The organism is Pseudoduganella sp. GW821-FHT05F09, from assembly GCF_059419605.1.
Genome location: NZ_JBWKSD010000012.1, coordinates 57672 through 115342 on the forward strand (window position 1 = coordinate 57672; position 57671 = coordinate 115342).

Below are 57671 nucleotides of genomic sequence, written 5' to 3' on the forward strand. Positions count from 1 at the left end.
GGGTGCGGTCGTGCAGGCCGTACAGCTCGGCCGTCAGGATGGACACCGCGTGCGAGCAGAAGTCCGACGACAGGTAGCCGATGCGCAGGCGCTCGTGCACATAGCCGCCGGTGGCCAGCGGGTCCACGCCCTTGAGCACTTTTTCCTCGACATAGCGGCTCGAGGCGTGCAGCTGCATGGCCGGGTCGGGCGAGCCGCTCAGCATGGCCAGCGCCGAGGTGCCGTCCATCAGCACCTTCTTCTTGATGCCGATGGAGGTGTCGTACACCGGCCAGTTGCACTGCTTCTGGCGCAGGTGCACCCAGTGCGTGATGACGTTGCGCTGGTTGGGGTCCAGGCGCAGGCTTTCGGCCAGCGCCTTTTCCGCTTCCGGCAGGCGCTTGAGGATTTCCTGCAGGCGGCCGAGATTGTTCAGCGCCTGCACCCGCAGCGCGCGCGTGGGCGCGGTGTTGGCCGGCGACAGCTCCACCGCCTTGCGCCACAGCTCCAGCGACTCCTCGGGGCGCTTCATGCGCTCGAGCAGCGTGCCCAGGTTCAGGTAGCCCTCCACGAACTGCGGGTTCTGCGTGATCGACAGGCGGTAGGCCGCTTCGGCCGCCGCCTCGTCCACGTTCACCAGCAGCACCGCCAGGTTGAAATTGGCGGCGTAGGACAGCGGCGAGGGCGTGTTGTCCAGCCACAGGCGGTACAGCTGGATCGCCAGCGCGGGCTGGCCGGCTTCGGTGATGCGGCCCGCCATGTCGAACAGGCCGGTGATGGAAAGGCTGCCTTGTCCGGCCTCGGTGAACGCCTGCTGGGCGGCGTCGGCCAGGTTGGCGGGGGCGGCGGTGTGCGGTGTGCTGGCCATAAAGTCTCGTTGCTTAAGTAAGGTATCAGTCCAGGTAGCGCATGGTGGCGCGCTGCAGCGCGTCGTCCAGCGCCGGCGACATCTGGTGCAGCGGGTTCGATTCCATGGCGCCGCTCTCGGTGACCCGGCTCATGATTTTCGGGAAGTAGCTTTGCTCCGGGTCGATCGACACGATGAAGGCGGCCGGGCCGGGCGCGTCGAACAGCGCGGCGAAGTCGGCGCTGCCGTCGAAGTCCTTGCCGATGCGCAGGGCCGGCACGTTCCAGGCCTTGAACAGCTGTTCCCAGTCCGGCAGGCCGAGGCCGGAATTGATGTCGCAGCCGATGTAGCTGCCGCCGAAGTAGTTCTTCTGCGTCATGCGGATCGAGGCGTAGCCGTTGTCGTCGAAGATGAACATCTTCAGGTTCAGCTTGTTCACGGCGGCGGTGCCGATTTCCTGCAGGTTCTGCGCGAAGCCGCCGTCGCCTTCCACCAGCAGCGTGCGCCGCTCCGGATGCGCCAGCGCCGCGCCGATGGCGCCGGACAGGCCGTAGCCCATCGAGGCCAGGCCCTTGTTGGTGACGATGGTCTGGCCGCGCTGCTGGGCGAAGGTCTGCATCATGACGGTGAAGGCGCCGCCGCTGCTGCACGGGATCACCACGTCGTCCGCATGGCAGCGGCGCGACAGCTGCTCCACGAAGCGGTAGGGCGAGATATAGTCCGCGCCGGTGCTGTTCTGTTCAATCAGCGGCAGCGCCGCTTTCACCTCGGCGCAATAGGCCAGCCAGTCGCCGTGCTGGCCCAGGTCCTGCTGCGACAGCGCCAGCAGCAGGCTGTTGGCGTCCGCATGGATGGGGTGCTCGACGCGCGGATGGCCTTTTTCCAGCTCGGCCAGGTCGCAATCGACGTGCACCACTTCGCCCTTGGGCACGAACTGCTGCCAGTTGAAGCCGGTCTGCTGCATGCCCAGGCGGGTGCCCATGGCCAGCAGCAGGTCGCTTTGCTGCAGCAGCAGGTTGGCGTAGCGCTGGCCCCAGGTGTTGGGACGGCCGAAATAGTTCGGGTGGTCGGCGGCGATGCGGTCGGCCGCGTTCCAGGTGGTGGTCACCGGCAGGCCCATGGCGGCGAAGCGGTCCTGCAGCGCCTGCGCGGTGGCGCGCGACACGCCGCCGCCCAGCAGCAGCAGCGGGCGCTGCGCGGCGCGGATTTTCGCGGCCAGCTCGGCGATGGTGGCGTCGCTGGCCTGCGGCAGCGCCGGCGGCACGGGCGGGGCCAGCTGTTCGAGTTCGGCGCGGTCCACGCTGCGGCCCTGGATGTCGAGCGGCAGTTCCAGGAAGACCGGACCCTTGCGGCCGTGGTTGGCGTCCAGCACCAGCTGTTCCATGCGCGCGCGCGAGACCGGCTCGTCCAGCAGTTCTGCCACGCTGCACACCGGGCGGGCGATGGCCACGCCGTCGATTTCCTGGATGCCGCGCTGGCGCAGCGTGCCGCGCGACAGGTCGGCGGTCTTGACCTGGCCGCCGATCACCAGCAGCTCGCGGCTTTCCAGGTAGGCGCCGGCCAGCGCCGTCACCAGGTTGGTCATGCCGGGGCCGGCGGTCACCAGGGCGAAGGCTTTCGAGCCGTCCGTGCTGGCTTCGTTGAAGTACTCGGCGGCCACGCCGGCCGCCACTTCATGGATCACCGACACCATCTTGAAATGCTTGGCGCTGCTGGCCAGCAGGTGCATGATATTGCCGCCCGCCACGTAGAAGCAGTGCGTGTAGCCCATGCTCTTGAGCCATTCGGCCATTAAGTCGCTGTATTTCATGTCGGTCCTTGTTTATTTTGTGAGTACGCCGGCGATGTAGGCAGCCGTGCGGGAAATTTGTTCGTCCAGCGCCATCGGGCGCAGGCCCAGCATGGCTTCCAGCGCGGCGACGCCGGCGCGTTCGCCCACGTAGCGGTCGGCCGGCAGCGCCGGGTCCAGCGTGGCGCGCGTGGTCGCGGCCGCCTTGCCCAGCACGGCGGCCACGCGGCGCGCCAGCGGCTCCAGCTCCACCACCTCCTCGGCCGCCGTGTCGAAGCGCAGCACGGGGGCGGCGTCCGCACGCAGCAGCAGGCCGAAGCACAGCTCCAGCAGGTCGCCGATGTAGTAGTAGGAGCGCAGCACCGGGCGGCGCGCGTTGATGGCGATGGCGCCGCCCTGCAGCAGCTGGGCGATGAAGGAGGCCAGCGCGTAGGCGTCGAATTTGTTGATGCAGGGGCCGGCCAGGTTGAACACGCGCGGCAGCACCAGGCGCGCGCCGTGCTGCTTGCAGGCGGCCGCGAAGGCCAGTTCGTCCTCGTGCTTCAGGCGGCCGTACAGCACCGCGTTCGGATTGCGCGCCGCCGCCAGTTCCGGGTCTTCCAGGCCGCGCAGGTAGTCGTACACGGCGCCGGAGGAGGGCACCAGCGCGGCCTGCACCGCGCCTTGCGCGATCCAGCCCAGCACGGTGTTGCGGATGGCTTCGTTGCGCGCCACGTAGTCGTCCGCGCTCATGCCCTGCACCTTGTCCATGGTCAGGAAGGCGTAATGGCAGACCAGCAGCGGGGTGTGGGCGGGCGGCGTCCAGTCCAGCAGCGGCGCCACCGGCACGGCATGGCCGTCCAGCTCCAGGCTGGCGGCGCGCGAGCCGAGCGCGGTCACGCGGGTGGCGAAATCGCCGCCCAGGGCTTGGTGCAGCACGGCCAGCGTGGCGCGGCCCAGCCAGCCGTTGGCGCCGGTGACCACAAAGTGCCAGGGCGCGGCGCGCAGGGCGGCCGCCAGCGGCGCGCTGAGCGCCAGGGCGGCTGCCGGCGCGGCGGCAGGCGAAGTGGTGTTGCCGGCCATGGTCAGGCCGAGCCGGAAGCCTGCGCCAGCGCGGCGCGGAAGGCTTGCAGCAGCATGGCGCGGCTGGCGTCCGTCTTGGGCAGCTCCATGCGCACCAGGTAGCCCTGCGCGTCCGGCACGATGACGGCGTAATGGTTCTGGCCGTGCTTCTTGTCCGCTTCGAAGCGCTTGAGCAGGTCGTCCACGGCCACCTGGGCGATCTGGGCCGGCAGCTGCGGCAGCGCGCCCAGCAGGCCGGTCATATAGCGCTCCAGCTGCGCCACGCGTTCCGGCACGGCGGCGTAGTGATTGTTCAGGCGCGCGAAATGCAGCGAGGCCAGCACGCCTATGCCCACCGCGACGCCGTGCGGGATGGCGAAGTCGCAGGCGCTTTCGATGGCGTGGCCAAAGGTGTGGCCGTAGTTGAGCAGCAGGCGTTCCTTGTGGTCGTGCTCGTCGATCTCGATAAACCAGCGCTTGGTCTGCAGCGACAGGCGGATCACGTCCTGCAGCGTGTCCGCGCTGCTGGCGGCGCTGGCGTTCAGGGCCAGGTAGTCGCCGAAGGCGCTGCCGGTGTGGGCAAAGCAGATCTTCACCGCTTCGCACAGGCCGGCCACGCGCTGCTCGGTGTTGAGCGTGGCGGCGAAGGCCATGTCGATGACGACGTTCTGCGGCGGATAGAAATTGCCGATCAGGTTTTTATAGCTGCCCACATTGATGGAGGACTTGCCGCCTATGCAGGAGTCCACCATGCCCAGCAGGGTGGTGGGCAGGTAGTTCCACTGCAGGCCGCGCATATACACCGAGGCCACGAAGGTGGCGATGTCCTGGATCACGCCGCCGCCCACGGCCAGCAGCCGGGTCTTGCGGTTGGCGCCGAATTCGCGCATGGCGACGATGATGTCGCCCATGCGGTCCAGGCTTTTCGCCGTTTCGGTGGCCTCGATGGCGATCACCTTCAGGCCCTGGGCGCGGTAGGCGTCGGCGAAGAACTGGTCGCACAGCACGATCTGCTGGGACGGATCGCCCTGCTCGTCGGCGGACAGGCCGCCGCCGATGCGCACCGCGTAGTCGCCGGCGCTGGAAGCGATCTTAAAGTAGTCGGACATGGCTGAAACCTAGGTCGGCCGCAATGAACTGGCCGGTGATGCCGGTGTTTTGCGGCGAGCACAGGAAGAGGGCCAGCTGGCTCACGTCCTCCAGTGCCGGGAGTTGGTTGAAATACGTGGCGCCGCTGAGCTTTTCCAGCTGGGCCGGGGCCACGTTCTTGCGCGTCATGGGGGTGTCCAGTGCGCCGGGCAGGATGGCGTTGATCAGCATGCCTTCCTTGGCCAGGTCGGCGCTGGCCGACAGCACCAGGCCTTGCAGCGCGGCCTTGCTCATGCAGTAGGACAGCTTGTCCTGGCGCGCCAGGTTCTGCCAGATGGAGCTGATCACGCACAGGCGCGCGCGCGGCGCGAGCAGCTTGTGCGCCAGCAGCCATTTCATGGTGGCCAGGATGTACAGGCAGTTGGCCTGGTACAGCGCCAGGTGGGCGTCCAGGTCCACGTTGTAGACGTTGTCGGTGCTGTTGGCGCCCTGCGCCCACACCACGGCGGTGTAGGGGCCGCCTTCGCGCAGCGCGGCCTCGGCTTGCGCCGTGGCGGCGAAGGGATCGTAGGCCAGGGTGCGGATCGCATCCCAGGCCGGATCGAAATCGTCGCCGCCGCCGCTGCGCGACACTGCGGTGACCTGCCAGCCCGCGCCGGCGCAGCGCGCCGCGATGGCCGAGCCTATGGCGCCGGTGGCGCCGAAGACCAGCGCGCGCGGCGGCGCGCCCGTAGCGTGGGTGGCGGCCGTCATGCTCAGGTGTTCAGCACTTTCCAGCGCGCTTCCAGCATGTCGATGCGTTTCGCATCTTCGCGCTCGATGAAGCCGTAGTAGTCGCGCTTGTTCTGCAGCCACAGCAGTTCGAAATGCACCGCCTGCAGCAGGCCCTTGTCCATGTTCGGATTGTTGGCGGCCGCGCCCTCGAAGATCACCTTGCGGGTTTCGAAGCGGGTCAGGTGCACGGCGGCCATGCGGCGCAGCGCCGGCAGCGAGTCCATCGACACGCCGCCGCCCACCACCAGGTGCAGGTTCTTCTGCTTGCACACTTCGGCGGTTTTCAGGATGTAGTCGGTGATCTGGTCGTCGTTGATGTTGTCGCGCGACAGGCCGGCCGAACCGGAGAAGTCCACGCGGCCGAACACGATGCCTTCCACGCCGCCCGGTGCGGACGCCACGCGGGCGATCTCGTCGAGGTGGCCGAAGGTCGACAGGGTTTCCAGGTTGAACAGGAAATCGGTGTCTTCCTGCTCTTCTTCGGTGTAGACCTTGTTCTTCGCTTCAATGAACTTGGACAGCGCATAGGGAGTCTCAACCATTGGCGCGATGATGTAGTCCACGCCCAGCTGGCGGCTTTCCAGCAGATCGCGCACGGCTTCGCAGCCGCCGATCTTCAGGCCGATCTTCAGTTCGGCTTTGCGCGCGATGTCCATCAGGCGCAGCAGTTCGTCGATACGGGTGCCTTCGGCTTCAAACTCGGCCTTGACGGCCTTGTAACCGAATTCGTCACGGCCGCGTTTCAGGATGTCCAGCATCTGACGTTCGCGTTTATTCATTTGTTCACTCCTCCAGATTTAGGCAAGATTGCCGAGTATTTCGCTTGCAGTTTGACCGTGTGCTGCGGCTGCCGTCATTGACTGCAGTCATTAATTTGAAATCAATGCATCTCGAGTCTGACTGCTATTGTAGCTCGCAGGCAGCGGGCCGCATAAGGGAAGCTGCGCCCGCATGGCCCTTCATTTCAGGCTTTGGTCAGAAACCAACGCCGAAGAACTCTTCCAGCTTGGTGGCCGCGTATTCCAGCATCTCGCGCGACAGGCCGGGATAGACGCCGATCCAGAAGGTGTCGTTCATCACGCGGTCGGTGTTGACCAGTTCCCCCGAGACACGGTAGTTGCGTCCGGCCATGTAAGGCTGGCGCGTCAGGTTGCCGGCGAACAGCAAGCGGGTGCCGATCTTGTGCTGGTCCAGATAGGTCAGCAGGTCCACCCGCGCCACGTTCGCCTCCGGCTTGATGGTCATCGGGAAGCCGAACCAGGACGGGTCCGAATTCCCGGTCGCTTCCGGCAGGATCAGGAACTCGGTGCAGGTCTGCAGGCGCTGCTTCAGGAAGGCGAAGTTGTCCTTGCGGGCCTGGATGAAGCCGTGCGCGCGGTCGATCTGGGCCAGGCCGCAGGCCGCCTGCATGTCGGTGATCTTCAGGTTGTAGCCCAGGTGGCTGTAGGTGTACTTGTGGTCGTAGCCGGCCGGCAGCGTGCCCAGGCACTGGCAGAAGCGCTTGCCGCAGGTGTTGTCCTTGCCCGGCGCGCAGTAGCAGTCGCGGCCCCAGTCGCGGAAGGACTCGGCGATCATCTTCAGCTCGGCGTTGTTGGTGAACACCGCGCCGCCTTCGCCCATGGTGATGTGGTGGGCCGGGTAGAAGGACATGGTGCCGATGTCGCCGAAGGTGCCGACCATCTTGCCGTCATAGGTCGAACCGAGCGCGTCGCAGCAGTCCTCGATCAGCCACAGATTGTACTTTTTGCACAGCGCGACGATGACGTCCAGGTTGTACGGGTTGCCCAGCGTGTGGGCCAGCATGATGGCCTTGGTTTTCGGGCCGATGGCCGCTTCCAGCTGCGTCACGTCGATATTGTAGGTGCCCAGCTCCACGTCCACGAACACCGGCACCGCGCCGAACTGGATGATGGGGTTGACAGTGGTGGGGAAGCCCGCCGCCACGCCGATCACTTCGTCGCCCGGCTGGATGGCGCGCGCGCCGAGCTTGGGCGAGGTCAGCGTGTTGAACGCCACCAGGTTGGCCGAGGAGCCGGAGTTCACGGTGATCAGGTGCTGCACGCCGATCAGCTTGGCCAGCTTGGCCTCGAACTGATCGTTGAAGCGGCCCGTGGTCAGCCAGGCGTCCAGCGAGGCGTGCACCATCATTTCCATTTCCGGCGCGCCCACCACCTTGCCGGCCGGCGGGATCACGGTCACGCCCGGCTCGAAGGGCTTGGGTTCGCTGGCCAGGGCGCCGTACTGGGCCACCAGCTGGATGATCTGCTCGCGCAGCTGTTCTTTGTTTGGGGTGTCGCTCATGGTCTTGGTCTTTAAATGTCGGTGTTTTGGTAAGCGGCGATCTGCGCCAGCGTCAGCGCGCGCATGTCGCTGCCGGCCGGATTGGCGGCGTAAGCCTGGTGCCAGGCCACGATCTGGTCGATGGTGTGCGCCAGGTTCCAGCGCGGCTGCCAGTTCAGGCGGCTGCGCGCCTTGGAGCAGTCCAGCTTGAGGTAGGTGGCCTCGTGCGGCTGCGGCGCGCCGTCCAGCTGCCAGGAGGCGCCGTCGCCCCAGCTGGCGCACAGGCGGCTGATGATCCATTCCACCGGGCGCGCGTCGGTGTCGTGCGGGCCGAAATTGAAACCTTCGGCGTAGGCCGCGCCGTGTTGGTACAGGTGCTCGGCCAGGGTCAGATAGCCCGACAGCGGTTCCAGCACGTGCTGCCAGGGACGGATGGCGTGCGGGCTGCGGATCTGCACCGGGCGGCCGGCCGCGATGGCGCGCACCATGTCCGGGATCAGCCTGTCCTCGGCCCAGTCGCCGCCGCCGATCACATTGCCGGCGCGGCCCGAGCCCAGCGCCACGCCGTGCTCGGCATGTTTTTCAGGATTGAAATACGAGCTGCGGTAGGCGCTGGTGACCAGTTCCGCGCAGCCCTTGCTGTTGCTGTAGGGGTCGTAGCCGCCCATGGGCTCGTTCTCGCGGTAGCCCCACGGCCATTCCTGGTTCTCGTAGCACTTGTCGCTGGTGACGTTGACCACCGCCCGTATCGACGGCGTGGCGCGCACCGCTTCGTAGAAATGCACCAGGCCCATCACATTGGTGGAATAGGTTTCCACCGGATGGGCGTAGGAATAGCGCACCAGCGCCTGGGCCGCCATGTGGATGGCGATGTCCGGCTTGGCCGCCTGCATGGCGGTGCGCAGCGCGTCGGCGTCGCGGATGTCGCCGGTGAAGGAGCACATGCCTTGCTGCACGCAAGCCACGTTGAACAGGCTGGGCTCGCTTGGCGGGGGCAGGGCGAAACCGGTGACTTCGGCGCCCAGCTGCTGCAGCCACAGGCTGAGCCAGCTGCCCTTGAAGCCGGTGTGGCCGGTCAGGAAGACGCGCTTGCCTTGCCAGAACGCGGCATTCATGGCCAGCGTTTCCACGGCGCCTGGCCGCTTTGCCACAGTTCTTCCAGGTGCACCTTGTCGCGCAGCGTGTCCATGGGCTGCCAGAAGCCGTGGTGCAGATAGGCGTCGATCTGGCCGTCGCGGGCCAGGCCTTCCATCGGCTCGCGCTCCCAGTAGGTGCCGTCCTCGGCGATGCGGTCGATCACCTTGGGCGACAGCACGAAGTAGCCGCCGTTGATCCAGTTGCCGTCGCCCTGCGGTTTTTCCTTGAAGCGCTCGATGCGCTGGCCGTCGATGTCGATGGCGCCGAAGCGGCCCGGCGGCTGCACCGCCGTCATGGTGCCCAGCTTGCCGTGCGCCTGGTGGAAGCGGATGCTGGCGCCGATGTCCACGTCGGACACCCCGTCGCCGTAGGTGAAGCAGAACGCTTCCTCGTTTTCCACGTATTTCTTCACGCGGCGCAGGCGGCCGCCGGTCTGCGTGCTTTCGCCGGTGTCGACCAGGGTCACCTTCCACGGCTCGGCGTGGCGCTCGTGCACCTCCATCGAGTTCGCCTGCAGGTCGAAGGTGACGTCCGAGGTGTGCAGGAAGTAGTTGGCGAAGAATTCCTTGATGATGTAGCCCTTGTAGCCGCAGCAGATCACGAAGTCGTTGATGCCGTGCGCCGAGTAGCTTTTCAGGATGTGCCAGAGGATGGGCTTGCCACCGATCTCAACCATGGGCTTGGGTTTGACCGTGGTCTCTTCACTGAGCCGCGTACCCAGACCGCCGGCGAGAATGACAGCTTTCATGTTGCTCCCTCTTTATTTTGTGCAATATACAGGCGGCGTTCCACCGGAAGCCATAGTATGGGCCAGCCGCAGGGTATTCTAAACCAGAAGATGAGGGGTGGGGAGGGGCTAATTGCTTTAAAGGATGATAGTGTTGTCCGCACTAAAGGAGACCGTGCCGCGCGCGCGGGGCATGAAAAAAGGGCCGGTCCCTGGCGGGGCCGGCCCTGAGGCTGGGGGCTTGCGGGATCAGCTCTTGCCGCCCGGCGCGGCCAGCCAGCCGTGCTGCTGGGTTTCCTTCCAGCGCGCGTCCGGCGCGGACGGCGCCATCTGGCCGGCGGCGCCGTGGCCGGTGTACTGGCGCAGCGCGTCGGCCATGGCCTGGATGTTGTGCGGCAGGGCAGCCGCGCTGGCCGCAGCCGAGCCGGGCATGGCGGGCAGGGCCGGCTGGCCGGTGGCGGCGGCGCCGGCAGCGGCGGCGTTGTAGCTGGCCATGATCTGTGTCAGGCTGCTGACCTGGCCGGCCAGGCCGCCCTGGGCGCGGAACCACACGTCGGCGGTGGCGTGTTGGCTGCCGTCGCTGCTGGTGTAGCTCGACGCCATGCCGAGGATGTTGCCGTTCTGCGTGAGCGGGTCCGCCTTGCCGGTGGTGCTGATGCTGGCGATGTGCAGGCTGTCCAGCGTCTTCAGCTCGTCCTGCTGGCTGACGCCGTCCGCGTTGCCGTCCACCCACACGCGCAGCGCGCCGTAGGCCGCGTCGGCCGAGGTGATGGCGCCGTCGCCGTTGTCGTCCAGCCCGGCCAGCGCGGCGTAGCCGTCGCTGGCTTTGCCGCCGCCCGCCAGGCGGGTGGCTTCGCCGAACAGCTCGCCGCCGTCGTTGATCACGCCGTCGTGGTTGCGGTCCAGGGCCAGCAGGCCGTCCTGCGCATTGACCCAGCCGGTGGCCACGGCCGCGCCGGCGGCGCGGATGTCGAACTGCACGCCGGCCGTGATGGCCAGCGTCTGCACGCCGTCGCCGTTCAGGTCCAGCACCAGCGGCGAGGCGATGAAGCCGCCCGCCATCTGCTGGTCGGTGGACATGACGTTGATCTGCGCCACGCTGAACTGGTTCAGCTGGAAGGCGCTCATGGCGGCGATGTCGTTGGTTTCCAGCGCCATCACCTGGGTGGTGGTCAGCGTGGTCAGCGCCAGCGTGCTCAGCGCGGCGGCCTGGGTGGTGGTGATGCCGGCCACTTGCGCCGTGCTCAGCGCCAGCACCTGGCTGGCCTTGAGCGCCTGCAGCTGGGAAGCCGTCAGCGCGTCGAGCTGGGCCAGCGGCAGCGCCGCGATCTGGCTGGTGGTGAAGGCCGCCACCTGGGCGCCGGTGAAGGCGGCCATTTGCAGGTCGTCGAAGGCGGCCAGCTGCTCATTGCCCAGCGCGCTCACCTGGCTGATCTTGAGCGTGGACAGCTGGGCCGTGTTCAGGCCCGGCATCTGCGTATCGGCCAGGTAGCCCAGCTGGGCCACGCTCAGGTTGCTGATCTGCGACGTGCTCATGGCGGCCAGCTGCTCGGTGGTGAGCGCGCTGAGATGGTCGATGGTCCACACCGCCAGCTGCGCGTTCTTCAGGGCCAGCACCTGCTGGGTTTCCAGCGCCGCCACCTGGGCGCCGCTGAAGGCCACGATCTGGGTGTTGGTCAGCGCCTGCAGCTGGGCCGAATTCAGGCTCACCAGCTGGCTGTCCAGCAGCGCGCCTATCTGGTCCACGCTGAGCGAGGTGATCTGGCCCAGCTTGATGGCGGCGATCTGGGCCGGGCTCAGCGCCTGCAGCTGGCCGTTGGACAGCGCCGGCAGCTGGGCCGTGGTGAGGTAGCCGATCTGCAGCGTACCCAGCGCGCCGATCTGCACGGTGTTCAGCGCGAACATCTGGTCGGCGGTGAGGGCGGCCAGCTGCAGGCTGCCCAGCGCCGGGATCTGGGTGGTGCTCAGCGCCGGAATCTGGGTCAGCGCCAGACTGGCGATTTGCAGCGTGCTCAGCGCGGCGATCTGCGCCGTGCCCAGCTGCTGCAGCTGGTCGGTGGCCAGCGTGGACAGCGTGCCCAGGTCGATGGCGCGCACCTGCGCGCTGCTCAGCGCGTCGAGCTGGGTGGTGGTCAGCTCGGCCAGGTTGGCGGTGTCGAGCGAGGCGATTTGCAGCGTGCTCAGCGCGCGCACCTGCTGCGTGCCCAGGGCCGCCACTTGCACGCTGTTCAGCGCCAGGAACTGGTCGTTGTCGAGCTGCGCCACCTGGCGCGTGGTGAGCGCGGCCAGGTCGGACGTTTCCAGCGCCGCCAACTGGGCCAGCGTCAGGCTGTTGAGCTGGGCGCTGGTCAGTACGGCGGCCTGCGCGGTGGTCAGCGCGGCGATGTCGGCGGCGCTGAAGCCTTCGCTGAGCTGGATGGTGCTCAGCGAGGCCAGCGCCACGGTGTTCAGCGCGCTGACCTGGGTGGTGTCGAACAGGTCGATCTGCGCGGTGCTCAGGCCGCCCAGCTGGACACTGCCCAGCGTGGCCACCTGCAGGGTGTTGAGCGCGGCCAGCTGGCTGTCGAGCAGGCCGGCCACCTGGCTGCTGCGCAGCGCGGCGATGGCGCTGCTGCCCAGCGAGGCGAGCTGCGCCGCGTCCAGGCCTTCGGTCAGCTGCGCCAGCGTCAGCGCGGCGATGGCCTGGGTGGACAGCGCCTGCAGCTGTTCCGTGCTCAGCGCGGCGATCTGCGCCGTGGCCAGGCCGGCCACTTGCACCGTGGCCAGGCTGGCGATCTGGCTGCTGCCCAGCGCCGCCAGCTGCACGGCGTCCAGGTTCTGCAATTGCGTGCTGCTCAGCGCGGCCAGCACGGCGGTGGACAGCGCCGCCACTTGCGTGCTGGCCAGGGCTTGCAGGAAATCGCTGCCCAGCGCGCCCAGTTGCAGCGTGCTCAGCGCGTTCAGGTCGGAGGTTTCAATGGCGGCCACCTGGAGCGCGCTCAGCGCGGCCAGCTGGCTGTCGGCCAGCGCGCGCACCTGGGCGGTGCTCAGCGCGGCGACCTGGTCGGTGCCCAGGCCGTCGGCCAGCTGGCTGGTGGTGAGCTGGCTGATCAGCGCGGTGCTCAGCGCCGCCACCTGGCGCGTGGCCAGCGCCGCGATCTGGCTGCTGGACAGGGCGGTGAACTGGCTGCTGCGCAGCGCGTTCAGGTCCGAGGTTTCCAGCGCGGCCATCTGGCTGTCGTCGAGCAGCGCGAGCTGCTCCAGACTCAGGCCGGAGACCTGGGCCGTGCTCAGCGCGGCGATCTGGTCGCTGCCCAGCAGCATGAGCTGCTCGCTGGCCAGGGCGTTCAGCTGCAGCGTGGTCAGCTGCGCCACCTGGGCCGTGGCCAGGGCCAGGATGTTGTCGCTGGACAGGGCGGCGATCTGGTGCGTGCCCAGGGCGCGCAGGTCCGCGCTTTCCAGCGCGGCCACCTGCTCGCTCGACAGCGCGGCGATCTGGTCGGTGTCCAGCGCGGCCGCTTGCGCCGTGGTCAGCGCGGCGATCTGGCTGGTCAGCAGATAGGCCAGCTGGGCGCTGCCCAGGGCCTGCACCTGCGCCGTGCTCAGGCGTGCGAAGTCCGCGGTTTCCAGCGCGGCCACCTGGTCGCTGGTGAGCAGGGTCAGCTGCTCCAGGCCCAGGTTGGCCACTTGCAGCGTGCTCAGGCCGGCGATTTGCGCGGTGCCCAGTGCTTGCAGCTGCTCGCTGGTCAGCGTGGCGATCTGGGCCGTGCCCAGGCGCGCCAGCTGCCAGGTGGTCAGCGCGGCGATCTGTTCGGTCGTCAGGCTGCTGGTCTGGCTGGTTTGCAGCGCGGCCAGGTCGGCCGTTTCCAGCAGGCGGATCTGGCTGGTGCTCAGCAATTGCAGCTGGTCGGTGGCCAGCGCGGCCGCTTGCGCGGTGGTCAGCGCGGCCAGGTGGGCCGCGTCCAGCGCCAGGATCTGTTCGCTGGCCAGGCCGTTCAGCTGGCTGCTCGACAGGGCCGCGAAGTCGCGCGTTTCCAGCGCCAGCAGCTGGGTGGTGCTCAGCGACTGCAGCTGGTCGGTGCTGAAGGCGCCCACTTGCGCCGTGGTCAGCGCCACGATCTGGGCGGTGTTGAAGGCGCCCATCTGGTCGGCCGCCAGGCCGGACAGCTGCGCCGTGCTCAGGCTCTGGATCTGGTAGGTGGTCAGCACGCTGATCAGGTTGCTGGTCAGCGCCATATTGGGGCTGCTGCGCAGCGCCACCAGGTCGGCCGTCTCCATGGCGCTCAGCTGGTCGGTGCTGAGCGCCTGCAATTGCTCGGTGGTCAGCGCGGCGGCCTGCGCCGTGGTCAGCGCCACGATCTGGTCGGTGGTCAGGGCGGCGATCTGGTCGCTGGCCAGCGCCACGATCTGGCTGGTTTTCAGCGCGGCGAAGTCCGCCGTTTCTATCGCCTGCACCTGGTCGCTGGCCAGGGCCTGCAGCTGGGCCGAGTTCAGGCCGGTGATCTGCGCGGTGGTCAGCGCTTCGATGCGGCTGGTGCTCAGGGTGGACAGCTGGGCCGTGGTCAGCGCGGCCACTTGCGGCGCGGTCAGGCTTTGCAGCTGCTCGTCGCTCAGGGCGGCCAGCTGGTCGCTGCCCAGCACGGCGATCTGGCTGGTTTTCAGCGCGGCCAGGTCGGACGTTTCCAGCATGCGGATCTGGTCGCTGCTCAGCACCAGCAGCTGCGTGCTGCTCAGCGCACCGGCCTGGGCCTGGGTCAGCGCGGCCAGCTGCACGCTGTTTAGCGCGGCAACCTGGTCGGTCGTCAGGGCGGCGATCTGGCTGGTTTTCAGCACGGCCTGGTCCTGGGTTTCCATGGCGGCCAGCTGGTCGCTGCTGAGGGCGGCGATCTGCGCGGCGCTCAGCGACAGCGCCTGCAGCGTGGTCAGCGCGGCGATCTGGCTGGTCAGCAGGGACTGCACTTGCGTGGTGCTGAGCACCGCCAGTTGCAGCGAGGTCAGCGATTGCAGCTGGCTGTCCTGCAGCGCGTTCAGCTGGGTGCTGCTCAGGCTGGCGATCTGGTTGGCGCGCAGTTGCAGCATGTCCACCGTTTCCAGCGCGCGGATCTGGTCCGTGCTCAGCACGGCCAGCTGCGCCGTCGACAGGATGCCGATCTGCAAGCTGGTCAGCGCGGCCACCTGGGCCGTGCTCAGGGCGGCGATATGCTCGGTGGTCAGCGAGGCCATCGGCCCCACTTTGAGCGCCGCAAAGTCGGCCGTCTCCAGCGCGGCGATCTGGGCGGTCGACAGCACCGCCAGCTGGCTGCTGGTCAGCGAACCGGCCTGCAGCGAGGTCAGGGCCTGGATATGGGCCGTGTCGAGCTGGGCGATCTGGGTGCTGCTCAGCACCGCCACCTGGGTCGCTTTCAGGCTGGCGAAGTCGTCCAGTTCCATGGCCGCCAGCTGGTTGCTGCCCAGTGCCAGGATCTGGCGCGTGGTCAGGCTGCCGACCTGCAGGGTGGTCAGCGCCACGATTTGCGCGCTGTTCAGGCCGGCCAGCTGCTCGCTGCCCAGGGCCGCCACTTGCAGCGCTTTCAGGGCCTGCACCTGCACCGTGTCGAGCGCGCCGATCTGCAGGCTGGACAGGGCGGCGATCTGCACGGTTTTCAGCGCGCCCAGGTCTTCGCTTTCCAGTGCGGCGATCTGGCTGGTGAGCAGGGCGGCCAGCTGGCGCGTGGTCAGCGAGGACGCTTGCGCGGTGGTCAGCGCGGCCAGGTGGTCGCTGTCGAGGGCGGCCATTTGTTCGGTGGTCAGCGCGGCGATCTGCGTCGCTTTCAGGCGCGCGAAGTCGGCGGTCGCCAGCGCGGCGATCTGGGCCGTGGTCAGCGCCGCGATCTGGGCCGTGGTGAAGGCGCCCAGCTGCAGCGTGTTCAGGCCGGCCAGCTGGGACGAGCCGAGCGCGGCCAGCTGGGCGCCGCTCAGGCCGGCCAGTTGCAGCGAGGTCAGCGCGGCCAGCTGGGCGCTGCTCAGCGCCACCAGCTGCGTGGTCGACAGGCCGGCCAGCTGCACGGTGCGCAACGCGGCCAGGTCGCCGGTTTCCAGCGCCTGGATCTGGTCGGTGGACAGCGCCGCCAGTTGCGCGGTGCTCAGCGCGGCGGCCTGCACTGTGGTCAGCGCGGCGATCTGGGCCGTGCTCAGCAATGCGGCCTGGGCCGTGGTCAGGGCGACCAGCTGGGTGGTCTTCAGGCTGGCGAAGTCTTCGGTTTCGAGCGCGGCCAGCTGGTCGCTGCCCAGGGCGGCGATTTGCGCGCTGCGCAGGTTCGACGCCTGCAGCGTGCTCAGCGCGGCGATCTGCCTGCTGTCGAACGCGCCCAGCTGCGTCGTGCTCAGGGCGGCCAGCTGCTGGGTGCCCAGCGCGCGTACTTGCTGCGTGTTCAGCACGGCCAGGCTGTCGTTGCCCAGCGCGGCGATCTGCTGCGTCTTGAGCGCGGCCAGGTCATTGCTTTCCAGCGCGGCGGTCTGCGCCGTGGTCAGCGCGGCCACTTGCTGGGTGGTCAGCGCGCCGGCCTGCAGCGTGGTCAGCGCGGCGATCAGGCCGGTGTCCAGCGCGGCCAGCTGGGCGCTGCCGAGGGCGGCGATCTGCTGGGTTTTCAAGCTGGCCAGGTCCTGCGTTTCCAGCGCGTTCAGCTGGTCGCTGGCGAGCGCCGCCAGCTGGCGGGTGCCCAGCGTGGAGGCCTGCAAGGTGGTCAGCGCCACGATCTGGTCGCTGCCCAGCGCCTGCACCTGCTGCGAGCTCAGCGCGCCCAGCTGCAGCGAGCCCATGGCCTGAAGCTGCACACTGTTGAGCGCGGCCAGCGCGGCGGTGGACAGGCTGGCGATCTGCTGGGTTTTCAGCGCGGCCAGGTCGCTGCTTTCCAGCGCGGCGGCCTGGTCGGTCGACAAGGCGGCGATCTGCTGCGTGCCCAGTCCGGCGGCCTGGGCCGTGGTCAGTCCGGCGATCTGGTGGGTGCCCAGCGTGGCCACTTGCGTGCTGGTCAGCGCGGCCAGCTGGCTGGTCTTCATCAGCGCCAAGGTGGCGCTGGACAGCGCGGCCAGCTGCGTGCTCAGCAGGGCGGCGACTTGCTGCGTGGTCAGCGCGGCGGCCTGGTGGCTGCGCAGGCCGGCCACCTGGTCGGTGGTCAGCGCCTGCACTTGCGCCACGCTCAGCTGGACGATCTGGGTGGTGCTCATGGCGCCCAGCTGCGAGGTGTTCAGGTTGCCGATGGCGCCGGTGTTGAGCGCGGCCAGCTGGTGGGTTTTCAGGGCGGCGAAGTCGGCGCTTTCCATCGCGGCCAGCTGCGTGGTGCTGAGCGCGCGCAGCTGCGCCGTCGTCAGCGCGGCGGCCTGGGCGGTGGTCAGCGCGGCGATCAGTTCGGTCGACAGCGCGGCCATCTGGGCCGTGGTGAAGGCGGCGATCTGCGCGGTTTTCAGGGCGGCCCAGTCGCGCGTTTCCAGCGCGTTGACATGGTCGGTGTCGAGCGCGGCCAGCTGGCGCGTGCTCAGCGCGCCGGCCTGCGCGGTGGTCAGCGCGGCCACTTGCACGCTGTCGAGCGCGTTCAGCTGGGCGCTGGTCAGCGCCCCCACTTGCAGGGTGTTGATCAGCACCAGCTGGGACGTGCCCAGCGTGGCGATATTGTCGGTCGACAGGGCCGCGATCTGCTGGGTTTTCAGCGCGGCCAGCTCGGCGCTGTTGAAGGCGCCCAGCTGGGCGCTGTCGAGCGCGCCCAGTTGCAGCGAGGTCAGCGCGCCGACCTGCAGCGTGGTTAGCGTGGACAGCAGGGTGCTGCCCAGCGCGGCGATCTGGGCCGTGTTCAGGGCCGCGATCTGGCTGGTTTTCAGGCTGCGCCAGTCCGACGTTTCCAGCGCGTTCAGCTGGTCCGAGGACAGCGCCAGCAGTTGCTGGGTGGTGAGCGCGCCGGCCTGGGCGCTGTTGAGCGCAATGATCAGGTCGGTCGACAGGGCGGCGATCTGCGCAGAGTTGAGCGCGGCGATCTGCAGCGAGTGCATCTGGGTCCAGTCGCGCGTTTCGAGTGCGTTCAGCTGCACGGTGCTGAGCGCGCCGAGCTGGCGCGTGGTCAGGCCGCGTGCCTGCATGCTGCTCAGCGCGACGATCTGGTCGGTGCCCAGCGCCTGCACTTGCGTGCTGCTCAGCGCGGCAATTTGCACGCTGGCCAGTCCGGCCAGCTGGGTGTCGCTCAGCGCGGCGATGGCGGCGGTGTTGAACGCGGCCAGCTGCTGCGTCTTCAGCGCGGCCAGGGTGGCGGTCGACAGCGCGGCGGCCTGCCAGCTGTTCAGGGCCAGCAATTGGCGCGTTTCCAGGCCGCCCAGCTGCACGGTTTTCAGCGCGGCCAGCAGCTGGGTGCCCAGCGCGGCCACCTGGGCCGTGCTCAGGGCCGTCAGCTGGGTCGATTTCAGGGCGGCGAAGTCCACCGTCTCGAGCGCCGCCAATTGCGTGCTCAGCAGCGCGGCGATCTGGCGCGTGGCCAGCGACGACGCTTGCGCCGTGCTCAGCGCGGCCAGCTGCATGCTGTTCAGGGCGCGCACCTGGGTGGTGGTCAGCGCCGCCAGCTGCAGGCTGTTGAGCTGCGCCAGCTGGCGCGTGTCGAGCGCGTCGATGGCGGCCGTGTTCAGCACCGCCACCTGGGCGGTTTTCAGCGCGCCGAAACCGGCCGTGCTGAGCGCGGCCAGCTGGTCGGAATTGAGCACCGCCACCTGCTGGGTGGACAGGGAACCGGTCTGCAAGGTGGTCAGCGCGGCCAGCTGGGTGCTGCTGAAGGCGCCCAACTGGGCGCTGCTGAAGGCGTTCAGCTGCGCGCTGGTGAGGGCGGCCACGTCGGTGGTCTGCAGCGCGGCGATGCGGCTGGTCGACAGCGCGGACAGCAGCGCGGTCGACAGCGCGGCGGTCTGGGCGGTGGAGAGCGCGGCCAGGTGGGCGTCGTCCAGCGCATTGGCTTGCTGCGCGTTGAGCGCATTGAGCTGCTGCGAGGTCAGCGCCGCGAAGTCATTGGTTTCCAGCGCGTTGAGCTGGGTGCTGGTGAAGGCGTTCAGCTGGCGCGTGGTGAAGGCGGCGGCCTGGGCCGTGGTGAGCGCGGCGAACTGGCTGCTGTCGAGCGCGGCCAGCTGGGCCGTGTTCAGCACCGCGATCTGCAGGCCTTTGAGCGCGGCGATGTCGCCGGTTTCCAGGCTGGAGAACTGGGCTGCGCTGAGCGCGCCCACCTGCTGCGTGGTCAGCGCGGCCAGCTGCGCCGTGTTCAGGCCGTCCACCAGCTGCGTGGTGCTCAGGCCGGCCAGCTGGCTGCTGGAGAAGGCCTGGATCTGCAAGGTGGAAATGCCGCCCAGCTGCCCGGTGTTGATGGCGCCGATGGTGGCGTTGGGCAGGGCGCGCAGCTGGGTGGCGGTCAATGCCCTCAATTGCGTGGTGCTGAGCGCCTGCAGTTGCTCCGTGGTGAGGACGAGCATATCCGACGTCGCCAGCAAGGCGATCTGGGCCGTCGACAGCGAGGCAACTTGGGTGGTGCTTAAACCGAGTAATATTGAGGGCATTTTAAAATCTCTCCTGGCAGCAATATATCTTAACCGCAATTGCGCCGTTATTGAGAACTGGTAGGTAAAAGTAGTTTAAATCTTGGTCTGGAAACAATGACTTAGCGTGCATCTATTAACAAAATTCATAGACACCGGATTATGATTTTTTAATAAAGCCCAGGAACGTAGACATAATGATAAAAACGCCCGCCGCATTTTCCCCTGCGATTACTCCGCAAGCCCATCCCGATCCGCTCACCTTCGTGTTCCAGGGCGGCTCGCTCCTGCTGGCCGACGGCAGCCTGGCCCTGCCGGACGCGGCCGCCTTGGCGCAATCCGGCCTGCACCTGCCGCCCGAACGCATCCATCCGCTCGGCGTGTGGAATGAACGCTATTATCAGCTGGCCTGGGTTGAAAGTGATGCTGTAGCGCAACAAAATTATACCTGGCATAGCTTGCGCAGCCTGTTTGGCACGCTGGACGACGAATTCATGGGCCTGGCCGGGCGCGCCTGCCAGCTGGCCGAATGGGCGCGCACCCACCGCTACTGCGGCGCTTGCGCCACGCCGATGAAGCTGGCCGGCAACGACCGCAGCTTCCGCTGCCCGGCTTGCAATATGACAGCCTACCCCCGCATTTCCCCCGCCATGATGGTGCTGATACGCAAGGGCGACAGCGTCTTGCTGGCCATGCACGCACAGTCGCCGTACAAGCGCTACACGGCGCTGGCCGGCTTCCTGGAGGCCGGCGAATCGGTCGAGGACGCCATCCACCGCGAGGTGTACGAGGAGGTCGGCCTGCGGGTGCACAATCTGCGCTACTTCGGCAGCCAGTCCTGGCCCTTCCCGCACTCGCTGATGCTGGCCTACACGGCGGACTACCTGGACGGCGAGATCCGCGTGGACACGGAGGAAATCGCCGAGGCGCGCTGGTTCGGGCCGGACGACGACTGGCCGGAGCGGCCCATCACGGTGTCGATCGCGGCCGAGTTGCTGGCAGCCTACCGGCCGCCGGGAAAATAGCCGCCGCAGCGGGCAAAAGCCGGGCCGCGTCAGGTGGGCCGCCGGGGTTTTCTATATACTGACGCCAATCGCATTTTTTATGGCTACATCATGACCAAAGAAGCAGCATTCAACGAAAACGACTGGCGCCGCCTGCTGGAAAGCCTGGGCGAAGACCCCGACCGTCCCGGCCTGCACGAAACCCCGCACCGCGTCGCCAAGGCGTGGAAACACTGGACCTCCGGCTACGCCCAGGACCCGGTCGAGCTGCTCAAGGTGTTCGAGGACGGCGCCGAGCAGTACAACGAGCTGATCGTGGTGCGCGGCATTCCGGTCTACAGCCACTGCGAGCACCACCTGGCGCCGTTCTTCGGCAAGGCCACCATCGGTTACGTGCCTAACGGCAAGATCGTCGGCCTGTCCAAGCTGACCCGCCTGGTCGACTGCTTCGCCAAGCGCTTGCAGGTGCAGGAGCGCCTGACCCAGCAGATCGCCAATGCGCTGATGGACGCGCTCGAGCCCAAGGCCGTGGGCGTGGTGGTGCGTTGCCGCCACCTGTGCATGGAAAGCCGCGGCATCCGCACGCCGGGCGAGGAAACCATCACCTCGTCCATGCTGGGCGAGCTGCAGCCCAACCTGGCGCTGCGCACCGAATTCCTGGCCCTGGCCCGCGAGCCCTGAGCATCATGGCGACGGCGATCGAATGGCAAAGCGGTGATCTGGGCGCCGCGTTCGGGCTGGCGGCCTCGGTGGGCCGCCCCTTGTTCCTGTACTGGGGCGCCGGCTGGTGCCCGCCGTGCAACCGGGTCAAGGCTGACATGTTCAGCCTGCCCGAGTTCGCCCAGCGCATGCGCGGCCTGTTGCCGTTCTGGCTGGACGGCGACGCGCCCGGCGCGCAGGCGCTGGCCGCGCAATACAAGCTGCGCAGCTATCCCACGCTGGTGCTGTACGCCCCGGACGGGCGCGAGATCACCCGCCTGCCGTGCGAGCTGGACGGCGAAACCTTCATCTCCGCGCTGGACCTGGCGCTGAACGCCGGCCACACCGCCGCCGAATCGCTGCAGGCCGCCCTGGGCGGCACGCGGCCGCTGGCGGAGCAGGAGTGGGCGCTGCTCAGCCTGTATTCCTGGGACACCGACGAAGGCCAGCTGCTGCCCGCCGCCGAGCAGCCCGCCGCGCTGGCCCGCCTGGCCGAAGCCTGCCCGGCGGGCGACGCGGCCGCGCGCCTGCACCTGCACGCGCAAGTGGCCGCCGCCGGCCGCATTCCGGGCCAGACCCAGGCCGGCAATGCCGCCGCCAGCGCGGCGCAGGCCGCCGCGGTGATCGCCGCCGCCGCCGACCGCCTGCTGCGCGTGTTCGGCGACACGCGCCTGGCGCGCGCCAATATGGACCTGATCGTCAACCACGGCGTCAACCTGGTGAAATGGTCGGGCGCCCGGCAGGGCGAGCTGGTGCAGGCGCTGGACAAGGCCGCGCGCGAATTCGCCGCCGACGACTGGCTGCCGCTGGGCGACCGCCTGGTGGCCGTGCGCCTGCGCATGCGCCTGGTGCGCCTGGGCGGCCCGTCCGAGGGCGTGGCCGAGCTGGTGCGCAGCACGGTGGCCGCCGCGCTGGCCGAGGTGACGGAGCCCCATGCCCGCCACAGCCTGGTCAACACCGCCGTGAGCGCGCTGAACGACGCCGGCTTTGCCGCCGACGCCGAAGCGCTGCTGCAGGCCACGCTGGCCGGTTCGCATGCGCCCTGGTACTTCATGCTGAGTTTGGCTGCGGCCGCGCGCCGCCGCAACGACATCCCCGCCACGCTGGGCTGGTACGAGCAGGCGTGGAACGCCGCCGTGGGCAGCGCCACCCGGCTGCAATGGGGCGCCACCTATCTGGTGAGCGTGATCGACATGACGCCGGAAGACCAGCCGCGCATCGAAGCGGCCGCGCAAGGAATCGCGCGCGACATCTCGGCTGCCAGCGACGCCTACCAGCAGCGCAACCGCACCCAGCTGCAGCGCCTGGCCGGCAAGCTGGCCATGCTGACGGTGCCGGGTCCGCACGCCGGCGCCTTGCAGCGCCTGCTGACCGCCCAGCTGTAAGGCGTCCTACCTGGCCACGGCCTCGCGCGCGGACTTGAACTCCGCGCCGGGCTTCCACTGCGGCGTGGCCGGGTCCTGCGCGGCGCGCAGGCCGACCTCGAACAGCAGCTCGGCGTCCTGTACCGCGCCGCTCATGTCCCAGCCCGGCTGCACCACGTCCGTCACCTTGTGGTAGTCGTGCGCCGTGTAGGCGTCCAGCGTGGCGGCGGCGTAGCCGGGCGGCTTGCCGATGAAGTCGCGCCCGCCGTGCGTGTACACCACCGGCACCCCCAGCTTGGCGAACTCCAGCTGGTCGCTGCGGTAGAACGCCCCCATTTCCGGATTGCCCTCCGGCCGCACCACGCGTCCCTGCGACTTGGCCACGGCCGCCACCAGGTCGTCGGCGGTGGACTTGCCGTGCCCGGTCAGCTCGATGTCGCGCGTCTTGCCCCACAGGTTCAGGCCGTCCAGATTGATGTTCAGCACGGTCTTGGCGGCCGGATACAGCGGATGGCGCGCGTAGTACTGCGCGCCCAGCAGGCCGCGTTCCTCGCCCGTGGTCAGCAGGAACAGTATGCTGCGCCGGGGCGGCTGCGGCAGCGCCTTGAAGGCGCGCGCCAGTTCCAGCAGCGCCGCCACGCCGGACGCGTTGTCCTGCGCGCCGTGGAAGATCTGCTTGCTGCGCGGCCCGGGCAGCGACTCGTCCACGCCGAAATGGTCCCAGTGCGCGCTGTAGACCACCACTTCCTCCTTGAGCTTGGGGTCCGAGCCTTCGATCTTGGCCACCACGTTATGCGACGGCATCTCGTTCCACGCGTTGAGCACGGTGGCGCTGATGGTGGCGCCCAGCGGCACCGGCTTGAAGTCGCGCGACAGCGCCGCCTTCTTCAGCGCGTCGAAGTCCTGTCCGGCGGCCTGGAACAGCTCTTTGGCGCGGTCCAGGTGCAGCCAGCCGGCCACGCCGGGATAGCCGGCCGGGCCGCCCTTGGCCTGCTTGAGGCCGTAGCTCCCGCGGCCCCAGCTGTTGCGCACCACGTCGTAGGGATAGCCGGCCTGGCGCGTCTCGTGCACGATGAGCGCGCCGGCCGCGCCCAGGCGCTCGGCGGTTTCGAACTTGTAGCTCCAGCGGCCGTAGTAGCTGGTGACGGCGCCGCCGAACTGCGCCGGGTCCAGCCGCGACGGCCGCTTCGGGTCCGGCAGCGGCGGGTCGTTGATCAGCATGACCAGCGTTTTGCCGTGCAGGTCCATGCCCTTGTAGTCGTCCCATTTGTATTCCGGCGCCTGCACGCCGTAGCCGACGAACACCAGCTCGGAATTGGCCAGGCTGACCTTGCGCTCGGTGCGCGCGGTCCAGGCCACGTAGTCGCCCGGGAAATTCAGCGGCGCCGGCTTGCTGGCGGCGGTGTAGACCAGCGTGGGCGAGGGCTGCACATACACCAGCGGCACTTTCTGCAGATAGCTGCCGTCCGGGTTGCCCGCCGCCACGCCGAGCTTCTTGAATTCGTCCTGCAGGTAGGCCAGGGTGGCGGTTTCGCCCTTGCTGGCCGGCGCGCGGCCTTCGAACTCGTCCGACGCCAGCGCCTTGATGTGGCGCAGCATGCTGGCGCCGTCGATCTTGCGCTGTGGCTGTGCTTGCGGCGGCGCTGGCTGCGGGGCGGCGGCGGCCGTTCCGGAGAGCAGCGCGAACGCCAGGCTGGACATTTTTTTCATGAGGACAGTTGCGGAAAACTTAATCCCCGCATTGTGTCATAACAAGTCCGATTGCATCACTTCCCAGGGGCGTAGTCGGTATAAATCGGAAAAGCGGATAGGTTTAAACAGATAATTGCGCTTTTTTATCGTCAAATTAAATCATAAGATGACTCCATCGAAACGCAACTCTCTAGGAGAAACATCATGAACGCCAAACAAATCATCGCTTCCGTTTCCCTGCTGCTGGCCGCCGGCGCCGCCTTTGCCGAACCAGCCGAATTGAACTTCCCGAAACTGAACGCCGCCCAGAAAACCGAAGTCAGCCGCGAAGCGGTCAAGGCTGAAGTGATACGCGGCCGCAACGCCGGCGAACTGGAACTGAGCGAAGTGACCTACCCGCCGCTGGTCAACACCACCTCCACGCTGACCCGTGAACAAGTGAAGGCCGACGTGCTGGCCGCCCGCGCAAACGGCGAGCTGGACCTGAACGAAGTGAACTACCCATCGTTCTTCGACGGCCGCGTGCAGCGCCCCGCCCAGACCCTGACCGCCTCGGCAAAACGCGGCGCCGCCGCCCAGTAATAAGCACCCAGGTCAGATTTGCGCAACACCCCGGCCCGCGAGGCCGGGGCCGCGCTATCAATTAAGTAGTTTTCCTGCCGGCATTAGGAGTATTCTTGTTTTACAAGAACATTTCGTGGAGACGGCAGTGATGAATCTTTCTTTCCGCCAGAAGCTGTGGGTGCCCCTGATCTGCAGCCTGTTCTGCATTACCGCCATCTTCCTGCACGACGCCGTCCAGCTGCGCAACACCCGCATCGAGGAGCGCATGGCCGACCTGGCCAACCTGGACGACATGGGCATGAGCGTGCTCAAGCTCTACGGCGACAAAGCCCAGTCCGGCGCACTGAGCAAGGAAGACGCCCAGAAGCAGGCCATGGCCATCATCAAGACCCTGCGCTACGGCAAGGACGGCTATCTGTCCCTGACCAGCAATGCCGGCGTCACCATCATGCACCCCATCAAGCCTGAGAATGACGGCAAGAACATGATGGACTTCAAGGACCCCAAGGGCACCTATCTCTACCGCGACATCGTGGCCGTGGCCAACAGCCCGGCCGGCACCGGCTTCGTGAAATACTGGTGGCCGCGCCCCGGCGCCAAGGAAGCGGTGCCCAAGCTGAGCCACGTCATCAGCTACAAGCCGTGGGAGTGGAACCTCATCACCGGCGTCTACATGGACGACATCGACGACGCCTTCCAGGCCAACCTGTTGAAGTCCGGCGGCGTGCTGCTGGCGCTGTGCCTGGTACTGTCCGGCATTGTCAGCTATATCAACCGCAGCCTGCGCCACACCATAGGCGGCGAGCCCGAATACGCGGCCGAAGTGGCGGCGCGCATCGCCAAGGGCGACCTGAGCGCGTCCGTCAACACCAGCCCGAACGACAGCAGCAGCGTTTTATATGGCATGAAGGCGATGCAGGCCAGCCTGGCTTCCACCATCGGCGAGATCCGCCGCAGCGCGGACACCATCGCCACCGCCTCGTCGGAAATCGCGAGCGGCAATATGGATTTGTCGGCGCGCACCGAATCGCAGGCCAGTTCGCTGGAAGAAACCGCCGCCTCCATGGAGCAGCTCACCACCACCGTCAGCCACAACGCCGACAACGCGGCCGAAGCGAACAAGCTGGCCAAGGCCGCGTCGCAAGTGGCGCAGCAGGGCGGCGCCGTGGTGTCCCAGGTGGTGCAGACCATGGACACCATCAACAGCTCGGCCACGCGCATTGTGGACATCATCAGCGTGATCGACGGCATCGCCTTCCAGACCAATATCCTGGCGCTGAACGCGGCGGTGGAGGCGGCGCGCGCCGGCGAGCAGGGACGCGGCTTCGCGGTGGTGGCGAGCGAAGTGCGCAACCTGGCGCAGCGTTCCGCCTCGGCCGCCAAGGAGATCAAGGAACTGATCAACGACTCGGTGGGCAGCATCGAGGCCGGCAGCGCGCTGGTGGCCAAGGCCGGCGCCACCATGGACGACGTGGTGGGCAGCGTGGCCAAGGTGACCCATATCATGGGCGCCATCACGGCCGCCACGGGCGAGCAGAGCACCGGCATAGGCCATGTGAACCAGGCCATTACCGAGATGGATTCGGTAACCCAGCAGAACGCGGCGCTGGTGGAGCAGGCAGCGGCGGCGGCGGGCGCCATGCAGGAGCAGGCGGCCAACCTGGCTGCGCTGGTGTGCCGCTTCCGGCTGACGGCGCAGGAAACGGGTGTGCCGAAGGCGGCGGCGGGCTATGCGGCGCTCACGCGCTAATCCGCCCTACTTCGCAAACAGCTCCACCACGAAGTCCACGAACGCCTTCACCTTGGCGGCGCGCTGGTGCTTGTGCTGGTACAGCACCGACACATCCGGCCCCGCCGCCTGCCAGTCCTGCAGCAGCGGCACCAGCGCGCCGCTGCGCAGCGGCTCCCGCAGCGACACCGACATATGCTGGACGATGCCGGCGCCGGCTTCGGCCGCCGCGATCAGCGCCTCCACGTGGTCCATCGCCACCTTGCCTTGCGGCGTGAAGCTGTAGGCCTCGCCCTCGTGCTGGAAGCGCCAGGCGCGCACCTGGCGCGACTTCGGATACAGGAAATTCAGGCAGGCGAAATCCCCCAGCTGCTCCGGCGCCTGCGGCACGCCGTGCCGCTTGATAAACCCCGGCGAAGCGCAGGTGATGTACTGCGTGCCGCACAGCGTGCGCGCCACCAGCTGCGAGTCCGGCAGCTCGCCTATGCGCAGCAGCACGTCCACGCCTTCCTCCACCATGTCTATCATACGGTCGCCCGCAGTCATCTTCAGGGTGATGTCCGGGTAGCGCGCCATGAAAAGGGGCAGCGCGGGCGCCACGTAGAGCCGCGCCAGGATGCCCGGCATGTCCACCCGCAGCACGCCGCGCGGCTGCTGCGCGGACTCCTGCAGGCTGTCCTCCAGCTCGCCCATGTCGGTCAGCAGGCGCAGCGCATAGGCATGGCACTGCCGGCCCTCGCCGGTGAGCGACATGCTGCGCGTGGTGCGGTTCAGCAGCTTCACGCCGAAGTGCGCCTCCAGCGCCGCCACCTGGTTGGTGACGGAGGAGGTGGAGATGCCCAGCTTGTCCGCAGCCCGGCTGAAACCGCCGGTCTCCACCACGGTGCAAAACACCTTCATTGCATCCAGCCGGTCCATGGCCGCTCCAGTCGTGTGATTTTTCCGCCGCCGCGCGCCTTGGCGCCGGGGTGTACGCCGCCGGCCGGCGTGGTCTAGTTGGCCGGGGCCGGCGCCGGGGCGGGAGCCTGCGGTGCTGCGGGCGCTGCGGGGGCGGCCGGCGCCGGGGCCGGCGCGGCGGCGGCCGGCTCGAACACCAGTTTGTTGTCCACCACCTTGAATTCGCCCACCTTGGTGCCGGTGGCGGGGCCGTTCTCGCTCACCAGGGCGCAATTCTGCGTCTCCACCTGCCACACCTGGTCGCCCGAGCGCAGGCTCCAGAAGTTGTCGGGCGAGGAAAACACCTCCACGTCTACCTCGTCCAGCAGCATTTCGCCCATGGGAATCTGGCGCTGGCAATCCGGCATGCGCGTCGCAACCAGGGTCAGGCGCGCATTGTCGTTCCAGAAGTAGTCCTGCTCGCGCCGCAGCGACAGCGTGTGGCTGTTGTTGGCGCCTTCCACGTAATAGGTGGCGCTGTCCCTGGCGCAGCCGGTCAGCAGCAAGGGAAGCAGCAAGGGAGGCAGCACGGTCAGGATCTTACGCATGGCGTCACTTTCGAATGGGGTGAAACCATTATAGCGGCGCGCATGCATCCCCGCACTATTGGCAATTAACCAACGGACTTTCGTGGTGATGGGCTACACTCGTGTATTCCTATGCAACCGGGGCAGTGTAGTCATGATGGGAACTTCCGTGCACGACGATAACAGTTTTCGCCGCATCCTTGCGCGCAACATCACAATGCCGTTGGTGGCGGGCGTGGTCAACGTGGGTGTATTCATCGGCATCCTGGCCTATCTGCTGAATGTGCTGAACTGGGTGGAGCACACCGAGCGCGTCATCGGCAACGCCAACGAGATCGGCCGGTTGATGGTGGACCAGGAGTCCGGCATGCGCGGCTTTGCGCTCACCGGGGACGAAACCTTCCTCGCCTCCTACAAGCTGTCCAAGCCCAAGATGGCCACTGCGCTGACCACGCTGCGCGAACTGGTGTCCGACAACCCGGTGCAGGTGAGCCGCGTGAACAATATCGCCGCCCAGCAGCAGCAATGGGACACGTTCGCGCAGGAAGTCATCAACCTGCGGCGCAGCAAGGGGGACTACCTGGAACCCATCAAGGCCGGCCGCGGCAAGCTGGAATTCGACGAAGTGCGCAGCCTGTTCCAGGCCTTTGTCATCAGCGAGCAGCGCCTGCTGGCCGAGCGGCGCTCCGACGCCAAGGCCGTCACCGCTTTCGCGGTTACCGCGTTCCTGATGATCAGCCTGATCGTCAGCGGGCTGCTGGCGCTGTTCGGCCGGCGCGACATGCGCAAATTGTCGGACACCTATGGCAAGGCCCTGCAGGAACAGACCGAGCATGCCGAGCGCTTGCAGCAGCAGGCCTGGCTGCGCACCGGCCAGACCCAGCTCGCCCAGCAGGGCATAGGCCAGATGGCGCTGCCGCAGCTATCGGCGGCGCTGCTGCAATTCCTGTCGCGCTACATGGACGTGGCGGTGGGCGCCCTGTACGTGCGCGAGCAGGACGGCAGCCTGCGCCGCGTGGCCTGCTACGGCTACAGCCGCGAGGACGAGGAGTACGGCGTGGTGCTGGCGCCCGGCGACGGCCTGCCGTGGCAGGCTGTCCAGCAGCGCCGCCTGATCCAGCTGGGCGACGTGCCGGAAAACTATGTGAAGATCAGCAGCGGCATGGGCGCCGCCGCGCCGCGCCATCTGCTGCTGGCGCCGGTGGACAGCGACGGCGAAGTGAACGGCGTGCTGGAGCTGGGCTTCTTGCAGCCGGTGACGGAGCGCCAGACCGATTTCATCAAGCTGGTGAGCGGCAATGTGGGCACCGCCATCGAAGCCACGCTGGCGCGCCAGCGCATTGCGGAAGTGCTGGCCGAAACCCAGCAGCTGAACGAGGAGCTGCAGGTGCAGCAGGAGGAACTGCGCACCGCCAACGAGGAACTGGAAGAACAGTCGCGCGTGCTGGAGGAGTCGCAGGCCAGCCTGGAGAACCAGAAGGCGGAGCTGGAGCAGACCAACGAGCAGCTGGCCGAACAGGCCCTGGCGCTGGACCAGAAGAACGAGGCGCTGGGCGAGGCCGGCCGGCAGCTGGAGGAGCGCGCGCTGGACCTGGAGCGCGCCAGCCAGTACAAGTCGCAGTTCCTGGCCAATATGTCGCACGAGCTGCGCACGCCGCTCAATAGTTCGCTGATCCTGGCCAAGCTGCTGTCCGAAAACGCGCAGGGCAACCTGAACGAGGAGCAGGTGCGTTTCGCGCAAACCATTTACGGCGCCGGCAACGACCTGCTCAACCTGATCAACGACATACTCGACATCGCCAAGGTGGAGGCGGGCAAGCTGGAACTGGCGCCGGAAGAGCTGAATCTGCGGCAGGTCATGCGTGGACTTGAGCAAGTGTTCCAGCCGCTGGCGCAGCAGAAGCGCCTGGAGTTCGTGGTGGAGCTGGCGCCGGGCGTGCCGGAGTCGGTCTACACCGACCGCCAGCGCCTGGAGCAGATTCTGAAAAACCTGCTGTCGAACGCCATCAAGTTTACTGAAACGGGCCGCATAGCGCTGCGCGTGTCGGCCGACGCGGCGGGGCAGCTCGGCTTTGCCGTCAGCGACTCCGGCATCGGCATCCGCCCCGAGCAGCACGAAGCCATTTTCGCCGCCTTTCAGCAGGCCGACGGCACCACCAGCCGCCGCTACGGCGGCACCGGCCTGGGGCTGTCGATTTCGCGCGACCTGGCGCGGTTGCTGGGCGGCGCCATCGCGCTGAGCAGCCAGCTGGGCAAGGGCAGCACTTTCACGCTCACGCTGCCGGCGCAATGGGCCGCCCCTGCCCCCGCGCCTGCGGCCGCCGCGCCGGCCACGCAAGCGCCGGCCGCCTTTGTGCCCGCCGCGCCCACCGCCGCCGCCACGCCGGCGCCGTCCGCTTCGCCGCGCGCCTTCGACGACGACCGCAACCTGCCGCCACCGCCCGACCGCCTGGTGCTGGTGGTGGAGGACGAACCGGCTTTTGCCCGCATCCTGTACGACCTGGCGCGCGAGATGGGCTACCGCTGCCTGGTGGCCTTCGCCGCCGACGAAGGCCTGCAGCTGGCCGAACAATACCGTCCCGACGCCATCCTGCTCGACATCCGCCTGCCGGACCGTTCCGGCCTGTCCGTGCTGCAGCTACTCAAGGACAATCCGGCCACCCGCCACATTCCCGTGCACGTGGTGTCCGCATCCGAAAACGGCGAAGCGGCGCTGCACATGGGCGCCATCGGCTTTGCGCTCAAACCGGCCACGCGCCAGCAGCTGGTGGACGTGTTCCACAAGCTGGAAAACAAATTCACACAGAAGATCAAGCGCCTGCTGCTGGTGGAGGACGACGCCCGCCAGCGCGACAGCGTGGTGGCGCTGATTTCGGATGACGACATCGACATCACCGCCGTCGAATCCGGCGAGGAGGCGATGGCGCTGCTGCGCACCACCGTTTTCGACTGCATGATCATCGACCTGAAGCTGCCCGACATGCAGGGCAACGAACTGCTGCAGCGCATGTCGCAGGAAGAGATCGCGTCCTTCCCGCCGGTGATCGTGTACACCGGCCGCAACCTCACGCGCGCCGAGGAAGCGGACCTGCACAAGTATTCGCGCTCCATCATCATCAAGGGTGCGCGTTCGCCCGAGCGCCTGCTCGATGAGGTGACGCTGTTCCTGCACAAGGTGGAATCACAGCTCTCCAGCGAACGCCAGACCATGCTCAAGACGGTGCGCAGCCGCGACCGCGTGTTCGAGGGCCGCCGCATCCTGCTGGTGGACGACGACGTGCGCAACATCTTCGCCCTCACCAGCGCGCTGGAACAGAAGGGCGCCACGGTGGAAATCGCCCGCAACGGCGTGGAGGCCATCGACAAGCTGGACGCCCTGCCGGAGATCGACCTGGTGCTGATGGATGTGATGATGCCGGTGATGGACGGCCTGGAAGCCACGCGCCGCATCCGCGCCGACGCCCAGGGCCGCTTCGCGCGCCTGCCCATCATCGCCATCACCGCCAAGGCCATGAAGGACGACCAGGAACAATGCCTGGCCGCCGGCGCCAACGACTACCTGGCCAAGCCCATCGACCTGTCTCGCCTGTACTCGCTGCTGCGCGTGTGGATGCAGCCATGAGGAGGCAGCCATGACCCAGGCACCGCAGCGCAGCAGCGCGGATATCGAGCTGGCCATGCTGATGGAGGCCATCTACCTCAAGTACAGCTACGATTTCCGCGACTACACCGGCGCCTCGCAAAAGCGCCGCGTGCTGCACGCCATGGGCGAGATGAAGTGCGCCACCATCTCCGAACTGCAGTCGCGCGTGCTGCACGATCCGTCCGCCTTCACGCAGCTGCTGCAATACCTCACCATCCCCGTGACGGAGATGTTCCGCGACCCGGCCTATTACGCCGCGCTGCGCGAGCACGTGGTGCCGGTGCTGTCCACCTATCCGTCGCTGAAGATCTGGGTGGCCGGCTGCAGCACCGGCGAGGAAGTCTATTCGCTGGCCATCCTGCTCAAGGAGGAAGGCCTGCTCGAACGCAGCATCATCTACGCCACCGACATCAACCCGCAGTCGCTGGAAAAGGCCAAGAAGGGCGTGTTCCCGCTGGAGAGCATGCGCGACTACACCGCCAGCTACCAGGCCGCCGGCGGCAAGCGCGCCTTCTCGGACTACTACACGGCGGCCTACAACGCGGCCCTGTTCGACCGCTCGCTGATGGAGAACGTGACCTTCGCGGACCACAGCCTGGCCACCGACAGCGTGTTCGCCGAGACGCATCTGATCAGCTGCCGCAACGTGATGATCTACTTCAAGAAGAAGCTGCAGGAGCGCGCGTTCGGGCTGTTCCACGAGTCGCTGTGCCATCGCGGCTTTCTTGGCCTGGGCAGCAAGGAGAGCATAGACTTCTCCGCCTACGGCCCGCGCTTCGAGCCGGTGGTCAAGCGCGAGCGCCTGTTCAGGAAGCTGTCGTGAACGCGCCGGCCCACAGCCACGTGCAGGCCGCGCTGGAAGGCCGCGCCTTCGAGGCGGTGGTGATAGGCGCCTCGGCAGGCGGCGTGGCGGCGCTGCTGGACATCCTGCCCGGCCTGCCGGCGGAGGCGCCGCTGCCCATCGTGGTGGTGGTGCACATGATGCCGAACCGGCACAGCCAGCTGGCCGAGGTTTTCGCCCAGCGCATGGCGATGGCGGTGGTGGAAGCGGAGGACAAGCAGCCGCTGGAGGCAGGCACGGTATACTTTGCGCCGTCCGGCTACCACTTGTCGGTAGAATCGGAACGCTGCTTATCGCTGAGCTGCGAGCCGCCGCACCAGTTTTCGCGCCCGGCCATCGACTTCGTCATGGCCTCGGCGGCGGACGTGTACGGCCCCGCGCTGGTTGGCGTGCTGCTCACCGGCGCCAACCACGACGGCGCGGCGGGACTGGCCGCGATAGGCGAGGCGGGCGGCCTGACGGTGGTGCAGGACCCCGCCGAGGCGCAGGTGGGAGTGATGCCGCGCGAAGCCATCCGGCTGCGCGCGCCGGATTTGATATTGCCGTTGCGGGACATCCGCCACCTGCTGGTGGCACTGGAGACGACGTTGGAGAAACGCTGATGCTGGAACGGACCAAGCTGCTGATCGTGGATGACCTGCCGGAGAACCTGCGCGCGCTGCAGGCGCTGCTGCGCGACGAGGAGCGCACCGTGTACCAGGCCACGTCCGGCGACGAGGCGCTGGCGCTGCTGCTCGAGCACGACTTCGCGCTGGCCATCCTGGACGTGCAGATGCCCGGCATGGACGGCTTCGAGCTGGCGGAGCTGATGCGCGGCACGGAGAAAACGCGCCACATCCCTATCGTGTTCGTCAGCGCGGCCGGCAAGGAGCTGAATTACGCCTTCAAGGGCTACGAGGCGGGCGCGGTCGATTTCCTGTACAAGCCGCTGGACGGCGACATGGTCAAGAGCAAGGTGAACGTGTTCGTGGCGCTGCACCGGCAGCGGCAGGAAACGCAGCGCCAGGTGGTGGCGCTGGAGAAGGCGCGCGCCGAGCAGGAGGCCACGCTGCAAGCGCTGCACCTGGCGCAGGAAGACCTGCAGCGCGCCCTGCGCACGCGCGACGAATTCATGTCGCTGGTGGCGCACGAGCTGCGCACGCCGCTCAACACGCTGTCGCTGGAAACGCAGCTGCGCAAGCTGCAGATCGAGCGCGGCCTGCAGGAGGGCTTCAATCCCGAGGTGTGGAAAAAAATGGTGGCGCGCGATGACCGCCAGATCCAGAGCATGATACGGCTGATCGACGACATGCTGGACGTGTCGCGCATCCGCAGCGGCAAGCTGTCGATACGGCCGGCCGAGACGGAACTGGCCGGGCTGTTGCAAAGGGTGGTGGCCGACCTGTCGCGGCAGGCCCGCGAAACCGGCTGCGAAATCACGCTGAAAGCGGAGCACGAAGTGCGCGGCCACTGGGACGAGTTCCGTATCGAGCAGGTGATCGTCAACCTGCTGACGAACGCGCTGCGCTACGGCTGCGGCACGCCGGTGGAAGTGAAGCTGGAGGCTGACTGGCGCGCCGCGCGCATCACGGTGAGGGACGGCGGCAAAGGCATGACCGACGAAACCCAGGCCCGCATATTCGAGCCCTTCGAGCGCGGCATGGACACGGGCGTGAGCGCCGGCCTGGGGCTGGGCCTCTACATCTCGCGCCAGCTTGCGGAAGCCCACCAGGGCACGCTGAGCGTCAGCAGCGCCCCCGGCGACGGCTCAACGTTCACGCTGACCTTGCCGCGCGCGGCGGCTTAAAACTCCTCCCAATCGCTTTCGGCAGGCTTGCCCGGCGCCAGCCGCTGCGCAGGCTTGGCCGGCGCGCGCACGGCAACGGAACGCGCCGGAGCCGCAGCAGCAGCCTTGGCCGGCACTGGCGCGCTGCGCCGTGGCGCCGGCGCCGCCGCGGCATGTGTCCCGGTCTTGAAGAAGCCCACTACGGTGGCCAGATTGCCCGCCTGCTCCTGCATGCTCTGCGATGCGGCCGCAGCCTGCTCCACCAGCGCCGCGTTCTGCTGCGTCACTTCGTCCATCTGCGAAATCGCCGCGTTGATCTGTTCGATGCCCAGCGTCTGCTCCTGGCTGGCGGACGTGATCTCGCCCATGATGTCCGTCACGCGCTGGATGCTGTTGACGATGTCGCCCATGGTGCTGCCCGCGTCGTTCACCAGGCGCGAGCCGGTGTCCACATTGGCCACCGACGCGTTGATCAGCTCCTTGATCTCCTTGGCCGCCGCCGCCGAGCGCTGCGCCAGGTTGCGCACTTCGGACGCCACCACCGCAAAGCCGCGTCCCTGCTCGCCCGCGCGCGCCGCTTCCACCGCCGCGTTCAGCGCCAGGATATTGGTCTGGAAAGCGATGCCGTCGATGACGCCGATAATGTCCACGATCTTGCGCGAGGAATCATTGATGGTACCCATGGTGTCCACCACCTGCGCCACAATGTCGCCGCCCTTGACCGCCACCTCCGACGCGGACTTGGCCAGCGTATTGGCCTGGCGCGCATTGTCCGCGTTCTGCTTCACTGTGGAAGTGAGCTCCTCCATCGACGACGCGGTTTCCTCCAGCGAGCTGGCCTGCTCCTCGGTGCGCGAGGACAGGTCCAGGTTGCCCGCTGCGATTTCGCTCGACGCGGTGCTGATCGCGTCGGTGCCGGTACGCACCTGGCTCACCACGTTGAGCAGGCTGTCGTTCATGGCCTTGAGCGCGTTCAGCAGGCGCCCGGTCTCGTCGCCGCCGCCGCTTTCGATATGCGAGGACAGGTCGCCCGAGGCCACCGTCTCCGCCACGTCCACCGCCTTGTTCAGCGGGCCGGTGATGGAGCCGGTGATGAACCACGCCACGCCGGCGCCGATGACGATGGCGGCGGTACCCAGCACCAGCATCAGCATTTTCGAGCTGGAGTAGACCTGTTCCACGTCGGTGCCGGCGTCGGCGGCCAGCTTGGCCTCGTAGCTGACGAAAGCGTCCAGCGCCTTCAGCACCGCGTTCAGCGACGGGCCGGTTTCCTTGATCAGGAAGGCGGTCGCGTCCTGGATCTCGCCTTCCTTGCGCAGCTTCACCAGCTCGTTGTTCTTGGCGGCGCCGGCCTTCAGCGCGTCGTCCACCGCCGCCATCAGCTGCTTCTCCTTGTCGTCGGACAGCAGCTTGAGCATGGTCTCCTTGGCGGCGCCGTACTTCTTGCGCGCGTCGGCGATTTTTTCCAGCTCGGCGTTCATTTCCGGCGTGCCCGGCACCACGATCATGGTGGTCAGCGCCAGGGAGATGTTGCGCACATTGTCCACCATGGTGTTGGCGGCGGCCATCTTCACATTCTTGTCGTGCACGATGTCGTTGGTGCGGCTGCCGATGCGCGACAACGAGCTCAGGCCCAGCACCAGCATCGCCGTCAGCAGCGCCAGCACAACCGCGAATCCCACGCCCAAGCGGGCTCCTATCTTCATGTTTGAAAGTAGCATGTCATCCCCAGTGAGCTGATTGTTATAGCCTGCTATTGTTCCTCAAAAAAAGCGGAGGGCGGAGCATTATTATGCGCGGACCGGCGCTTATGTAATTTGTTGTCGTTCGGAAACAACGACAAGCGGGTTTTGCGCCGGCCGCAGCAGTCGTAGAATAGATGAAAAGCGCAGCAAAAAAAGGAGGCGGCGTCGTGCGGCGTGACCTTGATAGACGCGAGTGGCTATGGCGGCGTAACTGTTCGCTGACGCCGCGCCAGACGGTGGCGGCATGGGCCATGCTGTGCGTGCTGTCCCTGGCCGTGGCTGCGGTGTTCCTGCTGCACGGCATATGGCAGGTGCTGTGCTTCACCGGCGTGGAACTGGCGGCGGTGACGGCCGCCTTCCTTTGCTATGCGCGCCATGCCTCCGACTACGAACAAGTGGTGCTAACCAGCGGCTGCCTGGTGGTGGAGCGGGCCAGCGCGGGGAAAATAGCGCAGACCCGTTTCGTGCCCGGCCGCACCCGCATCGGCATGCCGGAGCACGCCGGGGAACTCATCACGCTGGAATCGGGCGGCGTAACGCTGGAGGTGGGGCGCTACGCGCTGGCCCCGCAGCGCGCGGCCTTTGCCAGCGAACTGCGCATGGAGCTGCTGGCGGGACGGTTCTGATCAGAAGCGGTAGCCCACGCCCACCGCCAGCAGTACCGGGTCCACCTTCACTTTGCTGATGATGGCGCCGGCGCTATTGACGTCGCTGCGGATCTGCACCTTCTTCAGGTCCACGTTGAGCGACCAGTTTTTATCCAGCGTGAAGTCCGCGCCCGCTTGCAGCGCCAGGCCGAAGCTCTTGTGTTCCAGGCCGGCGGCGCCGTTCAGGATGCGCACATCGGACATGGTGGTGTAGTTCAGGCCCGCGCCCACGTAAGGCCGGAACTGCGCGTCCGGCAGGAAGTGGTACTGCGCCAGCAGCGTGGGCGGCAGGTGCTTCATGGTGCCGATGCTTTTACCGTCCAGTAGCACGTCGTGCTTTTGCGGATAGGTCAGCACCAGCTCGGCCGCGAACTGCGGCGCGAAGAAGTAGGAGATGTCGATTTCCGGGATGGTCTTGCTGTCTATGGTAAGGCGGTTGGCTGCGCCGGTGCCGCCGACGGGGTCGGATTTATCGGCCGGGTCCAGATGCACGGCGCGCAAGCGCACCAGCCAGGGACTGGCTTCCGCTGCCGCCGCCTGGCCCATGGCCAGGGTGGCGAGACTCATCAGGACTGCTGCTGCCGTTGCTTTTGCGTACTTCATATACATCCTCTCTGCTTCATCGTTAAGTAATGCGCACAGTGTATTGATGCGCATCAACGACTACCTTGATGTAAGTCAAAAAGGGCCGAGCTCGCTGCGCTACTTTGCGATACAAAACACTGCTCTGCAGGGCGGAAATTACGGGTGTAAGATGTCCATCTTTGATTCTGGTCAACACATCCTCAGGAGACAGCATGCCGCAGCTCAACGTCAATGGAAGCACGCGTGATTTCGAGGCGGAGGACGATACGCCGCTGCTGTGGGTGCTGCGCGAGCAGCTCGGCATGACAGGCACCAAATACGGCTGCGGCGTGGCGCAATGCGGCGCCTGCACCGTGCATATCGACGGCGAAGCGACGCGCAGCTGCGTGCTGCCGGTGTCCGCGCTGAATGCGAAGCAGAAGATCGTCACCATCGAAGGCCTGTCCAAGGACGGCTCGCATCCGGTGCAGAAGGCCTGGGCCGCGCTGGACGTGCCGCAATGCGGCTTCTGCCAGTCCGGCATGATCATGGCAGCCGCCGCGCTGCTCAAGCAAAAACCGAAAGCCACCGACGCCGACATCGACGCGGCCATGACCAATATCTGCCGCTGCGGCACCTACAACCGCGTGCGCGCCGCGATCAAGGTGGTGGCCAAGGGGGCCGACCCCAAATCGGCCGGCCTGGCCATTACGCACGTGGGCGACCACGCCGGGAGCAAAGCATGAGCCGCGCCGATATGCGTAATGCTGCCGTCTCGCGCCGCAGCTTCCTGAAGGGCGCCTCGCTGGCCCTGGGCGGGCTGATGGTGCCTTTCGCGATTCCCTTCGACGCCGCCGCGCAGGAAGCCGGCATCCCGCCCGAGGTCAACGCCTGGGTGGTGGTGAAGCCGGACGACACCATCGTGATCCGCATCGCCCGTTCGGAAATGGGGCAGGGCACGCTGACCGGCCTGGCCCAGCTGGTGGCCGAGGAACTGGACGCCGACTGGAGCAAGGTCAGCACCGAATACCCCACGCCGGGCCAGAACCTGGCGCGCAAGCGCGTGTGGGGCAGCTTCTCCACCGGCGGCAGCCGTGGCGTGCGCGAGTCGCACGAGTATGTGCGCAAGGGCGGCGCCGCCGCGCGCATGATGCTGGTGCAGGCAGCGGCGGACGCCTGGGGCGTGCCCGCCGCCGAATGCGCCGCTGCGGGCAGCGTGATTACGCACGCCGCCAGCGGCCGCAAGACCAGCTACGGCAAGGTGGCGCAAGCGGCCGGCAAGCTGGCCATTCCCGCCGACGTGAAACTGAAAGACCCCAAGGACTGGAAGCTGGCCGGCAAGCGCCTGGCGCGCCTGGACACGGTGGACAAGACCACCGGCGCGCAGATCTATGGCATGGACCTGAAGCTGCCCGGCATGCTGAACGCCGCCATCAAGGACTGCCCGGTATTCGGCGGCAAGGTGAAAAGCTTTGACGCCGCCGCCATCGAAAAGCGGCCCGGCGTGAAGAAGGTGGTGCAGGTGGGCGACAGCGCCGTGGCGGTGGTGGCGGACACCTGGTGGCGTGCGCGCACAGCACTGGACGCGCTGCCCATCGTGTGGGACGAAGGCCCCAACGCCAAGCTTTCCAGCGCCGACATCGCCGCCATGCTCAAGGAAGGGCTGGACGCGCCGGACGCCGTGGTGGGCAACAGCAATGGCGACGCGCGCGCCGCCATCGCCTCGGCCAAGCGCAAGGTGGAGGCGGTGTATTCCTATCCCTTCCAGAACCACGCCACGATGGAAGTGATGAACGCCACCGCCAGGTGGACGCCGGAGCGCTGCGAAGTGTGGACGCCCACGCAGAACGGCGAAGCGGCGCTGGCCGCCGCGTCCGAAGCGGCCGGCCTGCCCGCCGCCAAGTGCGACGTCTACAAGCTGCACCTGGGCGGCGGTTTCGGCCGCCGGGGCGCGGTGCACGACTGGGTGCGCCAGGCGGTGGCCATCGCCAAGGAGCTGCCCGGCACGCCGGTCAAGCTGCTGTGGACCCGCGAGGAGGACATGCAGCACGGCCGCTACCATCCCATCACGCAGTGCAAGCTGACCGCCGCGCTGGACGAGAAGAACAACATAACCGGCCTGCACATGCGCATCTCCGGCCAGTCCATCCTGGTATCGGTGGGCATGGCCATCAAGGACGGCAAGGACCCGGCGGTGTTCCAGGGCCTGAACGCGCCGGGACCGGAAGCCTCCATCGGCTATACCTTCCCCAACCTGCTGATCGACCACGCCATGCGCAATCCGCCCGTGCCTGCGGGCTTCTGGCGCGGCGTGAACCTGAACCAGAACGCGGTCTACCTGGAGTGCTTCCTGGATGAAGTGGCGCACGCCACCAAACAGGACCCGCTGGCCCTGCGCCGCAAGCTGATGGCGAACCATCCCAAGCACCTGGCGGTGCTGAACGCGGTGGCCGAAAAGGCCGGCTGGGGCAAGCCTGCGCCCAAGGGCGTGTTCCGGGGACTGGCTCAGACGATGGGCTTCGGCAGCTATGTTGCCGCTTGTGCCGAGGTATCGGTCAATAAAAGCGGCAAGCTGAAGATACACCGCATCGTCGCCGCCACCGACTCCGGGCACGCCGTCAATCCGCAGCAGATCGAGGCGCAGGTGGAAGGTTCCTTTGTGTACGGCTTGTCCGCCGCCCTGTACGGCGAATGCACGCTGAAGGACGGCCGCGTTGAGCAGACCAACTTCGACACCTACGTCCCGCTGAAGATGGACGAGATGCCGAAGGTGGAAACCATCGTCATGCCGTCCGGCGGCTTCTGGGGCGGCGTGGGCGAGCCGACCATTGCGGTGGCCGCGCCGGCGGTGCTAAACGCCATCTTCGCCGCCACCGGCAAGCGCGTGCGGGACCTGCCGCTGAAGAACCACAGCCTGAAGAAGGCCTGATCTTCAAGGCCCCCGCGCCATGCCTGGCTTGCTGCTCAATGCTGCGCTATTGACCGCACTATTGGCCGCGCTTTGCCTTGCGGATGCGCGCGCTGCAGACTACGCCTCGCCGCTGCCGGGCGCAGCGGCCGGCGATGCTGCGCGCGGCCGCGCCATCGTCGCCAACCGGCAGGTGGGGTTATGCCTGCTGTGCCACACCGGCCCCATTCCCGAGGAGCGCTTCCAGGGCAACCTCGCACCCCCGCTCGACGGCGCGGGCGACCGCTCCACGGCCGCCCAGCTGCGCCAGCGCCTGGTGGACGCCGGCAGCATCAACTCATCCACCATCATGCCCTCCTACTACAAGACCGAAGGCCTGGCCCGCGTGGGCGCCGCCCACCAGGGAAAGACCATCCTCACCGCCCAACAGATTGAGGACGTGATCGCCTACCTGCAAACCCTGCGCGCGGAGCGGACGCCATGACCACGCGCCGCCAACTGCTGCAAGCCGGCGCCGCCTTGCCGCTGCTGGCACTGGTGCGCCCCGCGTCCGCCACGCCGGAGGAAATGCGCGCCGCCATCTCCGCCTACACCGGCGGCGTGTTGCCCAAGACCGGCAAAGTCGTTTTCGATATCGCCAAGCTGATAGACAACGGCAACGCAGTCCCCGTCACCATCAGCGTGGACAGCCCCATGACGGCGGCGGAGCATGTCACCGGCATCGCCATCTTCAACGAACGTAATCCGGAAACCGACATCGTCCGCTTCACGCTGGGCGCGCGCAGCGGCAAGGCCGAAGTGTCCACCCGCATCCGCCTCGCCACCTCGCAAAAGCTGGCGGCCGTGGCGCGCCTGAGCGACGGCAGCTATTGGCAGCAGACGGTGGACGTCATCGTGGCGCTGGCCGCCTGCATCGAAGGGGAGGCACCGTAATGGCGCGCATCCTGATCCATATGCCGGCCAATGCGCGCAAAGGCGAGGTGATAGAAATCCGCGCCCTGATCGCCCATCCGATGGAAAGCGGCTACCGTCCCGATGCCGGCGGCAAGCTGGTCCCGCGCGACATCCTCACCAGCTTCACCTGCCGCTACAACGGCGCAACCGTATTCAGCGCGGAACTGCACCCCGCCGTTTCCGCCAACCCCTACATCGCCTTCTTCACCGTGGCCACCGAGAGCGGCACGCTCGAATTCAGCTGGCAGGGCGACCACGGCTTTGCGCAGACGGAGAAAATGCCCATCACGGTGAGCGCCTCATGAAGCCCGGCCGCGCAGCCAGGCGGCACGCAGCGGCAGCGGCGGCCTGCCTCGCCACGGCGTGCGCCGCGCTGGCGGCAACGCCGCCGGACACGCGCAAATCCGGCGCCGAATTCATGAGCGCCTCCACCCAGGCCATGCAGCGCGACGACACGCAAAACCCCGCCATGCTCTGGGTCGGCGGCGGCGAAGCGCTGTGGAAGGCCAAGGCCGGCAAGTCCGACCGCTCCTGCGCCAGCTGCCACGGCGACGCCAAACAGAGCATGCGCGGCGTCGCCGCCCGCTTCCCCGCCTTCGACAAGGCCAGCGGCCGCGCCATCACGCTCGGCCAGCGCATAGACATGTGCCGCCAGGGCGCCCAGCAAGCCGCGCCGCTCAAACCCGAAAGCGAAGACCTGCTCAGCCTCGAAAGCTACGTCGCCCTGCAATCGCGCGGCATGCCCATGAACCCGCCGCAGGACCCCGGCACCATCGCCGCCGCCGCGAGGGGCGGGCAGCTCTACCGCCAGCGCATCGGCCAGCTGAACCTCTCCTGCGCCCAATGCCACGACGAGAACTGGGGCCGCAAGCTGGCCGGCGCCACCATTCCCCAGGGCCACGCCAACGCCTATCCCATCTACCGCCTTGAATGGCAGGCCATGGGGTCGCTGCAGCGCCGCCTGCGCAACTGCATGAGCGGCGTGCGCGCCGAAGTGCCGCCCTACGGCGCGCAGGACCTGGTCGACCTCGAAGCCTTCTTATCCCTGCGCGCCAAAGGCATGGCGCTTGAAACCCCGGGCGTGCGCCCATAACAAGGAGCAGTCATGCAACTGATACGACACCGTCTCACCGCCGCTGCGTTCCCGGTCCTCATCGCTTGTGCGTTCGCCGCCGCACCCACCGTCCACGCCGCCGAGGCCATCGCCTCCGGTGCGCGCCTGGCGGCCACCTGCACCGGCTGCCACGGCACCAACGGCGCCACAACCGGCACGGCCTTGCCGGCGCTGGCCGGGCAGTCCCGCGAGACCTTGCTGACATCCCTGAAGGCCTTCAAAGCCGGCACCCGCCCGGCCACGGTCATGACGCAGATCGCCAAAGGCTACAGCGAAGAGCAGCTCGCCATGCTGGCCGCCTTCTTCGCCGCGCAGCGCGCCGACGCCACCGCCCAAGGAGGCCGTCCATGAAACGCCGCCAATTCCTGCAAGCCTCCGGCGCCGGCATGGTCCTCGCCAGCACCGGCTGCGCCAGCATTGGCGGCAGCGCCAAACCGCAAGTCGTTGTGGTCGGCGGTGGCTACGGCGGCGCCACCGCCGCCAAATACGTGCGCATGTGGAGCGGCGGCGACATCGCCGTCACGCTCATCGAACCCAACGCCAGCTTCATCTCCTGCCCGCTCTCCAACCTGGTGCTGGGCGGCTCGAAACAGCTGGCCGACATCACCATCAGCTACGACGCCCTGGCGCGCCACGGCGTGAGCATCGTGCGCGACAGCGTGCAGTCCATCGACGCCGCCAAGCGCACCGTCACCCTCGCCAGCGGCCGGGTGCTGGGCTACGACCGCCTGATCGTCTCGCCCGGCATAGAATTCATGTGGGATCAGCTGCCCGGCATGCAAAAGCCCGGCGCGCAGGAGCGCCATCTCCACGCCTGGAAAGCCGGCGCGCAAACAGCGGCGCTGCGCGCGCAGCTCGAAGCCATGCCGGACGGCGGCGTCTACGCCATGACCATCCCCGCCGCGCCTTACCGCTGCCCGCCCGGCCCGTATGAACGCGCCTGCCAGATCGCCCACTACTTCAGCCAGCGCAAGCCCAGGTCCAAGGTGCTGGTGCTGGACGGGAACGAAGACGTGGTGTCCAAAGGCCCGCTGTTCAAGAAGGTATGGCAGGAGCGCTACGGCGGCATCATCGAATACCGGCGCGGCTTCAAGACGGTGGACATCGACGTTGCCGGCCGCGCCGCCATCTCCGAGCTGGACGACCGCGTGCAGGCCGACGTGCTGAACGTGATCCCGCCCCAGCGCGCCGGCGCCATCGCCGTGCAGAGCGGCCTGGCCAACGCCGGCGGACGCTGGTGCGCGGTGGACTTCCTCACCTTCGAATCCACGCAGGCAAAAAACATCCACATCCTCGGCGACGCCATCCTGGCCGCGCCGCTGATGCCCAAGTCCGCGCACATGGCCAACCAGCACGCCAAGGTATGCGCCGCCGCCGTGGTGGACCTGCTGAACGGCCGCGCGCCGGAAGCCAAGCCCATGCTCACCAACACCTGCTACAGCTTCGTCTCCGACAAGGACGTCATCCACGTCGCCTCCGTGCACGCCTACGACGCGGACAAGAAAACGCTGCTCGTCGTCCCCGGCTCCGGCGGCCTCTCCAGCGCCCCCAGCGCGCTCGAAGGCGAATACGCCCTGAGCTGGGCACGCAACATCTGGAGCGACACGCTGGGCTAGCGCTAAGGGATAGGGCCGTAGGGCGGGTTAGCTCAGCGTAACCCGCCAAGCTCCCCCCGCGCCCGCCGTCTTCCGACGAACGCCAGCACCCCTATCCCCACTCCCAGCATCCCCCACGTAGCCGGTTCCGGCACCGGATTCAAAGGATTCAGCAGCACCCCCCAGCACCCGCTCCCGGACTCGCCGTTCGGCCCGCACGCCGTTGCCGCAATCTGGCCATGATCATTAATCGCATTCACCCGCGTCAGCGACAGGCCCAGCGCAGGATCGATCAAGGTATTCAAATTCGTCGCCGTTCCGTTCTCGTACAGCATCGGCGTCACCGCGCCATTGAGCGTGCCCGTCGCCACGATCTGCCCCGAGTCATTGATATCCATGCTGCCCCAGTTATACGCGTTCGACAGCAGTCCCAGATCATGCATTACGCCGCCGCTGTAAAGGAAGCCATGCCGCGCGCCGCTGGCCGTATCCGACAGGCCCACAATATCGCCATGCTCATTGATGCTGTAAGCCATGCTGTAGTTGCCGCCCAGCGTACCCAGTGCCTGCATGGCTACGCCGTCGTAGATGAACGCGCGCATATCACCCGCCGCGGTGTGCGAACCGCCCACCACCACGCCCGCATCATTGATGTCCAGCGCATAGCCGTCCTTCCCGCCCAGCGTACCAATATCGGTGCTGGTCCCGTTCTGATAAATGAACGCATGGCGCGCGGGCGGGTTGGACCAGTCGTCCAGTCCCATGCCCGCATCGCCCACCACCACGTCGTGATTGTTGATGGCGTTCGCCTTTGCGTTGCCCAGGTAGTTCAGGCGCGGAATGCGGAGGAAGTCGTTATCCTTGTAGAACCAGGCCTCGCCGCTGGACGTATCCGAGTTGTTGAAGTTGACCGCCATCCTGCCGCCGTCGTTGATGCCGGCGATGCGGTGATTGAACACCAGGCCGTCGATGCGGGGGATGTAGTTGAACCTTCCGTCCTTCCACGTATAGGCCTGGTCGAACCAGTTCGGATCGACGCGGTAAGTGCCGCCGACCATGCCATTGTTGTTCAGGCTCGTGGCCGTGCCGTATTCGGCGCCGGTATTGGCTATATAGCCTGTAATAAGGCTGACGGGCTGATACCGGTACTGCGCCTGCGCCGCGCCGGGCAGGGCGAAAGCGGATATCAAAAGAAAAGGCAGCAAACGTTTGACAGGCATGATGATAGCTCCTCAAGTACGTGGAAGGAGCGGAAAGCCTAGCGCCGCCGCGCGCGGCGCGGCGCGTGGTAGCTCGCCGTAAATCATCGTTGCGAATCAGCCTGCATTAAGCCTTGGTCAGGCTACGGGATAGAGATCCACGCCTTCATTAAGGATGTTTTCGCGCAGCCGGGGATTTACCACGCGTTCGAAATGGACCGCATCCAGTTTGAACAGGATGGGCAAATCATCCAGCGCATTCCACAGACTGGAAAACTCCCGGTCCGTCATGGCGGGCGCCATGACGGCGATATCGATATCGGAATACGAGCGATAGGCTCCGGTAGCGCGAGAGCCATACACGACGGCTTTGATCACCTGGGGGAATTGCGCAAACACCTGGCGCAACGAGGCGAGGATCTGGCCGCTCAGCCCGAACTCCAAATCCTGCGTGGCTAGTTTATCCATGATTTGGCGGCCTCCGCCAGGGACTCCAGCATGACGACGCCGTCATGCTTGACGAACTTGTAGACACGTATAGCCTCTGCCTCATCGTAGGTGTGGCTTGTCAGGTTGCGCATGCGGTGCAATTCGCTCCAGCCGTTACCATCAACTATCAGTCCTTGCTGCAAAGCCGCCTGCAACGTTTCCTTCGCATTAAGAACAATGATGTCCTTGGTTTCCAGCCACAGCTTGATGGCCTTCCATGCCAACTCGTAAGTGAATTCAAACCGCTGAATTGATGCATCGCGCAAAAAGGAATTTTCCGGCTGCGCGAGCGCTTCCTTCAGGCGCGACAGCGCTGAAAGAAAATCAGTAGTGCGCTCTGCAAGCCGGTTGCTCATAAATGACATCCCAATAGTACCTTTCGAATTATATGCCGGGCGGGCGCTGACACCTGATTGCGCTGCATCAACACTGTTGACGCGGCAATATGCCACCATCGCTGAACCTCCACGCAAGGAAGCGACGATGGAAAAACTGCTGCCGTACTTCGAACGCGAACTGGGCATGCTGCGCCGTGCCAGCAACGAATTCGCCGAGCGCTACCCCAAGCTCGCCGGCAGCCTGCTGATGAACGGCGAAACCTGCGCCGACCCGCACGTCGAGCGCCTGATCCAGTCCGTGGCCCTGCTCAACGCCCGCACCGCCAAGCGCCTGGACGACGACTACGCCGGCTTCACCGAAGCGCTGCTCGGCGTGCTCTACCCGCACTACCTGCGCCCCATCCCGTCCTGCGCCATCGCCCGCTTCGACAACAGCGCAGAGGCGCGCGGCGCCGCCAGCAGCGCCGTCATCCCGCGCGGCACCGCCCTCAAATCCCTGGGCAGCACCGCCCCCGGCTGCAAATTCCGCACCGCCTACGACGTGGCCGTGGCCCCGGTGCGGATCAGCACCGCGCGTTTCGACACCGTCATCCACGCGCCATCGTTGCTGCCGCTGCCGCACGACATCGCCGCCGCCATCCGCATCACCATCGCCTGCACCGCGCCCAACCGCAGCCTGGCCGAAATGCGCCTGCCGGTGCTGCGCGTCTACCTCGAAGGCGAAGCGTCGCTGCGCGCCACCCTGCGCGACACGCTGTTCATGCGCACCTCCTGCGCCTGCATAGAAACGGAAGGGCAATGGCGCATGCTGGAGCGGATACCCGTGCGCCCCGCAGGCTTCGACGACGCCGACGCGTTGCTGCCCTTCGGCCCCGCCGAGCAGCCCGCCTACCGCCTGCTCAGCGAATACTTCGCCTACCCCGAAAAATTCGACTTCATCGACATCGACCTGGCCGACCTGCTGCGCCACGCCGCCCCCGGCTGCGCCAACGTCACACTGCACCTGGCGCTCAACGGCCTGCGCGCCGACTCCAGCGCCGCCCGCGTACTGCGCACGCTCACGCCGGACAACCTGCTGCTCTCCTGCACGCCCATCGTCAACCTGTTCCGCCATATCGCCTCGCCGATCCAGATCACGCACACCCGCAGCAGCTACCCCCTGCTGCCGGACGCACTGCCAGCCCAGGCCTGCGAGGTCTACAGCGTGGACTCGGTGCATCTGCTCCAGCGCGCCGGATCGCGGGACAGCATCACCACCGAGTTCGTGCCTTACTACTCCTTGCGGCACGGCGAATCGCCCAAGGCGAAAGGGCACTACTGGATAGCGCGGCGCGACGAAGAACTGGCCAGCAGCGGACAGGCCCACGAATACACGCTCGCTTTGATAGACCGCGACTTCGACCCGCTCAAAGCCGAGACCGGCACCGCCTCCATCGGCATCACCTGCACCAACCGCGACCTGCCGCATGAACTGCAAGGCGGCCTGCCCGGCGGCGACCTGGCCTCCGAATCCAGCGCCGGCAATGTGCCGATACGGCTGCTGCGCAAGCCCACGCGCTCCCAGCGCCTCACGTCCGCGCGCGGCGCGCAATGGGGGCTGGTATCGCACCTCTCGCTCAACCACCGCGCCCTGACGCAGCAAGGCCTGCCGGCCTTCACCGCCATGCTGCGCCTGTACGCCTTGCCCGACAGCGCCGTCTCCCAGCGCCAGATCGACGGCATCACCGGCCTGGCGCACAGGCTGGGCACCGCCTGGCTGCAGCGCGGCGCGGGCATGGCCTGCCTGCACGGCGTGGACGTCCGCATCACGCTCGACGAGCAGGCCTACGCGGGCACCGGCATCCACATCTTCGCGCAGATGCTCGACAACCTGCTTGGCATGTACGCCCACCTGAACAGCTACACCCGGCTCACCATCGTTTCGCACGCCACCGGAAAGGAGTTGCTGCAATGCGCACCCCGCAACGGCAGCCTGCCGCTGGCCTGACTGGTTTGATCGGCGCGCTGCTGGCCGCGCCGCAGCGTTTCGACTTCTTCCAGGCCGTGCGCCTGCTCGAGCAATGGCTGGAGGGAGCATCACAGCCCGGCGAACCGCAGCCCGGCACGCCGCAGCTGCGCTACCGCAACAGGCTGTCGCTCGCCTTCCCGCCCGGCGAAATCAGCCGCATAGACGAAACCGGCGGCCATCTCGACATCACCCCGGCCTTTATGGGCCTGCTCGGCAGCAGCGGCACGCTGCCGCACCACTACACCGAGCGCATCGCCGCGCACGAACAGCGCGAAGACGACGACGGCCCGCGCGCCTTCCTCGACATGCTGTCCCACCGCGCGCTCGCCATGTTCTGCGCTGCCTGGGCCATGCACCGCCCCGAATGCATGCGGGATGCGCACGGCGGCGACGGCTACCTGCCCAAGCTGCTGCTGCTCTCCGGCGCGCAGCCGCCGCCGGGCGGTGTGATCGACCGCGCAAGCTTCGCCCGCTACGCCATGCAGATCCGCAGCCGCACCGTCTCGCACGACGTGATGACAGGCATGCTCACCGAATACTTCGGCGTGCCTGCCAGGGTGGAGCCGCTGGTGGGCGTGTGGGAAGCGCTGCCCGCGCCGCAGCAGGCGCAGCTCGGCCGCAGCAACTGCTGCCTGCGCGCAGGCGTGCTGCTGGGTGAGCGCATGCACCGCTGCGACACGCGCGCCCGCATCCGCATCGGCCCCCTGGCCAAGGCGGACTTCGAACGCTTTCTCCCCCACGGCTCCGGCGCCGCCGCATTGAAAGCCATGCTCGCCATGTTCTGCACCGTCGGCATCGCCTTTGAAATCCGCCTGCGGCTACGCGCCGCCGACGCGCGGGGCTTCAGCCTCCACCGCAGCGAGCAGGAGGGCGGCGCCCGCCTCGGCGTGAACGCCTTCCTGCTCGAGGCCCCGCCAGCACACGACCGCGAAGACGCCAGCTATTTGCTTACGCCATGACGCCGCCGTCTTCCCTATCTCACTCCCACGAGGCCACAGACCATGTCCAGTCCAAGCACCAAACCAGCCCCCAAGCTCGCGCGCTCCCGGCAGGAATTCGAGATTCTGCTCGTTAAACTTGCGGAGGCCCGCCGCGCCTATGCGCGCTGGGAAGCCAGCGCCGCGCGGCTGCGCGAACTGGGGCGGCGCACGTTGGACCCGCTGGCCGAACAGTTCAACGTCTACGCGCGGCAGCTGATCCGGGTTTTCGACCAGGCCTACGGCAACAGCACCTTGAACAATTCCGAGCGCGCGTCGATAGCCGAATCCATCTGCATCCTGGCGGACCGCGTGCTGAGCACAAGTGAAGACAGCGAGATCCAGCAGTTCTATGACCGCTACATCAGCAGTGAATACGGCGTGGACCGCACGCAATTCGACCCGGTGCTGCGCGAAATAGGCGACATGCTACTGGCCGACACCTACCCGGTCTCGCTCTCCTGGCGCGAGGAAGAAGACCAGGAGGAAGCGGAGGAACTCCACGCCAGGCTGGTACGCACCATCCTCACCATGCCACCGGAGCAGCAGCCAGCGCTGCTTGAGCAGGCCGACGCCGGCTACATCAACAGCGACCCGGTTGCGCTGCGGGTGCTGGAAATAGAAATGGAGCAGGCCAGGCGGCCCGGTTGCGCGCACCTCGGCCGCAAACAGCTCGAGCAGAATATTGAAATGGTTGAGGACTACCTGATCGATCTGGAATTCGACACCGTCGGCATCCAGTTCTCGCTAATGGTGAAGCTCAACCTGCCCGCCACCACGCAGCTGACCGAATACATCGCCCGCCAATGCGTGCGCATGCAGCAGCACCTGCTTGAGCACCAGCTGGAAAACATCGCCTGCGACGTGGCCGACTTCCGCGACATCGCCAAGCTGAAGGCATGGCTCAAGGAAAAGCGGCGCAACGCGGAGAGCGCCGCGCCCACCCACCACTAGAGCTTACTGCAGGCGAATGGCCGTATCGAACACCCAGGTGCGGCGTATCTCGATCACGTCATACTGGCGCGCCACGGTCGGCGGGAACGCGCCATACGGCGCCTGGCTCGCCACCACGCGCCGTATCGCCTCGTCGATGGCGGGCACGCCGCTGGAGACCACGAACGTCACCTTTTCCACCGAGCCGTCCGCGCGGATAGCCACCGTCACCGTCGGCTGGGTGTGAGGCTGCTTCACCAGTTCGCGCACCATGTCGAAGGTCATGTTCAACTCGATCTTCTTGCTCATGGCCTCGGCGTAGAGCACGAGGTCGGGATTCGGATCGGCGCGGCCGTAGAGCCAGCCGCGGCGCAGGCCGCTGGCCATGGGCAGCAGCGAGCGGGAAGGGCGGCTCTGCGCCTCGCGCTGTGCCGCCTCCGCGTCGAGCTGCTTGCCGATCGCGCGCAGCCGCTCCTCCCGTTGCGCCTCCCGCTCCGCCTTGTCGCGCAGCGCCTGCTCCTGCTTCGCCTGCACCTGACGCGCCGCCTCCTGCCTTGCTGCCTCCTGCTTTGCCGCCTCCTGCCTTCCGGCCTCCTGCCGCCCGGCTTCCAGCTTCGTCGCCTCCTGCCGCGCTGCTTCCTGTCGCGCAGCCTCCTGCCTTGTCGCTTCTTGCCGTGCGGCCTCCTGTCGCGCTGCCTCCAGCTTTGTCGCTTCTTGCCGCGCCGCCTCTTGTCGAGCCGCTTCCTGCCTTGTTGCTTCTTGCCGCGCTGCCTCCTGTCGCGCTGCCTCTCGCTTCATGGCATCCTGCCGCGCCGCCTCCTGCTTGATGGCCTCCTGCCGCGCAGCTTCCTGCCGGAGGGCCTCCTGCCTCGCCGCCTCTTGCCGCGCCGCCTCCTGTTTCAAGGCATTCTGGCGCGCCACCTCTTGCCTGAGTACCTCCTGCCGCGCGGCTTCCTGCTTGAGTACTTCTTGTCGCGCGACCTCCTGCCTTATCGCGTCCTGGCGCGCTGCCTCCTGCCGTGCCGCTTCCTGTTTCAAGGCGTTCTGCTTCGCTATGTCCTGCTTGAGCGCCTCCTGCTTTGCCGCCTCTTGCCACGCCATCTCCTGTTTCAAAGCCTCCTGCCGTGCAGCCTCTTGCCTGATTGCTTCCTGGCGCGCTACTTCCAGCTGGCCCTGGGCCTGCCGCGCCTTCTCATCCTGCCTCGCCTGCTCCTGGCGAGCTGCTTCCCGCCGCAACTCCTCCTGCCGGCCAAGCGCCTGACGCTCGACGGCCAGCCGCGCCGCGTCGGCGCGCTCCTTCTCATCCTGTTTTGCCAGCTCTTGCTGAAGCGCCTCCCGACGCAGCGTTTCCTGCCTGGCAAGCTCCAACCGTTCCGCCGCCAGCCGCGCTGCTTCATTCCGGGCCGCCTGCTCAGCGCGCGCAGCGGCCTGCCGCAGCTGCTCCTGCCGCTTATCCTCCCGCTGCTGCGCCGCCAACTCCGCCTGCCGCAAAGCCTCCGCGCTCTGCCGCTCCAGCTCCAGCCTGGCCTGCTCAAGCGCCTGCTCCACCTGCTTCTGCGCCGCCTCGCCCCCCGCATCCGGCGCAGGAACGTCGCTCCCCTGAACTGGCTGATTGCGCTCCAGAGACGTCGCCGGCGCCCTGGTGGCCGGCGCATTGGGCGCGATTGGCAAGTTGACGTCAGGCCGTGTCCAAGCCGTCATTCCCGGCGCCTGCGGCTGCGAAGAAGCAGCCTCCGGCTCGGATGCCGATGGCGATACCGGCGCTGCCGGCCCCGCATCCCCCTTGCCCGCCACCCCGGTGTCTTCCGGCCCAGATGCAGGCACAGGCAAAGGCTCCGCCGGCGGCGCCGGCATCAGCAGAATGCGCAAATCAATGGGCTCCACACGCCTATCCTTCCAGGGAAAACCAAGCCCCGGCAGCCCAAATGTGTGCCCGCCAAAAGTGATGCTCAACAGCGCGGCATGCACGAGCAAGGAGAGCAGCAGCGCATTGCTCAACCGCCAGCGGTCCCGCTGAATGACGCCCGCCGTTCTCAAGCCGGAAATCCTTCACGCAGCGATCCCCGGCCGCACAAAGCCACTCTACTTTTAACCTGCGCAATCAAAGCCATTGCATCGCCCGAAACGGAATGTTGATAAATTCAACACAGCCTATCACAAGCGCACACGCTTGCTTAGCCTTACGTTGCGCCCGCTCAAAGTAGCGTTGTCAAAGCAGTGCCATCATCGCCGAACCCCTAGCCCCCGAGGAGCCCCAGTGGAAAGCGATCTGCTCGACTTCCTGGTCCAGCCCAAGGACCTCACCACCACCAACCGCCCCCTGCGCCTGCGCCTGGACTGCTCCACCCAGCTCTCCGACGACATGCTGCTGCCGCAGCGCGTGTACGGCGCCGAAAGCATCTGCGGCGGACTCGAATACCGCATCCTGTGCGTCTCCGCGCGCGCCCAGCTCCCCCTCAAGGAATTCATCGGCCTGCCCGCCGCGCTGGACTTCGTCACTGACCGTGGGGGCCTGCGCAGCATCTGCGGCATCATCACCGAGATTGCCGCCGGCGACAGCGACGGCGGCCTGGCCAGCTACCAGCTGGTGCTGCGCGACGTGCTCTCCATCATGGACAAGCGCATCAACACCCGCATGTTCCGCAACAAGGACGAAGTGGAAATCGTCCAGCTGATCCTGGACGAATGGCGGCTGGGGAACCGCATCGTTGGCATCTGCTTCAAGCACGAACTGGCCGACTTCTTCGACACCATCAGCTACCCCAAGCGCGAATTCACCATGCAGCACAACGAGTCCGACGGCGCCTTCATCCGCCGCCTGCTCAAGCGGCGCGGCATCTCCTGGTACTTCCGCGCCGACCACGGCGAGCGCACCCTGTTCCACACCATGGTGCTGCTCAACCGCCCCGACAGCGTGCGCGAAAACGCCGCCGGCGCCGTGCGCTACCACCGCGACAGCCCCACCGAGGAACGCGACAGCATCACGTCCTGGAGCGCGGTGCGCACCCTGCAGCCGGGCAGCACCGCCACCCACAGCTGGAACTACCGCAATCCGCTCGGCGTGCACTTCATGAGCGTGGCCGCGCTGGGCGAGGCAGACCAGGGCAGCAGCGGCCGCTGGATGGCCGCCAGCATGGACGACTACCAGGTGCTGCCCCCGCACGCCGGCGACGACCATGAAGACCTGTTCAAACTCGGCCAGCTGCGCATGCAGCGCCACGACTACGAAACCAAGTGCTTCCACGCCGAAGGCAGCGTGCGCGACCTGTGCGTGGGCGAATACTTCACGCTCGAAGGCCACCCGGAGATCAGCAGCCACCTGGCGGCGGAGCGCGACTTCACCGTCACCGCGCTGCAAGTGACGGCGCAGAACAACCTGCCCAAAGCGCTGGCCGCGCGCGTGGAGCGCCTGTTCGCCCGCAACCGCTGGATGCGCAAGGACGGGGATGGCGCGCACGACGCGCAGCTGCAGCAGGAGTTGGCCGGGCACGTGGCCGAAAGCAGCTCGCGCATGCACATCCAGTTCACCGCCGTGCGGCGCGGCGTCCCCATCGTGCCCGCCTACGACCCGCGCACCGAGCTGCCCCAGCCGCAGATGCAAAGCGCCATCGTGGTCGGCCCGGAAGACGAGGAAGTGCACTGCGACGAAATGGGCCGCGTAAAGATCCGCTTCCCCGCCACGCGCGCGCAGGACCACGGCGACCGCGACTTGGCCGGCACCACCAACGACGAATACGATTCGGCCTGGGTACGCGTCGCCTCCAACTGGGCCGGCCCCGGCCCCGGCCACCAAAGCCAGTGCGGCACCCTGGGTCTGCCGCGCATCGGCAGCGAGGTGCTGGTGGCCTTCCTCGGCGGCGATCCAGACAAGCCAGTGATCGTAGGGCAGCTCTATAACCAGGAAGGCCTGCCGCCCGCGCTGAGCACGATGGACGGGCTGCCCGGCAACAAGCACCTGTCCGGCATCAAAAGCCGCGAAATCAAAGGCGGCCGCGCCAACCAGCTGCGGCTGGATGATACGACTGGGCAGATTAGCGCGCAGTTGGCTAGCGATCATGGACGCAGTGAACTCAACCTTGGCTACCTTACGCAGGCAAAGGAAGGTGGCTACGGCATTCCTCGGGGCGAAGGCGCTGAATTGAGCAGCGACGATCAAATCGCGCTACGTGCGGCAAAAGGAATGTTGTTGTCAACGTGGAAGCAGGTCAGAGGCGCCGAAAGACAGATGGCGCGAGAGCAGTTTTTGGGGCTCCTGACTGATTGCGCAGATCTGGCAAAGTCACTTGGAGAGTACGCCGAAAATCATCAAGGCAAGCCGATAGAAGAAAAGCCCCAAGAGGAACTCTTGCACGACTTTCGTACATGGGAAGCAGGGACCAATACGGAGCCCAAAGGCGGTGATGGCGGCGCACCAGCGATCGCGCTTACCGCACCTGCTGGTATCAGTTTCGTGACCCCCAAGGCTATCGTGAGCTATGCCGGTACAAGCCTGGACAGTGTTGCGCAGCAGCACATGCAAATGACCGCTGGGCAGCGGGCGAGCCTAAATGCAGGTCGAGGGATATCGTTTTTTGCGCGCAACGAAGGGATCCGCATCGTAGCTCATAAAGGGAGGTTGTTGCTGCAAAGTCAACACGACGAGACAGAAATAAACTCCGCCAAGGATGTCAAGTTCACTTCTGCCGACGGAAAAATTGTCGGGATGGCCCAAGAGATTGTCCTGATAGCCGAAGACGGTTCTTTCATCAAAATAGGCAATGGAATTACGTTGGGAACAAAAGGGACAATTACACATCATGGTGCAAGTTTTCCGTTTAAAGCAGCGGAAACCATGAAAAATTCCTTCCCTGTATTTTCTGAAGATGACGTCCCTTCAGGCCGGGAGCTAGAGATTGAAGTCGTCGACGCGGATGGACTTTCCCCGGATGGTGAAGAGCTGTCACTCCAATTTTCCACTCTCGCTCAAGTACGAAAAGGAGTGGTTGAAGGTGGGAAAGTAAAAATTTCTGACGCACCGAAGAGCAGCTTCGTCCTACGTCAGCCTAAGAGAAGACTTTAGAAGCGGATCTAAGGAGGAGATAGATAATGGCTAATACTTCATCAAAGTCATCAGAAAGCAGTACTCAAGTCGCATGCATAGACTTGCCTGGTGAGGCAGTTCAGTGCTGGGGCGGCAATGTCACAAAGCTAAAAATAATCCTGAGAAAACATCGCGATGTGGTTTTTGACATAAAAATTTTCAAAGGCGCGCAATACACCATCGTAGCGAAACGCGGAGAGCTTTACGATACACGATGCAAAAAAATAGTTACTGTGGGTACTCCTGTTTACTTCCGAGACGGGGAGCGGTTGCATTTGTGGATTGCGCGATCGTTTCAAGGAGACATTGAGCTTTCCGCGAACGGGAAAATTTTGGGGAATTACGATCCAAAGAAGATAGATTGTCCAATTGAGAGTTCGGACCCGCTACTAAAACCGTCTCCTCTATTCGTCGTCATGTACAACGAATTGCCAGGGCTAAGTACGAAAACGTGGAGCGTCATACAGGCAGATGGGACGTTTAAACAAAGTTTAACAAATGAATATCAAGGGACGGATGGATTGTTGGATATTGTCGAGATACCAGTAAGCGGGAACGACATTCCCAGAGAAATAGCGAATTTCTTTAAGGAAGGTGGAGAAAAGGAAGTACTCCCTTCAGATGGGGTGGCTACGCGTAACTGGATATTTAATGCCGTAGTCGCTCAGCTTGGCTATGTAAATGACAACAAAGTTTGGATTAAAGATCTTTGGGGAGAAAAATTTAGGCTTGTGACGGTTGATCATGGAACTGGCGGAAGAAAGATGTATGTCATATTGTCTGGCCTTACCCGGCGCAGGGTAGATATCACCGCCGCAAGATACGGAGTGGCAAACGCAAAAGTCTTAGCATTCTCATTCGGCGGTGGATCAGCCGCTGGATTGCGCCATGCCGCCTGGGGCGGAGTAAAAGGTAGTTTCCGAAACGCCGGGATGTTGGCAATTTTATTCACAGTGACTATCGATATCGCTGAGTGGATGAAAGACTATGAGCAATTCGATCCGAAAACAGGAAACAGAAGAAAAGATGTAGCAGATTTGTTCATTAAGGTCGGAGTGGACATTGCAAAAAATGTCTTAGTTTCGTTGTTATCAACTGTTGCGATGGCTGCTTTAATTGCTGGTGGCGTCGCCTCCATCGGATTCATAGTTGTTGGTACTGTTGTCGTGAGCATATCTATTGCGGCCCTTGTTGATTGGGTCGATAAGAAGAGCGGCGCTTCTGACCATGTGAGTGGGAAGTTGAAGAAAATTGTCGAAGAGCTAGGTCATAAAATGCCGGCTGATTACGGCGGATACGATAACTCAATTCAACAGGCTCTTGCTTATGGGGGGATGGGAGCATGATTATCCGAAGTGCCCCCATTCGCAATCTTGGGTATAGATGCGGTTTCAGTTGGTTGCTCGCCATTTGGTTTATCAATTTGATTGTATGGACGCAATGGTTATACGACGACGCCGACATTTCAAAACTGGAGTGGTTGTGGAAGTATCTCCCTGCGATCGCTGTTCCATTTTTCTTGTTTGGTTTTGCATTTCCGAAGATCGCGCGAGTTTGGCATTTTGCCGTTGTGTTTGGTATCGGCTTAGGGGTGCCGATGTTTTTGGTATCAATAACCCCCTTTGTCCTTGTACTCCAAAAAATTGACCAGTTCTCATTGAAAATATCTCTATCTATGGTATTTATTCTGGCATTGTTCTCCACTGCCATTCGCTCATTTCGTCGGGCTAAGGAGAAAGTCAGAGTATCGAGATACTTGGATAAACAATTGAAGAGAGACGGTGATTTTTACTATATCAGTCGAGATAAGTCCGGTGACTATTTTAAGATGCATCCAAAGGAAAGCGATCAGGTATTCGGAAGATTTTGGATTGGCCCGGTATGTTTTCTATCGTGTATGGCTTTTCCGCTGCAAAGGGTTCTTTTAAATGAATTTGGAGCAGTGTCGCTACTGGTGATAACGTTTTCTCTACTCATGCCTATTTCCTTTTGGGTGGTAAGGATGATGGCTATAAGCTTAGTCCTATGGATATTTTCAATCAGGGGGTTTGAGAAGGAAAAAAATAGCAAGATATTTTTGCTGGAAGACTGTTGAGTATGGATGTGAAGCTGATATTTTTTCAATGAGATGAATGTGGTGCAGTGTTTTGGAGGCGCTTTTGTCCTGAAAACTGATGCGTGGAGTCCACATGTCAAAAACGATGATGATCTTTTGGATCTGTTTGGGAGTGCTGATATTTTGCATCTACAAAATTTACGAGAACACACATTCAAAATCTTCTTTGACGCCAGCCAAACTGTCGGCGGTTGTGTCCCCGAAAGCGGCAGATGCGCCAGGAGTGAAGGAGTATGTCCTGGAAGTGATTGGTCTGGGGGTAACGCTGGACAAGTATCGCCAGAAAGCACTTTGGCAAGCTCTGGTGGACGGCAACGCCTACACGACGATACGGGAGATGGATCCGAAGAAGTATCCATGGTCGGGGGACGACAAGGACGGTCTTTCCGGGGGGCACGAAGCAGCAAGCCTCGAAAATGGCGCGTTTCAATCGCCGCATTTTTGGGGAACCCCAGTGTTCAATGCCGAGCCCTTGTGTCGTGCACCTGAATATACGGACCGCTCGGAATTGCCACAAGGCGGCATGGTTGGCAGTTCCAGTATGTCCGGCATGATTACGCACTTGTTTGTCATTGCTGATCGAGAGTTGACCGAGAGGCCGGATCGAATTGTAGGAAGGATATTTGAGTTTTTCGACAAAAACCCCGATGTGCCATACGTCGTTCTCACTTCTGAAGACAGTACGTCCACCCGAATCATGTATTCGGAATTGCGCACCGATAGGATTCGCAAGGACGAATACTCAGTCCCCGAAATGCCGGACGCATCTGCATTGTTTGTCTTAGCTAGGCGCGAGCGCGTCGATTCAATGCGGCCCTTTGTTTTCGAAGATGTTAGTGATGGAAAGAGCGTGGATTTTCAAAACCAGCATGGTATTGCAAGGCGCTTGTATCTCACTTATTTAGCCTTGCAGAACTCAGTTCCGCAGCCGTCAGGTAGCATCGGCCGCCAGCCCACCAGCACAGAATGGCTCGCCGAGGCAGCAAAATTCGCCGCCCGTCCTGAAATCCGTGGGACCGGCACTATCAGCTTCCTGGACGCCACTTCCTTGTGGAAGCACC

Annotated in this window: 44 protein-coding genes (2 of these 44 cut by a window edge); 25 read left to right on the forward strand and 19 right to left on the reverse strand. The window is 65.7% G+C overall.

Annotation, left to right across the window (positions count from 1 at the left end; genetic code table 11):
- From AC07S4_RS28530 to AC07S4_RS28575, 10 genes are all read right to left on the reverse strand, one after another.
- Positions 1-847, reverse strand: partial view of an O-linked N-acetylglucosamine transferase family protein gene (locus tag AC07S4_RS28530; RefSeq protein WP_494989814.1) — the 5' end (the start) only. The gene continues 1940 nt to the left of window position 1, outside the view; 847 of the gene's 2787 nt are visible here — the first part of the coding sequence; it begins with the start codon at positions 845-847; its stop codon lies off the left edge, out of view.
- Positions 848-872: 25 nt separating this feature from the next.
- Positions 873-2636, reverse strand: coding sequence for a thiamine pyrophosphate-binding protein (locus AC07S4_RS28535; RefSeq protein ID WP_494989815.1), 1764 nt, complete (start codon positions 2634-2636; stop codon positions 873-875).
- Positions 2637-2648: 12 nt separating this feature from the next.
- Positions 2649-3677, reverse strand: coding sequence for an NAD-dependent epimerase/dehydratase family protein (locus tag AC07S4_RS28540; RefSeq protein WP_494989816.1), 1029 nt, complete (start codon positions 3675-3677; stop codon positions 2649-2651).
- A gap of 2 nt (positions 3678-3679) precedes the next feature.
- Positions 3680-4765, reverse strand: a complete 1086-nt coding sequence (locus AC07S4_RS28545; RefSeq protein ID WP_494989817.1) for a 3-dehydroquinate synthase — start codon at positions 4763-4765, stop codon at positions 3680-3682.
- Entirely contained in the window at positions 4749-5498 is a 750-nt protein-coding gene (locus AC07S4_RS28550) for an SDR family NAD(P)-dependent oxidoreductase (protein WP_494989818.1), read from the reverse strand. The genes AC07S4_RS28545 and AC07S4_RS28550 overlap by 17 nt, the downstream gene beginning before the upstream one ends.
- Before the next feature lie 2 nt (positions 5499-5500).
- On the reverse strand, positions 5501-6298 hold the full coding sequence (locus tag AC07S4_RS28555) for an aldolase/citrate lyase family protein (protein WP_161074335.1): 798 nt from the start codon (positions 6296-6298) through the stop codon (positions 5501-5503).
- Between the two features lie 196 nt (positions 6299-6494).
- Positions 6495-7820, reverse strand: coding sequence for a lipopolysaccharide biosynthesis protein RfbH (rfbH, locus tag AC07S4_RS28560; protein WP_494989819.1), 1326 nt, complete (start codon positions 7818-7820; stop codon positions 6495-6497).
- Positions 7821-7831: 11 nt separating this feature from the next.
- Positions 7832-8914 carry a CDP-glucose 4,6-dehydratase gene (rfbG, locus tag AC07S4_RS28565; RefSeq protein WP_494989871.1) on the reverse strand — a complete coding sequence of 361 codons (1083 nt, stop codon included), beginning with the start codon at positions 8912-8914 and terminating at the stop codon, positions 7832-7834.
- Positions 8911-9684, reverse strand: coding sequence for a glucose-1-phosphate cytidylyltransferase (gene rfbF / locus AC07S4_RS28570; protein WP_161074337.1), 774 nt, complete (start codon positions 9682-9684; stop codon positions 8911-8913). Before rfbF ends, rfbG begins: the two co-directional genes overlap by 4 nt.
- Positions 9685-9912: 228 nt before the next feature.
- Complete coding sequence (locus AC07S4_RS28575; protein WP_494989820.1) at positions 9913-19200, reverse strand: SPM autocatalytic domain-containing protein; 9288 nt, start codon at positions 19198-19200, stop codon at positions 9913-9915.
- A gap of 176 nt (positions 19201-19376) precedes the next feature.
- Between AC07S4_RS28575 and nudC the strand changes: the two genes are divergently transcribed.
- From nudC to AC07S4_RS28590, 3 genes are all read left to right on the forward strand, one after another.
- On the forward strand, positions 19377-20204 hold the full coding sequence (gene nudC / locus AC07S4_RS28580; protein WP_494989821.1) for an NAD(+) diphosphatase: 828 nt from the start codon (positions 19377-19379) through the stop codon (positions 20202-20204).
- 90 nt (positions 20205-20294) lie between these two features.
- The gene (gene folE, locus AC07S4_RS28585; protein WP_494989822.1) at positions 20295-20864 is read left to right on the forward strand and encodes a GTP cyclohydrolase I FolE; all 570 of its coding nucleotides are present in this window, start codon (positions 20295-20297) and stop codon (positions 20862-20864) included.
- 5 nt (positions 20865-20869) lie between these two features.
- Positions 20870-22267: a thioredoxin family protein gene (locus AC07S4_RS28590; protein WP_494989823.1), complete on the forward strand. Its 1398-nt coding sequence runs from the start codon at positions 20870-20872 to the stop codon at positions 22265-22267.
- 6 nt (positions 22268-22273) lie between these two features.
- Here AC07S4_RS28590 and AC07S4_RS28595 read toward each other — a convergent pair whose 3' ends face one another.
- Entirely contained in the window at positions 22274-23956 is a 1683-nt protein-coding gene (locus AC07S4_RS28595) for a M20/M25/M40 family metallo-hydrolase (RefSeq protein WP_494989824.1), read from the reverse strand.
- A gap of 186 nt (positions 23957-24142) precedes the next feature.
- Between AC07S4_RS28595 and AC07S4_RS28600 the strand changes: the two genes are divergently transcribed.
- Both AC07S4_RS28600 and AC07S4_RS28605 read left to right on the forward strand, forming a co-directional pair.
- A complete protein-coding gene (locus AC07S4_RS28600; protein ID WP_494989825.1) occupies positions 24143-24520 on the forward strand; it encodes a DUF4148 domain-containing protein in 378 nt (125 codons plus the stop codon).
- A 130-nt stretch (positions 24521-24650) separates the two neighbouring features.
- On the forward strand, positions 24651-26252 hold the full coding sequence (locus AC07S4_RS28605; protein ID WP_494989826.1) for a methyl-accepting chemotaxis protein: 1602 nt from the start codon (positions 24651-24653) through the stop codon (positions 26250-26252).
- 6 nt (positions 26253-26258) lie between these two features.
- Here AC07S4_RS28605 and AC07S4_RS28610 read toward each other — a convergent pair whose 3' ends face one another.
- Complete coding sequence (locus AC07S4_RS28610; protein ID WP_494989827.1) at positions 26259-27149, reverse strand: LysR family transcriptional regulator; 891 nt, start codon at positions 27147-27149, stop codon at positions 26259-26261.
- Positions 27150-27223: 74 nt separating this feature from the next.
- Entirely contained in the window at positions 27224-27715 is a 492-nt protein-coding gene (locus tag AC07S4_RS28615) for a hypothetical protein (RefSeq protein WP_494989828.1), read from the reverse strand.
- 133 nt (positions 27716-27848) lie between these two features.
- Here AC07S4_RS28615 and AC07S4_RS28620 point away from each other — a divergent pair, with 133 nt between their 5' ends.
- From AC07S4_RS28620 to AC07S4_RS28635, 4 genes are read left to right on the forward strand one after another with little or no spacing between them, the layout of a single operon-like run.
- Entirely contained in the window at positions 27849-31316 is a 3468-nt protein-coding gene (locus AC07S4_RS28620) for a response regulator (RefSeq protein WP_494989829.1), read from the forward strand.
- A 10-nt stretch (positions 31317-31326) separates the two neighbouring features.
- Complete coding sequence (locus AC07S4_RS28625) at positions 31327-32160, forward strand: CheR family methyltransferase (protein ID WP_494989830.1); 834 nt, start codon at positions 31327-31329, stop codon at positions 32158-32160.
- The gene (locus AC07S4_RS28630) at positions 32157-32780 is read left to right on the forward strand and encodes a chemotaxis protein CheB (protein WP_494989831.1); all 624 of its coding nucleotides are present in this window, start codon (positions 32157-32159) and stop codon (positions 32778-32780) included. The genes AC07S4_RS28625 and AC07S4_RS28630 overlap by 4 nt, the downstream gene beginning before the upstream one ends.
- Positions 32780-33964: a hybrid sensor histidine kinase/response regulator gene (locus AC07S4_RS28635; protein ID WP_494989832.1), complete on the forward strand. Its 1185-nt coding sequence runs from the start codon at positions 32780-32782 to the stop codon at positions 33962-33964. Before AC07S4_RS28630 ends, AC07S4_RS28635 begins: the two co-directional genes overlap by 1 nt.
- On the opposite strand, the gene AC07S4_RS28640 is transcribed toward AC07S4_RS28635, so the two are convergent.
- Positions 33961-35664 (reverse strand): methyl-accepting chemotaxis protein, encoded by a 1704-nt coding sequence (locus tag AC07S4_RS28640; protein WP_494989833.1) that lies wholly within the window; start codon positions 35662-35664, stop codon positions 33961-33963. The two genes, AC07S4_RS28635 and AC07S4_RS28640, sit on opposite strands and share 4 nt — an antisense overlap.
- A 191-nt stretch (positions 35665-35855) precedes the next feature.
- Between AC07S4_RS28640 and AC07S4_RS28645 the strand changes: the two genes are divergently transcribed.
- Positions 35856-36314, forward strand: coding sequence for a DUF2244 domain-containing protein (locus AC07S4_RS28645; protein ID WP_494989834.1), 459 nt, complete (start codon positions 35856-35858; stop codon positions 36312-36314).
- Here the strand turns inward: AC07S4_RS28645 and AC07S4_RS28650 are convergent, their stop codons facing one another.
- The gene (locus AC07S4_RS28650) at positions 36315-36938 is read right to left on the reverse strand and encodes an OmpW/AlkL family protein (protein ID WP_494989835.1); all 624 of its coding nucleotides are present in this window, start codon (positions 36936-36938) and stop codon (positions 36315-36317) included.
- Between the two features lie 194 nt (positions 36939-37132).
- Here AC07S4_RS28650 and AC07S4_RS28655 point away from each other — a divergent pair, with 194 nt between their 5' ends.
- The 8 genes from AC07S4_RS28655 to AC07S4_RS28690 are packed head-to-tail and all read left to right on the forward strand — an operon-like array spanning position 37133 to position 43491.
- Positions 37133-37645 carry a (2Fe-2S)-binding protein gene (locus AC07S4_RS28655; protein ID WP_494989836.1) on the forward strand — a complete coding sequence of 171 codons (513 nt, stop codon included), beginning with the start codon at positions 37133-37135 and terminating at the stop codon, positions 37643-37645.
- Positions 37642-39828 (forward strand): xanthine dehydrogenase family protein molybdopterin-binding subunit, encoded by a 2187-nt coding sequence (locus tag AC07S4_RS28660; RefSeq protein ID WP_494989837.1) that lies wholly within the window; start codon positions 37642-37644, stop codon positions 39826-39828. The genes AC07S4_RS28655 and AC07S4_RS28660 overlap by 4 nt, the downstream gene beginning before the upstream one ends.
- 49 nt (positions 39829-39877) lie before the next feature.
- Positions 39878-40291, forward strand: coding sequence for a sulfur oxidation c-type cytochrome SoxX (gene soxX / locus AC07S4_RS28665; protein WP_494989838.1), 414 nt, complete (start codon positions 39878-39880; stop codon positions 40289-40291).
- Complete coding sequence (locus AC07S4_RS28670; RefSeq protein ID WP_107869392.1) at positions 40288-40740, forward strand: SoxY-related AACIE arm protein; 453 nt, start codon at positions 40288-40290, stop codon at positions 40738-40740. The genes soxX and AC07S4_RS28670 overlap by 4 nt, the downstream gene beginning before the upstream one ends.
- Positions 40740-41066: a thiosulfate oxidation carrier complex protein SoxZ gene (gene soxZ, locus AC07S4_RS28675; protein WP_494989839.1), complete on the forward strand. Its 327-nt coding sequence runs from the start codon at positions 40740-40742 to the stop codon at positions 41064-41066. The genes AC07S4_RS28670 and soxZ overlap by 1 nt, the downstream gene beginning before the upstream one ends.
- A complete protein-coding gene (gene soxA, locus AC07S4_RS28680; RefSeq protein ID WP_494989840.1) occupies positions 41063-41854 on the forward strand; it encodes a sulfur oxidation c-type cytochrome SoxA in 792 nt (263 codons plus the stop codon). The genes soxZ and soxA overlap by 4 nt, the downstream gene beginning before the upstream one ends.
- Before the next feature lie 60 nt (positions 41855-41914).
- Positions 41915-42226 (forward strand): c-type cytochrome, encoded by a 312-nt coding sequence (locus AC07S4_RS28685; protein WP_494989872.1) that lies wholly within the window; start codon positions 41915-41917, stop codon positions 42224-42226.
- Positions 42223-43491: an FCSD flavin-binding domain-containing protein gene (locus AC07S4_RS28690; RefSeq protein ID WP_494989841.1), complete on the forward strand. Its 1269-nt coding sequence runs from the start codon at positions 42223-42225 to the stop codon at positions 43489-43491. The genes AC07S4_RS28685 and AC07S4_RS28690 overlap by 4 nt, the downstream gene beginning before the upstream one ends.
- 32 nt (positions 43492-43523) lie before the next feature.
- On the opposite strand, the gene AC07S4_RS28695 is transcribed toward AC07S4_RS28690, so the two are convergent.
- The 3 genes from AC07S4_RS28695 to AC07S4_RS28705 all read right to left on the reverse strand — a co-directional run bounded on the left by AC07S4_RS28695 (position 43524) and on the right by AC07S4_RS28705 (position 45514).
- Positions 43524-44690 carry a DUF3466 family protein gene (locus AC07S4_RS28695; RefSeq protein WP_494989842.1) on the reverse strand — a complete coding sequence of 389 codons (1167 nt, stop codon included), beginning with the start codon at positions 44688-44690 and terminating at the stop codon, positions 43524-43526.
- Positions 44691-44807: 117 nt separating this feature from the next.
- On the reverse strand, positions 44808-45137 hold the full coding sequence (locus AC07S4_RS28700; protein ID WP_494989843.1) for a nucleotidyltransferase family protein: 330 nt from the start codon (positions 45135-45137) through the stop codon (positions 44808-44810).
- A complete protein-coding gene (locus tag AC07S4_RS28705; protein WP_494989844.1) occupies positions 45125-45514 on the reverse strand; it encodes an HI0074 family nucleotidyltransferase substrate-binding subunit in 390 nt (129 codons plus the stop codon). The genes AC07S4_RS28700 and AC07S4_RS28705 overlap by 13 nt, the downstream gene beginning before the upstream one ends.
- Before the next feature lie 127 nt (positions 45515-45641).
- Between AC07S4_RS28705 and tssF the strand changes: the two genes are divergently transcribed.
- From tssF to AC07S4_RS28720, 3 genes are read left to right on the forward strand one after another with little or no spacing between them, the layout of a single operon-like run.
- Positions 45642-47483, forward strand: a complete 1842-nt coding sequence (tssF, locus tag AC07S4_RS28710) for a type VI secretion system baseplate subunit TssF (protein WP_494989845.1) — start codon at positions 45642-45644, stop codon at positions 47481-47483.
- Positions 47447-48463 carry a type VI secretion system baseplate subunit TssG gene (tssG, locus tag AC07S4_RS28715; protein WP_494989846.1) on the forward strand — a complete coding sequence of 339 codons (1017 nt, stop codon included), beginning with the start codon at positions 47447-47449 and terminating at the stop codon, positions 48461-48463. The genes tssF and tssG overlap by 37 nt, the downstream gene beginning before the upstream one ends.
- Positions 48464-48505: 42 nt before the next feature.
- Positions 48506-49435 carry a hypothetical protein gene (locus tag AC07S4_RS28720; RefSeq protein WP_494989847.1) on the forward strand — a complete coding sequence of 310 codons (930 nt, stop codon included), beginning with the start codon at positions 48506-48508 and terminating at the stop codon, positions 49433-49435.
- A 3-nt stretch (positions 49436-49438) separates the two neighbouring features.
- On the opposite strand, the gene AC07S4_RS28725 is transcribed toward AC07S4_RS28720, so the two are convergent.
- Entirely contained in the window at positions 49439-51451 is a 2013-nt protein-coding gene (locus AC07S4_RS28725) for a TonB C-terminal domain-containing protein (RefSeq protein WP_494989848.1), read from the reverse strand.
- A 220-nt stretch (positions 51452-51671) separates the two neighbouring features.
- Here AC07S4_RS28725 and AC07S4_RS28730 point away from each other — a divergent pair, with 220 nt between their 5' ends.
- The 4 genes from AC07S4_RS28730 to AC07S4_RS28745 all read left to right on the forward strand — a co-directional run.
- Complete coding sequence (locus AC07S4_RS28730; RefSeq protein WP_494989849.1) at positions 51672-54473, forward strand: type VI secretion system Vgr family protein; 2802 nt, start codon at positions 51672-51674, stop codon at positions 54471-54473.
- Positions 54474-54499: 26 nt separating this feature from the next.
- A complete protein-coding gene (locus AC07S4_RS28735; RefSeq protein WP_494989850.1) occupies positions 54500-55840 on the forward strand; it encodes a hypothetical protein in 1341 nt (446 codons plus the stop codon).
- Complete coding sequence (locus AC07S4_RS28740; protein ID WP_494989851.1) at positions 55837-56589, forward strand: hypothetical protein; 753 nt, start codon at positions 55837-55839, stop codon at positions 56587-56589. Before AC07S4_RS28735 ends, AC07S4_RS28740 begins: the two co-directional genes overlap by 4 nt.
- A gap of 94 nt (positions 56590-56683) precedes the next feature.
- Positions 56684-57671: the 5' portion of a type VI lipase adapter Tla3 domain-containing protein gene (locus AC07S4_RS28745; protein WP_494989852.1), read on the forward strand. The gene runs 614 nt beyond the window's last position; 988 of the gene's 1602 nt are visible here — the first part of the coding sequence; it begins with the start codon at positions 56684-56686; the stop codon falls past the right edge of the window.

Excerpts from the sequence above, each read along its gene's own strand:
- AC07S4_RS28535 (WP_494989815.1), bottom strand. The coding sequence starts at position 2,636 with ATGAAATACAGCGACTTAATGGCCGAATGGCTCAAGAGCATGGGCTAC.
- AC07S4_RS28540 (WP_494989816.1), bottom strand. The coding sequence starts at position 3,677 with ATGGCCGGCAACACCACTTCGCCTGCCGCCGCGCCGGCAGCCGCCCTG.
- AC07S4_RS28545 (WP_494989817.1), bottom strand. The coding sequence starts at position 4,765 with ATGTCCGACTACTTTAAGATCGCTTCCAGCGCCGGCGACTACGCGGTG.
- AC07S4_RS28550 (WP_494989818.1), bottom strand. The coding sequence starts at position 5,498 with ATGACGGCCGCCACCCACGCTACGGGCGCGCCGCCGCGCGCGCTGGTC.
- AC07S4_RS28555 (WP_161074335.1), bottom strand. The coding sequence starts at position 6,298 with ATGAATAAACGCGAACGTCAGATGCTGGACATCCTGAAACGCGGCCGT.
- rfbH (WP_494989819.1), bottom strand. The coding sequence starts at position 7,820 with ATGAGCGACACCCCAAACAAAGAACAGCTGCGCGAGCAGATCATCCAG.
- rfbG (WP_494989871.1), bottom strand. The coding sequence starts at position 8,914 with ATGAATGCCGCGTTCTGGCAAGGCAAGCGCGTCTTCCTGACCGGCCAC.
- rfbF (WP_161074337.1), bottom strand. The coding sequence starts at position 9,684 with ATGAAAGCTGTCATTCTCGCCGGCGGTCTGGGTACGCGGCTCAGTGAA.
- AC07S4_RS28575 (WP_494989820.1), bottom strand. The coding sequence starts at position 19,200 with ATGCCCTCAATATTACTCGGTTTAAGCACCACCCAAGTTGCCTCGCTG.
- nudC (WP_494989821.1), top strand. The coding sequence starts at position 19,377 with ATGATAAAAACGCCCGCCGCATTTTCCCCTGCGATTACTCCGCAAGCC.
- folE (WP_494989822.1), top strand. The coding sequence starts at position 20,295 with ATGACCAAAGAAGCAGCATTCAACGAAAACGACTGGCGCCGCCTGCTG.
- AC07S4_RS28590 (WP_494989823.1), top strand. The coding sequence starts at position 20,870 with ATGGCGACGGCGATCGAATGGCAAAGCGGTGATCTGGGCGCCGCGTTC.
- AC07S4_RS28595 (WP_494989824.1), bottom strand. The coding sequence starts at position 23,956 with ATGAAAAAAATGTCCAGCCTGGCGTTCGCGCTGCTCTCCGGAACGGCC.
- AC07S4_RS28600 (WP_494989825.1), top strand. The coding sequence starts at position 24,143 with ATGAACGCCAAACAAATCATCGCTTCCGTTTCCCTGCTGCTGGCCGCC.
- AC07S4_RS28605 (WP_494989826.1), top strand. The coding sequence starts at position 24,651 with ATGAATCTTTCTTTCCGCCAGAAGCTGTGGGTGCCCCTGATCTGCAGC.
- AC07S4_RS28610 (WP_494989827.1), bottom strand. The coding sequence starts at position 27,149 with ATGGACCGGCTGGATGCAATGAAGGTGTTTTGCACCGTGGTGGAGACC.
- AC07S4_RS28615 (WP_494989828.1), bottom strand. The coding sequence starts at position 27,715 with ATGCGTAAGATCCTGACCGTGCTGCCTCCCTTGCTGCTTCCCTTGCTG.
- AC07S4_RS28620 (WP_494989829.1), top strand. The coding sequence starts at position 27,849 with ATGATGGGAACTTCCGTGCACGACGATAACAGTTTTCGCCGCATCCTT.
- AC07S4_RS28625 (WP_494989830.1), top strand. The coding sequence starts at position 31,327 with ATGACCCAGGCACCGCAGCGCAGCAGCGCGGATATCGAGCTGGCCATG.
- AC07S4_RS28635 (WP_494989832.1), top strand. The coding sequence starts at position 32,780 with ATGCTGGAACGGACCAAGCTGCTGATCGTGGATGACCTGCCGGAGAAC.
- AC07S4_RS28640 (WP_494989833.1), bottom strand. The coding sequence starts at position 35,664 with ATGCTACTTTCAAACATGAAGATAGGAGCCCGCTTGGGCGTGGGATTC.
- AC07S4_RS28650 (WP_494989835.1), bottom strand. The coding sequence starts at position 36,938 with ATGAAGTACGCAAAAGCAACGGCAGCAGCAGTCCTGATGAGTCTCGCC.
- AC07S4_RS28655 (WP_494989836.1), top strand. The coding sequence starts at position 37,133 with ATGCCGCAGCTCAACGTCAATGGAAGCACGCGTGATTTCGAGGCGGAG.
- AC07S4_RS28660 (WP_494989837.1), top strand. The coding sequence starts at position 37,642 with ATGAGCCGCGCCGATATGCGTAATGCTGCCGTCTCGCGCCGCAGCTTC.
- AC07S4_RS28670 (WP_107869392.1), top strand. The coding sequence starts at position 40,288 with ATGACCACGCGCCGCCAACTGCTGCAAGCCGGCGCCGCCTTGCCGCTG.
- soxZ (WP_494989839.1), top strand. The coding sequence starts at position 40,740 with ATGGCGCGCATCCTGATCCATATGCCGGCCAATGCGCGCAAAGGCGAG.
- soxA (WP_494989840.1), top strand. The coding sequence starts at position 41,063 with ATGAAGCCCGGCCGCGCAGCCAGGCGGCACGCAGCGGCAGCGGCGGCC.
- AC07S4_RS28690 (WP_494989841.1), top strand. The coding sequence starts at position 42,223 with ATGAAACGCCGCCAATTCCTGCAAGCCTCCGGCGCCGGCATGGTCCTC.
- AC07S4_RS28695 (WP_494989842.1), bottom strand. The coding sequence starts at position 44,690 with ATGCCTGTCAAACGTTTGCTGCCTTTTCTTTTGATATCCGCTTTCGCC.
- AC07S4_RS28700 (WP_494989843.1), bottom strand. The coding sequence starts at position 45,137 with ATGGATAAACTAGCCACGCAGGATTTGGAGTTCGGGCTGAGCGGCCAG.
- AC07S4_RS28705 (WP_494989844.1), bottom strand. The coding sequence starts at position 45,514 with ATGAGCAACCGGCTTGCAGAGCGCACTACTGATTTTCTTTCAGCGCTG.
- tssF (WP_494989845.1), top strand. The coding sequence starts at position 45,642 with ATGGAAAAACTGCTGCCGTACTTCGAACGCGAACTGGGCATGCTGCGC.
- tssG (WP_494989846.1), top strand. The coding sequence starts at position 47,447 with ATGCGCACCCCGCAACGGCAGCCTGCCGCTGGCCTGACTGGTTTGATC.
- AC07S4_RS28720 (WP_494989847.1), top strand. The coding sequence starts at position 48,506 with ATGTCCAGTCCAAGCACCAAACCAGCCCCCAAGCTCGCGCGCTCCCGG.
- AC07S4_RS28735 (WP_494989850.1), top strand. The coding sequence starts at position 54,500 with ATGGCTAATACTTCATCAAAGTCATCAGAAAGCAGTACTCAAGTCGCA.
- AC07S4_RS28740 (WP_494989851.1), top strand. The coding sequence starts at position 55,837 with ATGATTATCCGAAGTGCCCCCATTCGCAATCTTGGGTATAGATGCGGT.